The organism is Mitsuaria sp. GD03876, assembly GCF_029840635.1.
Classification (GTDB): Bacteria; Pseudomonadota; Gammaproteobacteria; order Burkholderiales; family Burkholderiaceae_C; genus Roseateles.
Window position 1 is genome coordinate 56,652 of record NZ_JAOCCU010000023.1, and the last position, 47,941, is coordinate 104,592.

Below are 47,941 nucleotides of genomic sequence, written 5' to 3' on the forward strand. Positions count from 1 at the left end.
GCAGGCTTTCGCCCTCGATGCGCTCCATGACGATGTAGGCCTGGCGGCGCCAGTCGCCGCGCGCGACGAAGCGCGGCACGTGCGCGCCCTTGAGCGCGGGCATCAGCATCTGCTCGACCTCGAAGCCGACGATCGTGGCCGGGTCCTCGCCGCCCTTGATGCGGGGGACCTTCATGATCAGCGGGAAGTCCTCGCCGGGCAGCGGCACCTCGCGCCGCACCTGCCACAGGTTGGCCATGCCGCCCTGGTGCAGCCGCGCCTCCAGGACGAAGCCGTCCAGCACCTGGCCGGGTTGCAGCGGCGTGGTGACGGGCGAGGCGGGCGGGGCGGCGTGCGGCGGGGCGGCGTCGTTCATCGATTCAGCGGCCGGCGCCCAGGCGCTGCGCGAGCCGGTCGGCCAGCCCGGCGGGCAGGCCCGGCGCGGCGCGCAGGGCGGCGGCGGCGGCCTCGACATCGTAGGGGACGCGCTGGAAGGTGAGTTCCTCGCTGTCGTGGTCGAACAGCGCGTAGGCCGCGGCCGGGTTGCCGTCGCGCGGCTGGCCGCAGGCGCCGGGGATGACCAGCCACTGCCGGTTGGGCAGCAGCGGGATCGGCACGCCGGGCTGCGGCTTGAAGTCGCCCGCCTTGCCGGTGCCCGACAGGTGGTAGAGCATCGGCTCGTGCATGTGGCCGCAGAAGGTGTAGCGGCATTCGGTGGCATGCAGGCTGCGCATCGCCTCCAGCCGGCCCTGGACGTAGGCGAAGCCGGTCGGGTCGAAGGCGTTGGCGTGCACGTACAGGCAGTCGTCCTCTTCCTCGGACATCGGCAGCGAGGCCAGGAAGGCCAGTTGCGCGTCGCTGAGCCGCGCGCGCGTCCAGGCGATGGCGGCGCGGGCGTCCTCGTTCATCGTCGGGCGCGGGCCCTGCGTCACGCCCAGGTCGTGGTTGCCGGCCACCACGATGGCGCCGTCCTCGCGCAGCGCGCGGACCTGGTCGACGACCCAGCCCGGATCGCTGCCGTAGCCGACGTAGTCCCCGAGCAGCGCGAAGTGTCCGGCGCCCTGCCGCCGGGCGTGGTCGATGACGGCCTCGAACGCCTGGCGGTTGGCGTGCAGGTCGGAGATCAGAGCGGTTTTCATGAGAACGGCAAGGATGCCATGCGCGGCTGACGTCTGGCTTGGCGTGCGCGCGACGGCCATGACGCCGGTGCGCACATCGGGTGGCACGGAGGGCGCCGCGCACACGGGCAGCGTTCGTGGGGCGGCGCTCATTGGAGCGCATTCCGGCGCGGCGGGCTTCCCCGAGGCGAGGGTCTCCCCCTCCGGATGGGCGATGGACAGCGGCGGACGCGGGTTTCACGCGTTGCCGCCGCGCGCGGCTTTGCTACGCTGGCCCAGGACTCGGCGCGCGGGCGGCGAGGCGGGCGCCCCGGCGCCTGCCGGTCGCCGGCGCGGCGTCACGGGGGACAACAAGATGGCGACGTTGGAATTCGGGCGGCCGGCCCGGGGCGTGCGGGACGGCACGCCGGCGATCGATCGTTGGGCGCGCGCCTGCGGGCGGGCCGGCCGGCGGCTGGCCGCGGCCGTGGTGGCGCTGGGCGCGCTGGGTGCGCTGGCATCGGCGCCTGCCTGGGCCGACTGCACACGGCCGATCCGGGTGCCGGTGGCGCCGGTGGGGATGAGCGTCGCGGTCACCGGCGGCGAGGTCGGCGGCGTCTTCCCGGAGGTGCTGCGCAAGGTCGGGGCCGAGACCGGCTGCCAATTCGATTTCATCGTCGTGCCGCGGGCGCGGGTCGAGGCGATGTTCGCCAGCGGCGGCGGCGACCTGCTGCTGCCGGCCACGCGCACTTCGCCGCGCGACGCGCATGGCGACTTCGTGCCGATGATGAAGGCGCGGGCGATGCTGATCTCGCTGGCCTCGGACCGCGCGCCGGTCGAGAGCCTGGCCGACCTGGCCGAACGCCGCGAGCTGCGCGTGGTGGTGGTGCGCGGCTTCGACTACGGCGAGGCCTACCAGCAACTGCTCAGGACGCTGAAGGCGCAGCGGCGGCTGGTGGTCGAGGCCGACCCGGCGGCGGTGGTGCGGTCGCTGGAGCGCAGCCTGGCGGACGTGACGGTGATGGCGCCGTCGATCCTGGCCGGGACGCTGGTGCAGGACGCGCGGACGCGTCCGTTGCTGGACCGGCTGCGGCTGGAGTCGATCGCGGAGCTGGGCTGGGGCGACAGCGGCATCTACCTGTCGCGCCACCTGTCGGCCAAGGACCGCGAGCTGATCGGCGACGCGCTCGAGCGCAACGCGCGCTCCGGCGCGATGTGGCGCGCGGTGCAGAAGCACTATCCGGCCGGGTCCTATGAAGAGGGGCTGAAGCCGCTGCCGGCGGCGAAGTAGGCTGGCGCGGGCATGAAAAAGGCCCGCGCATGGCGGGCCCTGTGTCGCGCGGCGCCTGACGGCGCCATGGCCTCAGCCGATGCGCCCCAGCAGCAGGTACTCCATCAGCGCCTTCTGCACGTGCATGCGGTTCTCGGCCTCGTCCCACACCACCGACTGCGGACCGTCGATCACCTCGGCGGCGACCTCCTCGCCGCGATGCGCCGGCAGGCAGTGCATGAACAGCGCGTCCGGCTTGGCCACGGCCATCATGGCCGCGTCGACGCACCAGTCCGCGAACGCCGCGCGACGCGCCTCGTTCTCGGCCTCGTAGCCCATGCTCGTCCAGACGTCCGTCGTCACCAGGTCGGCGCCGCGGCAGGCTTCCTTCGGGTCCTGGAAGACCTTGTAGCAGCGCGTGTCCTTGATGCCGGCCACCGCCGGGTCGATCTCGTAGCCGCTGGGCGTGCTGACGTGCACCGTGAAGCCGAGGATCTCCGCGGCCTGCAGCCAGGTGTTGGCCATGTTGTTGCCGTCGCCCACCCAGGCCACCACGCGTCCCTTCAGGCAGTCCATGTCGATCGCGCCGCGGCGGTCCATGCCGCGCTGCTCGATGAACGTGAACAGGTCCGCCAGGATCTGGCACGGGTGGTACTCGTTGGTCAGCCCGTTGATCACCGGCACCCGCGAGTGCGCCGCGAAGCGCTCCAGCTTGGTCTGCTCGTAGGTCCGGATCATCACGATGTCGACCATGCGGCTGATCACGCGCGCGCTGTCCTCGATCGGCTCGGCGCGGCCCAACTGGCTGTCGCCGGTGGTCAGGTGCACCACCGAGCCGCCCATCTGGTACATGCCCGCCTCGAAGCTGACCCGCGTGCGGGTCGAGGCCTTCTCGAAGATCATCGCCAGCGTGCGGTCCTGCAGCGGCTGGTACTTCTCGTAGTTCTTGAAGCGCCGCTTGATCGTCGACGCCCGTTCGAACAGGTGGCCGTACTCCTCCGCGCGCAGGTCCTTGAACTGCAGGTAGTGACGCATCAGCGTGTCCCCCGGCTTCATGGCGCGGCGGCCGGCGACTCGGCCAGGAAGGCCTTGACCAGCGGCACCAGGCGCGCGGCGATCTCGGCGGCCTCGGCGCTGGTCAGGATCAGCGGCGGCACCAGGCGGATGACCTTGTCGGCGGTCACGCTCAGCAGCAGGCCCGCGTCCATCGCGCGCGTCAGCAGCACGCCGCAGGGGCGGTCCAGCTCGATGCCCAGCATCAGGCCCTGGCCGCGCACCTCGACCAGGCCGGCCACGCCGGCCAGGCCGTGCTCGATCGCCGCCTTCAGCTCGGCGCCGACGGTGGCGGCGCTGGCCAGCAGGCCGTCGTCCTCCATCACCGCCAGCGTCTCCACGCCGGCGCGCATCGCCAGCGGGTTGCCGCCGAAGGTCGTGCCGTGGTTGCCCGGCCCGAAGACCTTGGCGGCGCGGTCGCCGCAGACCACCGCGCCGATCGGCACGCCCGAGCCCAGGCCCTTGGCCAGCGGCATCACGTCGGGCACGATGCCGGCCCACTGGTGCGCGAACCACTTGCCGGTGCGGCCGATGCCGCACTGCACCTCGTCCAGCATCAGCAGCAGGTCATGCTCGTCGCAGAGCTTGCGCAGGTCCTTCAGGAAGTCGACGCGGGCCGGGTTGATGCCGCCTTCGCCCTGGATCGTCTCCAGGAAGATCGCGGTCACGCCGGGGTTGTCGGCCAGTGCCTTGCGCAGCGCCTCGACGTCGTTCAGCGGCACGCGGACGAACCCCGGCACCAGCGGGCCGAAGCCGGCCTGCACCTTCGGGTTGCCGGTGGCCGACAGCGTCGCGATCGAGCGACCGTGGAAGGCCTTCTCGAACACGATCACCTTCGGGTCGTGGTTGCCGCGGTCATGGCCGAACTTGCGGGCGATCTTGAGCGCCGCCTCGTTCGCTTCCAGGCCGGAGTTGCAGAAGAAGACGTTGGTCAGGCCGGAGAGCGCGCAGAGCTTGGCCGCGAGCTGCTCCTGCAGCGGGACGTGGTAGTAGTTGCTGGTGTGGATCAGCTTGCCCACCTGGTCCCGCAACGCCGCCACCAGCCTCGGATGGTTGTGTCCGAGCGTGTTGACGGCGATCCCGCCCAGGCCGTCCAGGTATCGTCGGCCGGCCGTGTCCCACACCCAGGCGCCTTCGCCGTGCGACAGGGCGATCGGCAGGCGGCCGTAGGTTTGCATCACATGGGGTTCGGTCGGGGCGGCGAACGAGGAGTCCGAGGCGTTCATCAAGTCTCCGAATGCAGTGGAGGGTGGGGGAGAAATCCCGGTCCGGACGGGGCCTGGACCAGGGCTTGGGGGAGAGCGGCGAATTCTACGGGCCGACCCTGGCGGGCGAGGAGATTCCTCCTGGACAGCGACGGCAGCGCGGCTGACCAGCGGGCGAGCAGCATGTCCCCGCGTGCTGCGCCGCAACACATCCAAGGCACAATAGCGGTTTTGCCGGGACGCGTGAGACCGAGTAGCCAATGACTGAGCAGCCCAAGCCGCGAGAAGTGTTCATCCAGGGGATCACCACGGATGGCCGCACCTTCCGCCCGAGCGACTGGGCCGAGCGACTGGCTGGTGCGATGTCCTGCTTTCGGCCCGGCGGCACCCGCAGCGGCCGCGACGCCTACCTCGGTTACTCCCCCTACTGCGTGCCGCGCGTCATCGACGGCATCAAGTGCGTCATCGTCAACGAGGCGCTGAAGTCCGTGGAGCCGATGGCCTGGGACTTCGTCATGAACTTCGCCCGCGACAACAAGCTGCAGGTCGTCGACGCCTGCCTGCTGCCCGACGGCCGCGAATCCGGCAAGGCCTGAGCCTCCGCCCCCTCCGCGACTCCCCTGAACCGGCGGGTCTTCCTGGTCCGATCGGGCCATCGCCTTGCGCCGTCGGCGCGCCTAGCCTTGCGGGTTCGCTTCGACATCCTGTTCAGGCCGCCGGACCATGGCCGTCTTCACCGCCCACGCGGCCCCGCGGGCCGCGGCCGTCCTGCCGGAAGTGCAGGAGCTGCTGCGCCTGATCGACCAGGCCGGACCGCTGGTCCGCGCCCGCGAGCTGGCCAGCGTCGACACCGGGCGGGGTGAACTGCCGGTCATCGGCGTGACGCTGGGCAACCCCGATCCCGCCACGCCCGCGCTGGGGTTCATCGGCGGCGTCCATGGGCTGGAGCGCATCGGCGCGCAGGTGGTGCTGGCCTACCTGGGCAGCCTGGTGCGCCGGCTGCGCTGGGACCTCAGCCTGCATCAGCAGCTCGAGTCGCTGCGCCTGGTGTTCCTGCCGGTGGTCAATCCCGGCGGCGTGTGGGCGGGATCCCGGTCGAATCCGCAAGGCGTGGACCTGATGCGCAACGCGCCGCAGGATGCCGAGCACGGCGTGCCGTTCCTGATCGGCGGCCATCGGCTGACGCGCCGACTGCCGTACTTCCGCGGCCCGGCCGGTGCGCCGATGCAGGTGGAAAGCGAGGCGCTGTGCCGCTTCGTCCGCGAGGAGCTGCTGGGCCGGCCGGTGTCGCTGGTCATCGACTTCCACAGCGGCTTCGGGCTGCGCGACCGGATCTGGTTTCCGTACGCGCGCAGCCGCCGGCCGATGCGGCACCTGGCGGAGGTGCATGCGCTGTGCGAGGTTCTCGACCAATGCCTGTCGCCGCATCCGTACGTGATGGAGCCGCAGAGCCAGCACTACCTGACGCATGGCGACCTCTGGGACCACCTCTACGACGAGTCCCTCACCCTCGATCAGGGGATCTTCCTGCCGATGACGCTCGAAATGGGGTCATGGCTGTGGGTCAAGAAAAATCCGCGCCAGCTACTCTCCCGGCACGGCATGTTCAACCCGCTGATCGAGCATCGACGCCAGCGGGTGCTGAGACGGCACATGGCTTGGATGGATTTCATGACTCGCGCGACGCAGAGCGCGTTCCGGTGGCTGCCGGGGCCGGAAACACGACTTGATCACGGGGAGCAGGCGTTGATTCGCTGGTATCGGAGGAGTGTCCGATGAGCGTGCACACCTGGGTGCTGCTGCGCGGGCTGACCCGCGAGAGCGCCCATTGGGGCGATTTCCCCACCCGCCTGTTGCGGGCGTTGCGCGTGCAGCAGCCGGAGGCCCGGCTGGAGCTGCTCGACCTGCCCGGCAATGGCGACAAGCACCATCAGAGCAGCCCCACGCACGTGGACGCGATGATGGAGGAATGCCGGGCCGAACTGCGCCGCCGCGGCGTGCCGCCGCCGTACCAGGTGCTGGCGATGTCGTTGGGCGCGATGGTCGCCAGCGAGTGGGCGGCGCGCCATCCGGCGGAGCTCGATGCGGTGGTGTTGATCAACACCAGCCTGCGGCCGTTCAGCGCGTTCTTCCGCCGCTTGCGGCCATCGAACTACTGGTCCCTGCTGCTGCTGAGCCTGACGCGGCTGAGCCTGCGCCGGCGCGAGGCCAAGGTGCTGGAGATGACGACCCGGCTGCAGCGGCAGCCGGACCAGGTGATCGACGATTGGGTGTCCATCCAGCGCCGGCATCCGGTGAGGCGCCGCAACGCGCTGAGGCAGTTGTTGGCCGCCGCGCGTTACCGCGCGAGCCTGGCCAAGCCCGAGCCTCCGATGCTGCTGCTGTGCAGCCAGGGCGACGCGCTGGTGGACTGGCGTTGTTCGCAGGCCATCAGCCGCGCCTGGGGCGCGCCGCTGCGGCTGCACAAGCATGCCGGACACGACCTGCCCCTGGACGATGGGGACTGGGTGGCGCGCAACGTCGTGGATTGGCTCCACGTGCGCGAGGTGGTGGGTCAGATCACCACGCCGATCCCGCTCTAGAGACGCCGGGCCTGCCGTGTCGAGCGGTTTCGGGTTGGGATGCGCAGCTAGGCGCGAACCGGAGCCATAGCGGGGCTATGGCGAGGATTCGGAACGACGCTGAGCGCCCAACCCGAAAGCGCTCGGCGCGGCGGGAATGAAAAAGCCCGCCGAAGCGGGCTTGTTCGTGCACCAGAGCTGGATTTGGCTATCAGGCGGCCAGCGCCTTGATCTTGGCGGACAGGCGGCTCTTGTGGCGAGCAGCCTTGTTCTTGTGGAAGATGCCCTTGTCGGCGACGGAGTCGATGACGGGCTGGGCGGTCTTGAACAGGTCGGCGGCCTTGGCCTTGTCACCCGTGACGATCGCCTTTTGCACGTTCTTGATGACCGTGCGGAACTTCGAACGCAGCGCCGAGTTGGCGGCGTTCAGCTTGACGTCTTGACGTGCGCGCTTGCGGCCCGAGGCCAGACGCACGGTTTTCTTCTTGGCTTTGGAAGAGCTTGCCATTGTCTTATGGGTCCAGTTGGTGCAAAGACGGCGAGTATAGCAGGCAGGAATCGAAAAACCAAATCCGAGGTATTGCGAAACGCCCGGGCACCCATAATGCGCGGTCGCCCGCGGGGCGCCGTCTCACTGTCCGCTGAATGAATCTGCTGCGCACTGCCTCCCTGGTCTCGGTTTTCACGCTGCTGTCCCGCATCACCGGGCTGGTCCGCGAGCAGATGGTGGCCGCGCTGTTCGGCGCCAACGCGATGACGGACGCCTACAACGTGGCGTTCCGCATTCCCAACATGCTGCGGCGGCTGTTCGCCGAGGGCGCGTTCGCGCAGGCCTTCGTGCCGGCGCTGGCGGCCTCGCGCGCCCGGGACGGCGACGACGCCACCCGCACCCTGATCGACGCCGTCGCCACCGTGCTGCTGTGGGCGCTGCTGGCGACCTGCGCGATCGGCGTGGTCGGCGCGCCGGTGCTGGTGTGGGCGCTGGGCGCGGGCCTGTCCCGCGACGCGCATGACGCCGCCGTCGTGATGACGCGCTGGATGTTCCCCTACATCGGCTTCATGTCGCTGGTGGCGCTGTCGGCCGGCATCCTCAACACCTGGAAGCGCTTCATCGTGCCGGCGGTCACGCCGGTGCTGCTGAACCTGTCCTCGATCGCGGCCGGCTACGGGCTCACGCCGCTGCTGGCGCGGCACGGCTACGAGCCGATCTACTCGCTGGCCGTGGGCGTGATGGTCGGCGGCGTGCTGCAGCTCGCGGTGCAGGTGCCGGCGCTGCTCAAGCTCGGCCTGATGCCGCGTTTCTCGCTGGGCTGGGCGGGGCTGCGCCGCGCCTGGGCGGACGAGGGCGTGCGCCAGGTGCTGCGCAAGATGGGGCCCGCGCTGCTGGGCGTGGGCGTCGCGCAGCTGTCGCTGCTGATCAACACGCAGATCGCGATCGCGGTGGGCGAGGGCGCCGCGTCCTGGCTGACCTATGCCGACCGGCTGATGGAATTCCCCACCGCGCTGCTGGGCGTGGCGCTGGGCGTCGTGCTGACGCCGCAGCTCTCGGCCAGCCAGGCCAAGGGCGACATGGCGCAGTACTCCGGCCTGCTCGACTGGGGCCTGCGCCTGACGCTGCTGCTGGCGCTGCCCTGCGCGGTCGCGCTGCTGGTGTTCGCCGAGCCGCTGGTGGCCGTGCTCTACCAGCGCGGCGCCTTCACCGCGGCGGACGTCGCCAACACCGCGCGCGCGGTGATGGGCTACGGGCTGGGCCTGATGGGCCTGGTCGCCATCAAGGTGCTGGCGCCCGGCTTCTACGCGCGCCAGGACACCCGCACGCCGGTGCGCATCGCCGTCGGCGTGCTGGTGCTGACGCAGCTGTTCAACGCGGTGTTCGTCTTCGGCCTGAAGATCGGCGTGGCCGGGCTGGCGCTGTCGATCGGCCTGGGCGCGGTGGTCAACGCGTTGCTGCTGCTGCGCGGGCTGCGCCGGCTCGGCAGCTACGTGCCCGAGGCGGGCTGGCCGCTGTTCCTGCTGCGCGTGGCGATCGCCAGCGCGGCGATGGGCGCGCTGCAGTGGTGGCTGGCCGGCCATGTCGCCTGGGTCGGCAAGGGGGCGCATTTCGAACTGGCGCGCGCCGGTTGGATGGCCCTGAGCCTGGGCGGCTCGGCGGTGCTGTACTTCGGCCTGCTGCTGGCGCTGGGCGTGAAGCCGCGCCAGTTCGCGCGCCGCGCGTGATGCCCGCGCGCGGCCCGTGCCGCCCGCGCGGCCGCGTCGCGGGGCAGGCGTAGACTCGGGCGCATGAGTTCACCCCTGCAGTGGACGGTGCCGTCGGCGCTGGACTATTTCTCGACGCTGGTTGCCGACGACGACACGCTGAACCTGGCCGAGGCCGCCACCGCGATCGCGCTGGACGACGTGCCCCGCCTGGACGTGCAGCAGGTGATGGCGGAACTGGACCGCCTGGGCGAACGGCTGCGGCAGCGCCTGCCGGCCGACGCGCCGCCCAGCCACCGGCTGCGCATGCTCAACCAGTACTTCCATGGCGAGCTCGGCTTCGCCGGCAACGTCAACGACTACTACGCGGTCGGCAACAGCTACCTCCACCAGGTGCTGGCGACGCGGCGCGGCATCCCGATCTCGCTGGCGATCATCTACATGGAGCTGGCCACGCATGTGGGGCTGCGGGTCAAGGGCGTCAGCTTTCCCGGCCACTTCCTGATGAAGCTGCGGCTGCCGCAGGGCGAGGTCGTGCTCGATCCGTTCAGCGGGCGGTCGCTGGGGCGCGGCGAGCTCGACGAGTTCCTCAGCCCCTGGCGCGAGCGCGCCGGCCTGATGCCTGAGGAGCCGATGTCGCTGGACGCCTTCCTGGGCACCGCGTCGCCGCGCCAGATCCTGGCGCGCATGCTGCGCAACCTCAAGCAGATCCACATGGACCAGCAGGACCTGCCGCGCCTGCTGGCCGTGCAGCGCAAGCTGGTGGCGCTGTTGCCGCAGGACCGCGCCGAGCAGCTCGAGCTCGACCAGTTTCTCCAGCAGATGGGCGACCACAAGAACGGCCCCACCCTCCATTGAGCGGGCCTCCGCGCGGCCGGCGGCGCGTCAACGGGCGGTCGCGGGGGAGGGGTGTCCCCTCGAGCCGCTTAGAATTGCCCCTCTTCGTGGGGTCTCCCCCTCCAACGCTGAAGTGGTTTGAAGCAGATCCCGCTGTCGCTCGGTCCCGAGCCCGACTACACCTTTGACACGCTCCTCACCGGTGCCAACACCGCGGCCCTCACGCACGTGCTGGGGCTGGGCGCGGGCTCGCCGCCGGTGTTCCTGTGGGGCCCCGCCGGCAGCGGCAAGACGCACCTGCTGCGGGCGCTGGCGCAGCACTGGCAGCACGCTGGCGCGCAGGTCGGCTGGTACGACGCCGACACCCCGCTGCCCTGGGAACTGCCCACCCACCCCAGCCTGCTGCTGCTCGACGACACCCAGCGCTTCGACCCGGGCCAGCAGCACGCGGCCTTCGCGCTGTTCGTCGAGGCCGCCACGCTGGGCCTGGCCGTCGTCTCGACCGGCACCGCGCCGCCCGTGGACCTCGAATTGCGCGAGGACCTGCGCACCCGGCTCGGCTGGGGCCCGACCTTCGCGCTGCAGCCGCTGTCCGAGGGCGAGGTCCGCGCGGTCCTGCGCCGCGAGGCCGACCGCCGCGGCATCGCGCTGGCCGACGACGTGATCGACTACCTGCTCAACCGCTACGCCCGCGACCTCAAGCACCTGATGACGCTGCTGGACGGGCTGGACGAATTCGCGATGGCCAGCAAGCGGGCCGTCACCGTGCCGCTGCTGCGGCAGATGCTCGCGGACCAGGGGGCGCTCGCCTGACGAGTCGCCGCCGGCCGCACCGATTTCACGCTTTTTCAAGGACTCTCGACGTGGACCTGACCCTGTTCGACCTCGACGGCACGCTGATCCCGCAGGACTCGGATCACGCCTTCGGCGCCTACATGGTGGAGATCGGCTGGGCCGACGGCGCCGCCTGGGCCGCGCGCAACGACGAGTTCTACGCCCAGTACCAGCGCGGCGAGCTCGACCTGGACGAGTACGTCGAGTTCGCCACCTCCGTCTGGCGCGCCCGCCCGCTGGCCGAGGCCGAGGCCGCGCGCGAGACCTTCATGGGCCGGATCGTCGGGCCGATGTTGCGCGACAATGCGCGCGCCCTGGTGCAACGCCACCTCGACGCCGGGGACCTGGTGGCCGTCGTGACGGCGACCAACGAGTTCGTGACCGCGCCGATCGCCAAGGCCTTCGGCGTCGAGCACCTGATCGCGGTGGAGCTGGAGCGCGATGCGGCGGGCGCCTTCACCGGGCGCGTGCGCGGGACCCCGTCCTTCCAGGCGGGCAAGATCGTGCGCGTGACCGACTGGCTGGCGGCCCAGGGCCGGCGCTGGGAAGATTTCGAGCGCGTGCATTTCTATAGCGACTCGATGAACGACCTGCCCATGCTGGAGCGGGTCAGCCATCCGGTGGCGACCAATCCCACCGCGGCCCTCGAGACGCTGGCGCGCGAGCGCGGCTGGCCGATATTGAAGCTCTTCGAATGATTAAAAAACTGATCAACAAGCTGTTGGGCAAGCCCGAAGGGACCGCCACGCCGCTGGGCAAGCGGATGGAGATCGCCGCGGAGGAACACCGCATCGACCCGGCCCTGCTGGACGAGCGCGGCGTCAAGGTCGTCAAGGGCCTGACCGACGCGGGCTACGAGGCCTTCATCGTCGGCGGCGCCGTGCGCGACCTGCTGCTGGGCCGCAGACCGAAGGACTTCGACGTCGCCACCGACGCCACGCCGGAACAGGTCAAGAACCAGTTCCGCCGCGCCTTCATCATCGGCCGGCGCTTCCGCATCGTGCACGTGGTGTACGGCCGCGGCCGCGAGCACGAGGTGATCGAGGTCTCGACCTTCCGCGCGCTGCTCAAGGAAGACGACGCCGAGCAGGTGCAGGGCAACGAGAAGACGTCCAAGGGCGCGCTGGAAGGCAAGTCGCACGTCGTGGACGCCTCCGGCCGCGTGCTGCGCGACAACGTCTGGGGCCCGCAGATCGAGGACGCCGCGCGCCGCGACTTCACCGTCAACGCGATGTACTACAACCCGGAGCGCGAGCTGGTCGTGGACTACCACGGCGGCCTGGCCGACGCCCGCAAGAAGGTGCTGCGGATGATCGGCGACCCCGAGACCCGCTACCGCGAGGACCCGGTCCGCATCCTGCGCGCGGTGCGCTTCGCCGCGAAGCTGGGCTTCACGATCGAACCCAAGACCCGCGCGCCGATCGCCGCGATGGCGCCGCTGCTGGCGAACGTCCCGCTGTCGCGGATGTTCGACGAGATGATCAAGCTGCTGCAGACCGGCCATGCGCTGGCCAGCATCGACGAGCTGCGCAAGCAGGGCCTGGCCCGCGGCGTGTTCCCGATCCTGGACGCGGTGCTCGACAAGGACGGCGCGTTGCCCGACAACGTGCACGGCAAGTTCGTCCGGCTGGCGCTGGAGGACACCGACAAGCGGGTGGCCGAGGGCCGTTCGGTGGCGCCGAGCTTCATGCTCGCCTGCATGCTGTGGGGCGAGGTCCAGCAGCGCTGGAAGCGCCTGGTCGACGGCGGCGAGGGCGCGGTCCCGGCGCTGCAGCAGGCGATCGACCTGGTCTTCGACGCGCGCGTGGGCGACATCTCCGGCCGCGGCAAGCTCGCCGCCGACATGCGCGAGATCTGGATGATGCAGCCGCGCTTCGAGCGCCGCACCGGCAGCGGTCCGCACCGCCTGATCGAGCAGCCGCGCTACCGCGCCGGCTTCGACTTCCTGGCGCTGCGCGCCGAGGCGGGCGAGATCGATCCGGCGCTGGCCGACTGGTGGGAGGACTTCGCGCTGGGCACCGAGGACGAACGCCGCGCCCTGCTGGACCTGGCGCGCGAGACGCAGCGCCAGGGCGGCCCGCGCAGCAAGCCCAAGGCGGGCGGCGGGCGCGTGCACTCGGTGCCGCGCGGCTCGGTGCAGCACGACCCCCGGCCGTTGCCGGTCGCCGGTGAATCGGCCGCGGCGCTGCCGATCGATCCGGACGCGCTCGACGGGGAGGGCGGCGCGCCCAATCCGGCCAAGAAGCGCCGTCGCCGCCGCAAGCCCAAGGCGGCCGGCGAGGCGGGCGGCGCGCCGCAAGCGCCTTCCTCCGACGAATGATCTCGGCCCACGTCGGCCTGGGCGCCAACCTCGGCGACCTGCGGCGCACGCTGGAAGCGGCGCTGGCCGACCTCGCCGACGTGCCCGACCTGCGGCTCGAGGCCGTCTCCAGCGCCTGGCGCAGCGCGCCGGTCGGCTGCGAGGGGCCCGACTACCTGAACGCGGTCGCGCGCGTGCGCACCGGGCTGCCGCCGTTGACGCTGCTGGCGGCGCTGCAGGCGATCGAGCTGCGCCACGGTCGCGAGCGGCCCTACGTGAACGCGCCTCGCACGCTCGACCTGGACCTGTTGCTGTACGGCGACCAGGCCATCGACCTGGACCGGCTGACGGTGCCGCATCCGCGGCTGCACCAGCGCGCCTTCGTGCTGCGGCCGCTGCTGGAGCTGGATCCGGCGCTCGCCGCGCCGGGGCTGGGTCCGCTGGCCGATCACCTCGGGGCCGTCGCCGGCCAGGCGATCGAGCGCGAGCCGGCGCCGCTGCGGCTTGCGCGCGGACCGTCCTGACACTCCCCCCCACCCACGACCCACCTTCACGGGAGCCGCCCATGTTCGCAACCGCCGCCGGCTGGCAGACGGTCCTGCTGCTGACCTTGTCCAACGTCTTCATGACCTTCGCGTGGTACGGCCACCTGAAGGACCTGGCCGCGCGGCCGTGGTACGTGGCGGCGCTGATCAGCTGGGGCATCGCGCTGTTCGAGTACCTGCTGCAGGTGCCGGCCAACCGCATCGGCTACCAGGGCGGCTTCTCGCTGGCGCAGCTCAAGATCACCCAGGAGGTGATCACGCTGGCGGTGTTCGTGCCGTTCTCGATGTTCTTCATGAACCAGCCGTTCAAGACCGACTACATCTGGGCCGGCCTGTGCCTGCTCGGCGCGGTGTACTTCATCTTCCGCGGCTGATCGCGCACGCGGGGAAGGCCGGGATGGCCCTTTCGGGCCATGGGCCGCTACACTCGCGGGTTTTCCGTGACACGGAAATGAACCTTTTGTGACGGTCCGGCGTGGATCGCACGGCGCGGAGCCTCCCCATGTTTTTCGGCAAGCTGCTGCCCCGAGAGGGCAACTTTTTTGAACTGTTCAATGAGCACGGCGCGCAGATCGTCGAAGGCGCGCGCGCCTTCATGCTCATGATCCAGAACTACAACGACCTGACGCTGCGCGAGAAGTACGCCGCCGAGGTCGACCGGGCCGAGCACCACGCCGACCGCGTCACCGCCGAGGTCAACCGCCTGCTGCACCGCACCTTCATCACGCCGATCGACCGCGAGCAGATCCACGGCCTGATCAACGCGATGGACGACATCCTGGACCTGCTGCAGGACTCCACCGAGACGATGCAGCTGTACGACGTGCGCTCCATCCCCGAGGAGGTGCTGCGCCTGGGCGAGCTGTCCGCCAAGTGCTGCGAGCGCGTCAAGCACGCCGTCACGCTGCTGCCCAAGCTGAGCGTGCCGCAGACCGCCGAGGCCGCCATCAAGGCCTGCGAGGAGATCGACAAGCTCGAGTCCGACGCCGACCGCGTGATGCGCGCGGCCATGTCCAAGCTGTTCCGCGAACAGGAGGACGTGCGCGAGCTCATCAAGCTCAAGGCGATCTACGAGCAGCTGGAATCGATCTCCGACCGCTGCGAGGACGTCGCCAACCTGATCGAGGGCATCGTCCTCGAGAACTCCTGAACCGCTGAGCAGGAGCGTCTCCGATGGGAACGATGCAGGTGGCCTTCTGGGTCGTGGCCATGCTGGTGGTGCTGGCCGTCGCGTTCGACTTCATGAACGGCTTCCACGACGCGGCCAACTCGATCGCGACGGTCGTCTCGACCGGCGTGCTCAAGCCGCAGCAGGCCGTGCTGTTCGCGGCCTTCTTCAACGTGATCGCGGTGCTGTTCTTCGAGCTGAAGGTGGCGGCCACGATCGGCAAGGGATCGATCGACGCGAGCATCGTCGATCACCATGTGATCTTCGGCGCGCTGATCGGCGCGATCGCCTGGAACGTCATCACCTGGTTCTACGGCATCCCGTCGAGCTCGTCGCACGCGCTGATCGGCGGCCTGGTGGGCGCGGCCATCGCCAAGGCGGGCACCAAGGGCCTGATCATGAGCGGCATCGGCAAGACGGTGCTGTTCATCTTCGTGTCGCCGCTGCTGGGATTCCTGCTGGGCTCGCTGCTGATGGTGGCGGTGGCCTGGCTGTTCCGCCGCAGCTCGCCGCTGCGGGTGGACAACTGGTTCCGGCGGCTGCAGCTGGTCTCGGCCGGCCTGTACAGCCTGGGCCACGGCGGCAACGACGCGCAGAAGACCATCGGCCTGATCTGGATGCTGCTGATCGCCTCGGGCTACGCCGGCGCCGGCGAGCATTCGCCGCCGACCTGGGTGATCGTCGTGTGCTACCTGGCGATCGGCCTGGGCACGATGTTCGGCGGCTGGCGCATCGTCCGCACGATGGGGCAGAAGATCACCAAGCTCAAGCCGGTCGGCGGCTTCTGCGCCGAGACCGGCGGCGCCATCACGCTGTTCCTGGCGACGGCGCTGGGCATCCCGGTGTCGACGACGCACACGATCACCGGCGCCATCGTCGGCGTGGGCTCGACGCAGCGCGCATCGTCGGTGCGCTGGGGCGTCGCGGGCAACATCGTCTGGGCCTGGATCTTCACGATCCCGGCGTCGGCCTTCATCGCCGGGTTGTTCTACTGGATCAGCTTCACGCTGTTCTGAGCTACTGGCTGATCTCGCGCGCCGCTTCGACCTGCGATTCGAAGTAGCGCTGCGCCGAGAACGCGATCGTCGCCATCAGGCAGGCGCCGCCCACCATCAGGCAGGCGATCACGCCCAGGATCGGCAGCCAGCCGGTGCGCCGCGCGGGCTGACCCGGGTTGAAGCGCTCGGCCCAGCGCTCGTCGGGCATCAGCCCGTAGACGATGCCCGCCAGCATGCTCTGCGCCAGCATCAGGCCCAGCAACGGGATCAGGATCCAGGCGGCGACGTCGTCCTGGCCCAGCGTGTCCATCCGGTGGATGCCGTACAGGCCAAGCAGCGTGGGCAACGGATGCAGCCAGGCGAGCCGGTCCGCGAATCCGTGCAGATAGAAGCGATGCGCCCCGAAGCTGCCGAGCGCGAAGCTCAGCCAGGTGGCGACGGTCTTGGACTTGTGTTCCACCGCGCCGCCGGCGCCCGGGGCCGCGGCGCTCATGCGGCGGGCGTGGCGGCCGGCGCGGGGGCGGCGGCCGAGGCGCCGGTGGGCGAACTGGTGTCGCCCTGGCCCAGTTGGCGCTGCATCATGACGACGTCCAGCCACTTGCCGAACTTCCAGCCGGCGGACTTCATCACGCCGACATCCTCGAAGCCCAGCGCGCGATGCACGCCGATCGAGCCGGCGTTCTGCGAATCGCCGATCACCGCCACCATCTGGCGCGCGCCGGCGGCCTCGCAGCGGGCGATCAGTTCCGCCAGCAGCAGCCGGCCGGCGCCCTGGCCCTGCGCCTGCGGGGCGAGGTAGATCGAGTCCTCGACGAAGTAGCGATACGCCAGGCGAGGGCGGAAATAGTTGGCATAGGCGAAGCCGAGCACCTGGCCGTCACGCTCCGCGACCAGGTAGGGCAGGCTGCGGCTGAGCACCTCGGTGCGGCGGCGGGCCATCTCGGCGCGGTCGGGCACATCGGTCTCGAAGGTGCCGGTGCCGTGCAGCACCGCGTGTTCGTAGATCTGCTGGATCGCGGCGATATCGCCTTCCAGGCTGGGGCGGATCAGGAGGGGGGCGGAACTGCTGGTGGTCGTCGTCATTGGGGGAGGAGGACAAAGCGTCAGGAGCGAGTTTATAATGCCCGGTTTTGGCGCTGGCCCCTGGGTGTGGCTGTCATGCTTCGAAGCTTCCTGATCCGGAGCTTCCGGGGCGATGGACGGACCAGGGGCGTATCTACGGTGCCAGTTTCCGACCTGCCGTGGGGATTCGATGCGCGACACACGCGCTCCCCGTCCGGTGCGGTCGATTCAACTCTGCTTGCCCCTGTGTGTCCCTGTGGTGCGGTGGAACGCCAAAAGACTGAAGGATAGATCATGGTCGTGATTCGACTCTCCCGCGGTGGCTCCAAGAAGCGTCCGTTCTACAACATCGTCGTGACCGACAGCCGCAACCGTCGTGACGGCCGCTTCATCGAGCGCCTGGGCTTCTACAACCCGGTCGCCTCGGGCAACGCCGAGACGCTGCGCCTGGCCCAGGACCGCGTGTCCTACTGGGTTGGCGTCGGCGCCCAGCTGTCGCCGGCCGTCGCCCGCCTGGTCGACGTGTCCAAGAAGGCTGCCGTGGCTCCGGCCGCTGCCGCTTAATTCATCGACGGACCTCCATCGATGAAGCAGACGCCCGACGACGTGATCGAGAGTTCCCCGGCCTTTCCGGAGGACGCCATCGAAGTCGGGCGCGTGCTGGACGCCTGGGGCATCAAGGGCTGGATGAAGATCCTCAGCCACTCCGCCGATCCCCAGGCGCTCTTCGCCTCTCGCCGCTGGTTCCTGCAACCGAGCGAGAAGGCCCTGCCGGGCAAGCCGCATGTCGTGCCGCCCGTGCTCAAGATTCTTTCCGTCCGCGACCACGGCGAGGGCATCGTCGCCCAGGCCGAGGGCGTCTCCGACCGCAACGGCGCCGAGGCGCTCAAGGGCGCGCGGATCTTCGTCTCGCGCAGCGTGTTCCCCGAGACCGAGGACGACGAGTACTACTGGATCGACCTGATCGGCATGTCGGTCGTCCACAAGGACGGCCGGACGCTGGGCGAGGTCATCGACCTGATCGACACCGGCCCGCACTGCGTGCTGCGCATCCTGCCCGCCGGCAAGACCGCGCCGGTCAAGCCCGACGAGGAAATCCTGATCCCTTTCGTGAACGCCTTCGTCGGCACCGTCGACAAGGCCGCGAAGACCATCTCGGTCGACTGGGACACGGACTACTGAAGCCGCCGGGCTCCGCACGCCCATGCGCTTCGATGTCCTGACGCTGTTTCCCGAGCTCTTCGACCCCTTCCTGCGGGTCGGCGTGACGCGTCGCGCCTATGAGAGCAAGCAGGTCGACGTGCGCCTGTGGCAGCTGCGCGACTTCGCCGACGACAACTACCGACGCGTCGACGACCGCCCGTTCGGCGGCGGCCCAGGCATGGTGATGCTGGCCGCGCCGCTGGAGCGCGCGCTCGCCGCGGTCCAGGCCGACCGTGCCGCCGCCCAGCCGGGTGCGCCGGCGGTGATCCATTTCAGCCCGACCGGGCGCAAGCTGGACCAGGCGCTGGTCCAGGAACTCGCGCGAGGCGAGGGCGCCATCCTGCTGTGCGGCCGCTACGAGGGCATCGACCAGCGCGTGCTGGATCGTCACGTGACGATGGAAGTCAGCCTGGGCGACTTCGTGCTGTCGGGCGGCGAACTCCCGGCGCTGGCGATGCTGGACGCGCTGACGCGCCTGCAGGAGGGCGTGCTCAACGACGCCGCCTCGCACCAGCAGGACAGTTTCTCGGAGGGCCTGCTGGACTGCCCGCATTTCAGCCGTCCCGAGGTGCTGGAGACGCCCGAGGGCCCGCTGCCGGTGCCGCCGGTGCTGCTGTCCGGCCACCACGCCGAGATCGCGCGCTGGCGCCGTGAGCAGTCGCTGGCGCTGACGCTGCGCCGCCGGCCGGAGTTGATCGAGGCCGCGCGCCGGGACGGCCGGCTCGACAAGAAGGACGAGAAATTCCTCGCCGCGCTGGTCGCCGCCGCCGTCCGCAAGCCGGGCGCTGTTTGACGCGCGGCCAAGCGCGTCTATAATCGCGGGTTTTTCCGATCCTCTACCGGGCTGATGGGGCAAGGGCGGCAAGGGAACGCGAGTTCCGGGTGCTGTTGGTTGAATCCCCACGCGGGCGGCGCCGATGAAGTCAATTCGATGGCGGCCAGTCCTGGAATCATCCTGATTCGCGCCGGCAATGATCACCAGGAGATCCTCGTGAATCTGATCCAGACCCTCGAGCAAGAAGAAATTGCTCGCCTGAACAAGACCATTCCCGCGTTCGCCCCCGGCGACACGGTCATCGTCAACGTGAACGTCGTCGAAGGCACCCGCAAGCGCGTGCAGGCCTACGAAGGCGTCGTGATTGCCCGTCGCAATCGCGGTCTGAACTCCAACTTCATCGTCCGCAAGATCTCGAGCGGCGAAGGCGTTGAGCGCACGTTCCAGCTGTACAGCCCGCTGATCGCCTCGATCGAAGTGAAGCGCCGCGGCGACGTCCGTCGCGCCAAGCTGTACTACCTGCGCCAGCGTTCGGGCAAGTCGGCACGCATCAAGGAAAAGCTGACCTTCAAGGCAGCCGAATAATCCTCGGCGCACGCCCCCCTCAAAGCCGCTCCAAGGCCCTGCCCGGAGCGGCTTTGTCGTTTCTGGCGTCCAATCGGGGCTTCGCTCCCCGAGCCCCCACGAACAAGTCCGGCGCACCGGACATCCCGCCCGCATGTCGACGCTCCCGCCCAGCCGTCCCGCCATCAAGGATCCCCGCGTCGTCCCCGTCATCGGCACCGATGCCCACCTGCCGGCCGTCCCGCGCGATCGCCTGACGCCGGACGCGTTGCGCGAGCGCTTCCTGCACGCGGGTGCCTTCGACCCCGAGTTCCCCGGCGACGGCGGTACCTTCCCCGGCCGCGCGCCGACGCAGGCCGCGGTGCTGGTGCCGCTGGTGCTGCGCGCCGAAGGCCTGCAGGTGCTGCTGACGCAACGGACCGCGCATCTGCGCGATCACGCGGGCCAGGTGAGTTTCCCGGGCGGCCGCGCCGAGCCCGAGGATGGTTCCCCCGAACGCACCGCGCTGCGCGAGGCCGAGGAAGAGATCGGCCTCGACGAACGCTTCGTCGACCTGATCGGCCAGTTGCCGGTCTATCGCACGGTGACGGCGTATGAGGTCACGCCGGTCGTGGCGCTGATCCGGCCGGGCTTCTCGCTGCGGCTGGATGCGTTCGAGGTGGCCGAGGCCTTCGAGGTGCCGCTCGAGTTCCTGATGAACCCCGCCCACCACCAGCGCCACGCGTTCGAGTACGAGGTCCCCGTCGACGGTGGCGGCCCCGGCGCGGAGGGGCCGTTGAAGGGCCGGCGGCAGTTCCTGTCGATGCCGTGGACAGGGCCAGGTCTTGCGGTGTCGAACGCCGATCCCGACGTCGGCCTGCTGGCCGCGGCCCCGAAGGAGTTCTTCATCTGGGGCGCGACCGCGGCGATGCTGCGCAACCTCTACCGCTTCTTGCAGCGCTGAGGCGAGTCCCTCTTCCGAGGGTGTGGCGGGCCGCTATCATCCCGGGCCATGAACTTCTTCGCGGTCCTGCTGGCGCTGGTGTGCGAGCAACTCAAGCCTCTGCCGCACGGGAATCCGGTCCATCAAGGCATGATCGCCTGGGTGCGCTGGACCGGGCGCAACTTCGACGCGGGGCGGTCGCATCACGCGGCCGTCGTGTGGACGATCACCGTGGTCGGCCCGGCGCTGCTGGTCGGCGCGATCTACGCGCTGGTGCGGCCCTACAGCCTGCTGCTGTCGCTGGCGCTGGACGTGCTGGTGCTCTACCTGACGCTGGGCTTCCGCCAGTTCAGCCACTACTTCACCGACATCCGTGACGCGCTCGAGCGCGGCGACGAGCTCGAGGCCCGCCGCCTGCTGGCCGAGTGGCGCCACCTCGACGCCAGCGAGCTGCCGCGCACCGAGCTGCTGCGCCACGTGCTGGAGCACTCGCTGCTCGCGGCGCACCGGCATGTCTTCGGCGTGTTCTTCTGGTTCGTGCTGTTCTCGACGATCGGCCTGGGGCCGGCCGGCGCGGTGCTGTACCGGATGGCCGAATTCGCCGGCCGCTACTGGGCCTTCAAGAGCCGCACGCTCGATGCGCCGACCAACGAGCGCCTGATGGAGCTCTCGCGCAAGCTGTTCGGCATGATCGACCACATCCCGGCGCGCCTGACCGCGACCGGCTTCGCGATCGTGGGCAACTTCGAGGAAGCGGTCAGCGCCTGGCGCCGCGACGCGGCGCTCTGGGCGCATGACAACGAGGGCATCATCCTGGCCTCCGCCGCCGGCGCGGTTGGCGTGCAACTGGGCGGCAGCGCCGCGCCGGGCGTCACGCCCGACCGCAGCAAGACCTTCGAATCCGGCGGCGACATGGACGCCACCCGGGCCGAAGGCTCGACCGGCGGCGTGCCGCCGCAACTGGGGCATCTGCAGAGCGTCGTCGGCCTGGTGTGGCGCTCGGTGGTGCTGTGGATGATGCTGCTGGTGCTGCTGACGTTGGCCAACCTGGTGGGCTGACACCCGACACCCGACACCCGACACCCGACACCCGGCACCCTTTCGCGCGGCGCTCCGGCGTACCGCGCCCCGACGCGTCAGGCGTCCCGCACATCGGCCAGCACCTGCTGGCCGAAGTCGTTCCTGGCGAGGAACTTCAGCACCCGCGCCGCGGTGTCCTCGGCGCTGACGAGTTGTCCCTCGGCCTTGAACGCGGCGAAGCGGTCGCGGTCGGGGAACTTCGCCGCGTCGCCGCCGCGCAGCTGGGCCTGCATGTCGGTGTCGATGATCCCTGGCGCCAGCGAGACGACGCGCGCCGCGGGCTCGCCGCGCGACGCCTTGTGCTCCTCGTCCAGCGCCATCGCGCGGCTGAGGTTGTCCATGCCGGCCTTGGCGGCGCAGTAGACGGCGCTGCCAGCCATCGCGCGGCGGCCGAGGCCCGAGGAGATGTTCAGCACCTTGCGCCCGGCCGGCCAGTCGCGGGTCGCGTCGAGGAAGGCGGCGCTCAGCAGCAGCGTCGCCTCCAGGCCGACGCGCATCGCCGAGGACAAGGCCTCCAGCGTCTCGCCGTCGATCGGCCCGGGGGACGGCACGACGCCGGCGTTGTTGATCAGCGTCGCGCTCTCCCAGTCGCGCGGCTGCGTGCGCAGCCAGTCCGCCAGGTGCTGGGCGATCGCGAGCGGATTGGCGAGGTCCGCCTGCCACTGCTGCAGCGCAAGGCCGCGTTCGTGGGCGAAGCGCTCGAGCGCCTCGCTGCGGCCGCGGGCGATGCCGACGACCAGGTGGCCGGCTTCGAGCGACTGGCGCGCCAGCGCCTCGCCCAGGCCGCGCGAGCTGCCGGTGACGATCGTCAGGGAACGGGGAGAGGCCGCGGGCGTGGCGGTCGACGGGGACGTGGACATGGGAATCGCTCCTTGATCGAGGGATGGCCGCGGCTCAGAAGCCGGGCGGCGAATGCAGGGTGAGGGCCGGCGCGTCGAGCACCGCCGGCAGGTGCAGGTCCCGCGCATGCAGCAGCAAGCGGGGCGCCCGCGAGAGGGCCTGGGGCGGCGCGTACAGCGCGTCGCCGAGGATCGGATGGCCGGCGGCCAGCAGGTGCACGCGCAGCTGGTGCGACCGGCCGGTGACCGGTTCCAGCTCGACCCGCGTCGTGCCCGCGTCGACGTCGCGATGCAGCACCCGCACGCGCGTCAGGCTGGGCTTGCCGCGCTCGAGGTCGATCTTCTGCCGGGGCCGGTTCGGCCAGTCGACGATCAGCGGCAGGTCGATCTCGAAGGCGTCGCGCTCGACGACGCCTTGCACGACCGCTTCATAGCGCTTGTCGACGAGCCGCGCCGCGAAGGCCTCGCTGAGCGCGCGTTGCATCGCCTCGCCGCGCGCGAAGACGATCAGGCCGGAGGTCGACTGGTCGAGCCGGTGCACGATCAGCGCGTCCGGATACAGCGCCTGCGCGCGGGCCGAGGCGCAGTCCTGCTTGTGCTCGCCGCGGCCGGGCACCGAGAGCAGCCCGGAGGGCTTGTCGACGATGACGCGCCACGCGTCCGCGTGAAGGACGGACAGCGCCGGCAGCGGGGAGTCGGTCATCGGGGGGCGGGAGATCGGAGGATCGGACGGGTGGAATGGCGGAAGGGAGGCAGGTTCAGAACTGGTGGATCCAGCCCGACTGCAGCGCCGATTGCGGGTTCGATCCGGCGACGCTGACCGTGGCGAGCGCCGCGTCCGCCGGCAGGCCGAGCCGCTTGAGCACGCAGGCGGCCATCGTGCCGGTGCGGCCCATGCCGGCGGCGCAATGCAGCAGCGCGCGGTCGCCCAGGCGCAGGCCCTGCGCGACCTGCTCGACGCCCTGGCGGAAGGCGGCCGCGTCGGACGCGAGCCCGAAATCGCGCATCGGCACGTGCAGCCAGCGGAACGGCAGGCGCCCTTCGGCGACGGCCTTGTGATACGCCGGCGACAGTTCGGCGACTTCCTCCAGCGGATTGAGGCAGACCACGAGGTTGAGCTGGTTCAGCCGCGCTTCGTCGAGGAACGCGGACCACGGCTCGCGGCGGCCCGGCATCGACTGCAGCCACAGCCGGCCGGCGATCGCGTCGGGCAAGGGAAGGGGTCGGAAAGCCATGCGCGCGATTGTCGTGTCTCCCTGTCGGCCGGAGTGTTAATAAACAGAAAGTTTATTTATTTGGGAGGGACGGCGATCATGGCGCCACGGTGTCCGGAACGATCCCGCGATCGACGCGATCGACGTGGACCGGACGACAAGCAAGCCAGAACGCAAGCGCAAGGAGCTCGCCATGATCAAGATCCAGGGACTCGACCACCTCGTGCTGCGGGTGCGCGACCTGCAGGCCTCGCTGCATTTCTACGTGGACCTGCTGGGCTGCACGGTCGAGCGGCGCCAGGAGGCGATCGGCCTGGTCCAGTTGCGCGCGGGCGCCCAACTGATCGACCTGGTGCCGCTGGACGGCAAGCTGGGCAGCGCCGGCGGTGCAGGGCCCGGCACGGAAGGCCGCAACGTCGACCACTTCTGCCTGCGCGTCGAGGCGCTGGACGAGCCGGCGCTGCGCCGCTGGCTGACCGAACGCGGCGTGGTCGTCGACGCCTACGGCTCGCGCTACGGCGCCGAGGGCGACGGCCCGTCGCTGTACCTGTTCGATCCCGACGGGAACGTGCTGGAACTCAAGGGCCCGCCCTGGCCGGAGGGGCTGCACGAGGCGCTGGACGAGTCGGCGGCCTTCGGCCCGATGTACGGCACCGAGGCGATGCCGCTGTTCAACCACCTGCCGATGGCGCTGGGCGCGCTGGCCCGGCTCGGCGCGCCGCGCGAGGCGCTGCGGCGCCAGCTCGACCACTGGGCGCCACTGTCGCGCCCGGCGGTGAAGGACGACGCGCCGCCGCCCTCGGTCGAGGACGCGCTGCGCCGCGTGCTGGCCGCGCCGGAGGCGCAGGCCTTCCACGTCGCGATCCGGCTGGCCTACGCGCTGCAGTCGGGACACCCGCGCGAACTGGACGCCGCGCTGCGGACGACCGTCGGGATCCAGAGCCCGCTCGGCCCGCCGGTGCCGTCGGGGCAGGGCGTCGCGAGCCTGCGCGAGGTGATCGACGCGGTGCGCGCCGATGCCGCGCTGGCGATGCCGTCGATGGCGGGGTCGCTGATCACGACGCGGATGCAGCACGCCGCGGCCTTGCCCGGCTTCGACGCCTACGTCGAGCGCCCGCGGCTGACGCTGGACGCGCTGGCCGAGGCGTCGCTGGCGGTCTACCTGTCGCGCCACGGTTTCACCGCGCTGCACCTGGTCACCGGCACGCACGCGGTGCGGGTGCTGCTGGCGGCCGCGGCCTCGCGGGGCCTGGCGATCGACGAGGGCCAGGTGTTGCGCAACGTCTGGCGGGCCTGGCTGGGGGCGTATCTCTCCGAGCTGCGTCCGGCGCCGGCCTGGGCGCTGGTGCACGCGGGCGGCGCGTCCGAGGAGGACTGGTCCCGCGAGCTGCCGTCGCTGCACGCGTCGATGAACGACCACCGCATCAAGCTCGCCGACGCGTCGCGCGAGGAATGGCGCCATCGCGGCTGGCCGGGCTATGCCTTGTGCCTGCGCCGCGAGGGAGCCGCACAATGAGCGCCGTGCTGTCGTCCTCCGCTCCCACCGCCTCGCCCGCGCCGCTGCGCCATCCCCACCTGCTGCTGTGGGCGGTCTGCGCGCTCGCGCTGATGAGCACGGCCGGCGTCGCGCTGCCGTACCCGATCCTGGCGCCGATCTTCGTGGACGGCCCGGTCGACGCCTTCACCCACTTCCTGGGCCTGCGGCCCGAGCTGCTGATGGGCCTGGCGCTGGCGGTGAACCCGGCCGGCATCCTGGTGGGCAGCCTGGTCGTCGGTCCGATGTCGGACCGCTACGGCCGGCGCCGCGTGCTCAGCATCACGATCACCGCGACGCTGGTCGGCTACGGGCTGAGCGCGTTCGCGCTGGCCTCGCGGGACTATCCGCTGTTCGTGCTGTCGCGTTTCGCCACCGGCCTGACCGAGGGCAACGTCGCCGTCGTGCGGGCGTTGCTGGCCGACTGGCATCCGCAGCTGGAGCGCACCCGCAGCTTCGCCTGGCTCAACGCCAGCCTGTACATCGGCTGGCTGGTGGGGCCGCTGCTGGGCGGCCTGACGCTGCCCTGGGGCGAGGCGGTGCCCTTCATCGTTGCGGCGGTGGTGCTGGTCCCCTGCCTGGTGCTGCTGGGCCTCGGGCTGCCGGACGACCGTCCCGCCACCGCGCCGCAGGGCGGGCTGCTGGCGGCGATGCGGCGCCAGCAGTCGCTCGGGCTGGTGGTGCAGGACCCGGTGCTGCGCCACCTCGCGCTGCTGCAGCTGGCCTACACGCTGGGCGTGAACGCGCTGTACGAGTTCGCGCCGCTGTGGATGCTGCAGCAGGCCGGGCTGGGCAGCCGCGGCATCGCGCTGGTGACGGCGGTGCAGTGCGCGGCGATGACCGCGGCCAGCGTGGTCGCGGCGCGGATCGGCTCGGGGCCGGCGCCGCTGCATCGCGCCGCGCGCTTCGCCGTCGTCGCGGCGATCGGGCTGCTGGCGCTGAGCCTGGCGCCGTCCTGGCTGGGGCTGGCGCTGATCCCGGCGCTCGGGATCCCGCTGTCGTTCTATAACGCGCTGATGCCGGCCTGGATGTCGGAACGCTTCGCCGCGCATGGCCAGGGCCGCGTGATGGGGCTGCTGACGACGGTGTTCTGCCTGTCCAACACGATGATCGCGTTGATCGGCGGGGTGCTGGGCATGCTCTCGGCGCGCTGGATCATGCTGCTGGGCGGCACGACCTGCCTGCTGGCGGCGATCGGCTTCATCCGTTTCGCGAGGCGCCATTCATGAGCCAGGGCAACGAGGACCGGCTGCTGTTCGAGCTCAAGAGCCGCGGGCCGCAACCGGCCGCGGCGCTGGCCGCGACGCTGGCGATCACGCCGATGGGCGCGCACAAGCTGCTGGCGCGCCTGGAGGAGCAGGGGCTGGTCGAGCCCTCGCCCCAACCCGCTCCCGCGGTGCGTGACAGGGAGCCGGCCGAGGCGCGCGTGGGCCGGCCGCGCAAGCTGTGGTCGCTGACGGCGGCGGGGCATGGGCGTTTTCCGGATCGGCATGGGGACCTCACCGTCCAGTTGATCCAGCAGGCGCGCGCGGTGTTTGGCGAGGCGGGGCTGGACCAGTTGATCGGCGCCCGCGAACGCGACAGCGAGCGGCGCTACGGGGCCGCGCTGGCGCGTTGCCGCACGACGGGCGACCGGGTGCGCGAGCTCGCGCGGCTGCGGGCCGAGGAGGGCTACATGGCGCGCGTCGAGCGCTCGGGCCGCGACTGGCTGCTGATCGAGGACCACTGCCCGATCTGCGCCGCGGCGACGAGCTGCCAGGGCTTCTGCCGCTCGGAGCTGTCGCTGTTCCAGCGCTGCCTGGGCCCGGGCCTGACGGTGGAGCGGACGGAGCACCTGCTCGCCGGCGCGCGGCGCTGCGCGTACCGCATCAGCGCGGTGAAGGAAGAGTTCGCTGCGGACTAGAGGGCGGCGACGGGCGGGGGATCGCCGTCGACTCGGGTTTGCCCATGCTCAGATAGGCGCTCCGAGCCGTTTCCAGATGAAGCCGCGCATCCAGGGCCGCGTTCGCCGAGAGGCATCGCATCAGGCTCCTGTCACCGGCGTGAAGGCTCCAACCGAGCGGAAGCGGCGTTGATTGGAGCAGGCCCTTGCATCCGCGAGCCTGTTCCCGCAGCGAGTCGGGCAGCGCCTTCAAGAGGTCCGGACTGTCGACCTCTTCCCAATTGGATGGTGGCCGCCCTGCGGCGCCGAGGCAGTGGGACGAGGGAAGATCCTTTCGGTCTTCGCAGAGCTGTTGGCTGAGTTCCCCTGCCAGGTCGTACTTCACCAGGATGCTGGGGCGGGGCCGAGCCATCAGGTGGGCTGCCATTGCCTTGGACTCATGGGCGGCATGGCCCGTTCGCACCGCGAGGATCGTTTCGATCGGACTCGACAACCAACTGAGCCAGCGTGGGCGGAAAAGCTCTTCCAACTCCTCGATCTGGGACCTGCACACGGGCGTGAAGCCAGCGAGGCTCGCTGTCTCCAGCAATGCGGCACTGCTGGTCGATTCCCAACCCTGGGGATCGATGCAGGCGCCCGCCGGATCGTTGGAGAAAAGAATCACATGGGTGGCCACGGCGTCCGCCGCGGCGAGCGTCGCGCCCGCATGGTGGGCGCTGTCTCGCTCAGGCTGAATGGTCCCCGCGGGGAGCCAGCGGCGCGGAGGAGGCGGTCTGGCACTCAGCGTGTCCAGCGCATACCGGGTCATGCTCAGACCGCTGTTGTCGAAATAGCCTCCATCGACAAGCACCCCCAGCCGCGCGCTGCCCGGAATGACAGGCAGGCCCTCCGGCAGCTTTCCTTCGTTGAACTTGATCCGTAGCTCACGAGTCTGCGGGGAACGATTGAAATGCAGGTAGTCGTTCACGTTCTCGAGCGACACCCCGATGTCCGCGGTCGGCGCCAGGAGCGGGAATCGCGCGCTGAGCACGACGGAACGAACGACGTTCCCGACCAGGATGTCGGACTGTCGCAGCAAGCCGCCCAGGAAGAGTCGATCCCCCGCGGGAAGACCGAAGTTCGTGTTTCCGAGAGGCGCATAGGCGCCCCAAAGGACCTCCGTCGCATTGAAGTAGATCGTGGGCGGGTGCTCCATCCGCCGAAAGCAGAGATTGACCAGGGGCCGCACGAAAAAATCGGCGCCTTCGTTGTCCTTCATGCCGAGCACCTCCGCCACGGCCTTCCTCCACCGCAGGGTGACCGCCGCTTCGAAGATGTCGTCGCGTCGCTCGGTGCGCCACAGCGGCCCGAAGATCAAGCGAGGCGAATCGAGGAACAGCAATCCTGCGATGGCAGGTGACAGCAGGTCCGAACCGAGGAACCTGTCGATGAGCCTGCGGCGATCCTCCAGCCGCTCGGTCGCCTCCACGGCGGCCAACCACGTGGCCAGTCCGAGACTGCCTCCTGAAACGCCCGACATCACCGCGATGTGATCCTTGAAGTCGGGAATCGCCTCTTCCAGGTGCACAAGACCCATGGCGGTCCAATAGGCTGCCCGGATACCTCCGCCTTCCGCGTTGACGAAGTACAGCGCAGGCACGTCCTCGGGACCTCTCGCGGCCTGGACGACCCGTTGGGCCTCGTCCTTCAGCCCATGTCCGAGCGAGCGATCCGTTCTGTAGCAGTGGACCGGTGTCTTCGCTTCGACGTCGTAGAGCGCCCGGGCACACGCGCTCTCGCCCTTGAGCAGCGGATTCACCGGATCCGCAAGCGGCTGGAACACGACGTTGGCGACCACCAGCCCGGTCGGCAGCAGCGCGACCAGGCGCGGGTACGGCGTGCAGTAGGGGAACGCGATGAACAGCGTCGCGAAGAGGCTGGACAGTGCGCTCAAGCCGAGGAGGGCGATGAACACCGGCCCGAGGCCATTGAACTCATCAGGCGCCCGGACGAGCTGTCCGGCACCGACGAGCAAGGGGGCCGTTGCCAGCAATCCGACGCCGACGGCCAGACGCATCCGGATGCCGTGCAGACGTCGCAGGACCATCGACCATGTCGAGGCGCTTTGCCAGGCGCCGCGCAAGATCCATCGGCGCAACACGGCGATGACGAGCAATCCCAAGGCAGCGGCGATCAGGACGGGCCAGCCACTTCCGGTGGACCCGCTCAACATGAGCATGGGCGCCGAGGAAAGCGCAAACGCCCATCCGATGTGCAGCAACCCGAGCAACCTGCGATCGATCGCCGCCAGGATCGGCTCGGCGTTCGGCTTCGGCGCCGGGGTGACCGGCTTCTGCCAGCTCAGAACGACCAGCGAGGTCAGCAGGCAAGCGCACAGCGTGGCAGCAAAAGCGAGCGCGACGGCGGCGATGGTTCGCCAGTCACGCCAGACATCGACAGGCATCTGCCAGGTCAGGGCGCGACCTTGGGAGCTCTGCAGGAAGGCCGCATACGCAACTGATGAAAGCAACCACGGCCAAAGCAGGACGGCAGGCCGCAAGAGAGCCTTCAATCCCTCCCACACACTGCGCAGCCGGCGAAAGTTGTGAGCGAGCAGCTCCGCGATGACCATGAGGCGCCTTCGATGAGGGGGCTCGACATGGTGCGCCGAAAGGGCTCATGCCGGGGTCTCGTTCAGGCTGCGACATCGTCAAAACTGTGGAGGCGCCGCGGGGCCATGTCTTCAAGACACGATGTACGCCGCCGCCCCCGTCGCCAGCAACCGTCCCTGTTCATCGGTGAACGCCATGCGCGTGTTGGCCACGCGGCTGCCCAGCCGCATGACTTCGGCCTCGCAGCGGAAGAGGGCGCCGATGGCGGGGCGCAGGTAGTCGATGCGCAGGTCGATGGTCCCGAGCTTGCCAAAGCGCTGCAGCCGCTGTTGCGGCGGCTCGTCGAGGTGCCGCGCTCCGATCGCGGCCATCACCGCCAGCCCGCCCATCGAATCGAGCGTCGCGCTGATCACGCCGCCGTGCAGCCGGTTGTGGGCGTAGTGGCCGACCAGCTCCGGCCGCATCTTCAGATGGGCCCGGACGATCTCGTGCCGCAGCTCGTCGACCTTCAGGCCCAGCACCTGGTTGAAGGTGATCAGCTCTTCGAAGATCTGGCACAGCGCGGTGCTGAACTCGGGCTCGAAGGGGCCCTGCACGGCGGAGGCCGCTTCGGTGGTCGCGCTGGAAGGCGCTTGGGAGATCGCGTCGGGAGGTGTGTGGGAAGTCGCGTCGGTCATGGGCGCGGACCTTAGCGCAAGGCCGCGCGCCGCAGGAGAGCGCTCGCCCTAGAGCGGCCTGACGCGCAGGCGACACGATCCCCGCGCGCCGTGCGGCATCGCCCGCTTCGGCACAATGCGCGCCATGAGCGACATGACCCCTCCCGTCCCCGACACCGCCGCGCGCCCCGATGGTTTCCTGCGCGTCCAGGCCGCGCTGCGCGCGCTGGCCCACGCGCACGAGCCGCGCTGGCTCGAGGTCTCCGCGCGCAGCTCGCAGGAGGCCGCCGACGCGCTGGGCGTCGCGCTGGGCCAGATCGCCAAGAGCGTCGTGTTCCGCCGCAAGAGCGACGACAGCGCCGTGCTGGTGATCGCCTCCGGCGACAAGCGCGTCGACGAGCGCAAGCTCGAGGCCCACACCGGCAAGCTCGGCCGCGCCGACGCCGACTACGTGAAGGCGCGCACCGGCTTCTCGATCGGCGGCGTGTCGCCGCTGGGCTTCCAGCCCAGCCACGGCGACGGGGACAACGCGCCCCCGCACCTGTTCATCGACCAGGAGCTGTTCCGCTTCGACGCGATCTGGGCCGCGGCCGGGCATCCGAACGGCGTGTTCCTGATGACGCCGCAGCAACTCGTCGCGCTGACCGGCGCGCCGGTGATCGAGGTGGCCCAGTCATGACCACCGAGGCACCGGTCGCCGTCACCGCGGCCAACGTCGCGCGCACGCCCGAGGGGCGGGTCGCGTCGCCCTGCATCAACATCTGCAAGATGCACGAACCCACCGCGCTGTGCCTCGGCTGCGCCCGCACGATCCCCGAGATTGCCGGCTGGAGCAAGGCCGACGACGCGGAGCGGATCCGCGTGCTCAACCTGCTGCCCGAGCGGCGGGCGCTGCTGCCGAAGCCCTGACATGCGCACGATCGACTTCTACTTCGACCCGATCTCGCCCTACGCGGCGCTCGCCTTCGAGCGGCTGCCCGAGGCGCTCGCCGGACGCAGCGTCGCGGTGCGTTACGTGCCGATCCTGTTCGGCGCGATGTTGAAGTCGCTCGACCACAAGGGTCCGGCCGAGATCCCCGGCAAACGCGACTGGACCTACCGCCAGGTGCAGTGGCTGGGCCATCGGCTGGGCGTGCCGCTGGACCTGCCGGCGGCGCACCCGTTCAACCCGCTGGGCCTGCTGCGGCTGCTGTGGGCGACCGCGCCCGATGGCCAGACCCCGGGCCGCTACGCGGTCGAGCGCGTGCTGCACCACGTCTGGCGCGGCGGGCTCGATGCCGGCGATCCGGCGCGGCTCGCGGCGCTGGCGGCGGACCTGGCGCCGCGGCGCGACCCCGCCTCCGACGCAGTCAAGGCCGACCTGCGCGCCGCCACCGACGCGGCGTTCGCTCGGGGCGTCTTCGGCGTGCCGACGATGGCCGTCGACGACAAGCTCTTCTGGGGCCTGGACGCGATCGACATGCTGGTCGCCTGCCTCGACGGTGACCCCTGGTTCGACGGCCCCGCGTGGCCGTCGTCGGCGACGCTGCCGGTGGGCGTGACGCGCGGCTAGGGACATACCCTTTGCTGCGCCGCACAGGCGCTCAAATTCCGCATCGAGAAATCGGGAGCGAGGGTTGCTCCCCGGTTTGTCAGCCAAGGGCAAGCAAGTCGTCAGAAATGGGTCAGAGCGCGCTCGGATAGTGCCGTCGCAAGGGCCATCGGTCGATGGTCCTGGGAAATCCGAGGAGACAACCCCATGGCAACTGCAAGCGCAGTGACCACGAGTGCGCCGATGACGGCCGAGGAGAAGAAGGTCATCTTCGCCTCGTCGCTGGGCACGGTGTTCGAGTGGTACGACTTCTACCTGTACGGCTCGCTGGCCGCGATCATCGGCAAGCAGTTCTTCACCGGGCTGGACCCGACGGCCCAGTTCATCGCGTCGCTGATGGCGTTCGCGGCCGGCTTCATCGTGCGTCCGTTCGGCGCGCTGGTGTTCGGCCGTCTGGGCGACATGATCGGCCGCAAGTACACCTTCCTGGTGACGATCCTGATCATGGGCCTGTCGACCTTCATCGTCGGCGTGCTGCCCACCTACGACACGATCGGTCCCGCCGCGGCGGTGATCCTGGTCGGCCTGCGCCTGCTGCAAGGCCTGGCGCTGGGCGGCGAGTACGGCGGTGCCGCGACCTACGTCGCCGAGCACGCCCCGCACGGCAAGCGCGGCGCGTACACGTCGTGGATCCAGACCACGGCGACGCTGGGCCTGTTCCTGTCGCTGATCGTCATCCTGGGCACCCGCACGGCGCTCGGCGAGGCGACCTTCGCGGCCTGGGGCTGGCGCATCCCGTTCGTCGTGTCGATCCTGCTGCTGGCCATCAGCGTCTGGATCCGGCTGTCGATGAACGAGTCGCCCGCCTTCCAGAAGATGAAGTCCGAGGGCAAGACCTCCAAGGCGCCGCTGTCCGAGTCCTTCGGCCAGTGGAAGAACCTGAAGATCGTGCTGCTGGCGCTGTTCGGCCTGGTGGCCGGCCAGGGCGTGGTCTGGTACACGGGCCAGTTCTACGCGCTGTTCTTCCTGACCAGCGTGGTCAAGGTGGACGCGGCCGCGGCCAACATCATGGTGGCGGTGGCGCTGCTGATCGGCACGCCGTTCTTCGTCGTGTTCGGCACGCTGTCGGACCGCATCGGCCGCAAGCCCATCATCATGGCGGGCCTGCTGCTGGCGATCCTGACCTACTTCCCGCTGTTCAAGGCGCTGACCAACGCGGCCAACCCCGACCTGGCCCGCGCCCAGGCGACCGCGCAGATCACGCTGACGACCGACCCGGCGCAGTGCTCGTTCCAGGGCAGCCCGGTGGCGCGCGACGTGGACTTCACCACGCCTTGCGACATCGCCAAGCGCGCCCTGGCGCAAGCCGCGGCGAACTACGAGACGCTGCCCGGCGCGGCCGGCAGCGGCCAGGTCAAGGTCGGCGAGAAGGTCATCGAGGCGCCGACCGCCACGCTGACCGCCGGCGGCCACAAGTTCGACGAGGACAGCGCCAAGAAGATCGCCGCGTTCAAGAAGGAACTGTCCGACGCGATGAAGGCCGCGGGCTACCCGGCCAAGGCCGATCCGGCCAAGGTCAACACGCCGCTGGTGATCGCGATCCTGACGGTGCTGGTGCTGTACGTGACCATGGTCTACGGCCCGATCGCCGCGATGCTGGTGGAGCTGTTCCCGACCCGCATCCGCTACACCTCGATGAGCCTGCCGTATCACATCGGCAACGGCTGGTTCGGCGGCCTGCTGCCGTCCATCAGCTTCGCGATGGTGGCGCAGAACGGCAACATCTATCACGGCCTCTGGTACCCGATCGGCATCGCCGCGCTCACCCTGGTGGTCGGCCTGCTGTTCGTGCGCGAAACCAAGGACGTGGACATCTACGCCCGCGACTGAACGGGCGAATGCAGGGACCGGTGCCGCGGCGCCAGTCCCCCGCAACGACAAGGGCGGCCACTGGCCGCCCTTTTTTCATTGCCGCGTTCGCGGCGCGTGGCGCGACCCGCGGCGTCAGCCCGCCGCCTTCATCTGCTGCGCCTTGGCCAGCACGGAGGCCGCGTACTCGTTGGCCTTGATCTCGCGGCCGTAGGAATCGGTGGTGCCCGGCGTCCAGTTGTCGCCGCCGTTGTACTTCTGCAGCATGTTGGTCGCGTCGCCGCCCTTGTCCGCCAGGATCACGCCGGCCATGGCGATCTGGTCCTTCGGGTCGTTGTGGTCGTAGGCGTGGCCCATCTTCTGCTCGAACTTGCCGGCATAGGCCTGGCGGGTGCTGGGCTCGACCTGCATCAGGCCGTCGCCCGCGCTCGGGCTGCCGGACAGCGCCTTGCCGAACTGGCTTTCCTTCTCCATCTGCGCGGCCAGCAGGTAGGGGTCGACGCCGGTCTTCTTCGCCGCCTCCTGGCAGCCTTGCCACAGGTCCGCCGGCATGCCCGACGGGCCGCGGCCGCCGACGGCGGGCGGCGTGTCGCTCACCGCCGGCGTCTGCTGGGCCGCGGGCGGCGTGTCGCTCCACATCTGCTGGCCGCCGGGCGGCTTGTCGGTCCATGCCTGCTGGCCGCCCGGGGGCTTGTCGGTCCACGCCTGCTGGCCGCCGCCGGGAGGCGTGTCGCTCCAGGCCTGCTGACCGCCGTTCGGGCGGCAGCCGTTGCCCGCGCCCTGCGGGCCGCCGGCCCCGCCGACACCGGCCGGCGCGCCGCCACCGCCGCCGCCACCGCCTTGTCCGCCGCCGGCCTGCTGGTTCTGCAGCTGCTGCGCGGCCTTCATGATCTCGCTGATCAGCAACTGCAGGATCTGCATGACCACCTCGGTCAGCTTGGCCTGGATGTCGGCCGCGGACTGCGGCGACATGCCCTGCAGGCCCTGCATGCCTTGCAGGCCCAGTTGACCGAGGCCGTCCAGGCCGATCGGTTGGTTTTGAACGCTCATGGACATGACGGAACTCCTCTGGGGGTTGGGGACGTGGGTCGACGAGCGTCCATCTTGGGCAGTCCGTCACGCGCTGCCGGCCCAACGCGAAGCGAGGGCCGGTGCCGCGAAGGGATCGTGGCGGCCGCGTGGGGAAGGGCGGGCCCTTCGCGTGGCGGTATGCCGCTTCGCGACGGCCGGCTCGCGCGCGAGGCCGCCATGCAAGCCTTTCGCGCAGCGGTCACCGTGCGGGCCGCCATGAGCCCGACACCATGGACCAGCCGTTCCTCGCCAGCCCCTCGTTCCATCCCCTGTCGACCGCGATGGGCGCGCACCCGTCGCCGATGCCCGGGCCGGAGGCGTCCTGGTCGGGGCGCCGGATCCTGTCGGCCTGCCTGCTGCTGGCCAGCCGGATGGGCCGCGCCGACGAGGCGGTGCCGATCGCAGCGGCGCTCGAGCGCGAACTCGGCGACGCGCGCGCCGTCAAGGTGCTGGTGGCCGTGGGCGCGCTGCTGGGCGGCAACGCCGCCGTGGGCCAGGCGGAACTGGCCAGCGAGCAGCACTCCGGCCAGGCCGACGCGGCGACGCTGGTGTTCGCGATGGTCGACCGGCTGGCCGGCGGCCAGCACCAGTGGCAGCCGCTGGTGCAGCGCGTGCTGGCCACCAGCAGCGACCCGACCTGGCGCGCGGTGGCCTACGCGATCGAGCAGCTCGGATAAACGAAACCCGCGGCAGGATGGCCCGTCCGGGCCGCTCAGCCTGCTGTCAGCCTCGCTTCCCACAATGGCCTCCGACCCGGTCAGTCCGTCGCGACCGGCAACCTCGAGAGGAATTACCGAACCATGTGGAAACTCGTCCTTGGATTCATCGTCTTCGCCGCGATCGCGCTGTTCGTGCTGATGAAGAGCGGCGGCAGCATCGACCTGACGGGCGAGAAGCATGACGTGACCGGCGGTCATGCCGAGCAGGCCGCCAGCGACGCCGCCTCCGCCGCGATGGCCGCCGCCTCCGCGGCGATCCCGATGGACGCGGCCTCCGCCGCCGCGTCGGGCGCCTCGCGGTAAGCCAGGCCGCCCGGGACGGATCAGCCGATCCGTTCCTCGCCGGCGGCGCGCAGCGGCGCGTCGACCGGCACCCGCATCACCATGCGGGTCCCTTCGCCGGGCTGCGAGACCACCTCGATCTGCCCGCCCAGCACGTTCGTCACGATGTTGTGGACGATGTGCATGCCCAGCCCCGAACCGCCCTTGCCGAGCTTGGTCGTGAAGAACGGATCGAAGATCCGCCGCACGACCGACGCATCCATCCCGCGCCCGTCGTCGCACACGCACAGCTCGACCTGCGACGCGTCCAGCCGGTGGCAACTGACCTGCACCTCGCCGCGCTCGCGGCCCTCGAAGGCATGGACCAGCGCGTTCATCAGCAGGTTGGTCAGCACCTGGCCCAGCGCGCCGGGATAGCTGCTCATGCGCAGGTCCGGCTGCAGGTCGGTGACGACGCGGAACGGCGTGTGCTTGAAGCTGGGCTCGACCATCACCAGCACGTCCTCGACGACCTGCGCGAGCTCGAAATCGCGCCGCGTGTCGCTGGTCTGGTCGATCGCGACCTGCTTGAAGTCGCGCACCAGGTCGGCGGCCTTCTGCACGTTGCGGTGCAGGATGTCCTGGCCGCGGCGGGTGTCCTTGACCAGCTCCTCGAGCTGGCTGCGCCGCATCGGCGTGTTCTCGGCCAGCATCCGGTCGAGCTTGCCCCAGCGGTCCTCCAGCGCCGACACCACCGTCAGCGCGTTGCCCAGCGGCGTGTTGAGCTCATGCGCGACGCCGGCCACCAGCCGGCCCAGCGAGGCGAGCTTCTCCGACTCGACCAGCTCGCGCTGCGCGGTCCGGAGGTTGGCCAGCGCCTGGGTCAGCTCGGCGTTGGCCTCGGTCAGCTGCACGGTGCGCTGCGCCACCTGGTCCTCGAGCGTGCTGGCATGGCCGCGCAGGTCGTCGAAGGCCTTCAGCAGCGCCTGGCGCATCCGTTCCATCGCCTTGCCCACGCGCGCGATCTCGTCCTCGCCGCCGAGCTCCAGCGGCTTGTCGAGCTGGCCGGACGCCAACTCGTCGGCCGCCTCGGACAGCCGGGCGATCGGCCGCAGCACGCGCCGCTGCATCACCACCAGGATCAACGCCATCGACACCGTCAGCGTCAGCAGGCTGCGCCACAGCGCGTTCCAGAGGTCGTCGCGCTTGCGCGCGAGCAGCGGCTCGGCGCTCATGACGACGGTCAGCTTGGCGATCTCCCGGCCGTCGCGCAGGACGGGGCGCGTCTCGCTGAGCGTCAGCGCGTCGTCGGGGGAGCCGCGATGGAACTCGACGAAGGCCTGCTGCGCCGCGTTCTCGGTCACGACGACCGAGACGAAGCGCGGATCGTCGACCTGCGCCTTGACCATCGGCTCGGCAAGGTCCGGCGAGACCTGCCAGATCGGCTCGGCCAGCGACAGCGCCAGCACCTCCGACACGCGCGACAGGTCGCGCTGCAGGTCCTCCATCACCACGCGGCGGCTGAGCTGCTGCTCGTACAGCAGCACGCCGCCGGTCGGCAGCGCCAGGCCCACCAGCAACGCCAGGATGACGGCGTTGCGCAACGAAGTCTTCATCAGGGCCACGTCCGTCCCTCTGTCCAACCCTTGTGACGGCGGATTATGCGGGCCGGCCGTGACCGGCTCATGCGGCGAAACGCTCATCCGCGGCCAGTACCGTGACCCGGTTGCGCCCCTGGGCACGGGAGGCCTGCAGCGCCTGGTCGGCGCGGCCGATGAAGTCGCGGGCCGTCTCGCCCTGGCCCAGCTGCGTCACGCCCACCGACAGGCTCAGCCGCCGCTCCGCGTCCGCCTGCAGCTGCGCCACGCCGTGACGCAGCTGCTCGGCCAGCGTGTAGGCCTCGTGAAGGCCGGCGCCGGGGATCAGCAGCGCGAATTCGTCGTCCTCCAGGCGCGCGGCGACATGGTGGCTCTGGGCGATGCTGCGCACGGTGTTGGCCACCTGCCGCAGCGCGTCGTCCAGGCGCGCCTCGCCCAGCCGCTCGCGCAGCGCCGGGAAATCGTCGATGTCGCCCAGCAGCAGGCAGGGCGCGGTCGGCGTGCCGGCCTCGGGACTCTGCAGGCAGTCCGCCAGCGCGCGGTCGAAGCCGCGGCGGTTGCTCAAGCCGGTCAGCGGATCCAGCAAGGCCTCGCTGCGCGCCCGGTGCACCTCCTGGCGCAACGCGGCCACCTCCTGGCGGCTGGCCTCCAGCCGCGCCACCAGGCTGCCCACCGCATGACCCATCTCCCGCGTGCCGTGCAACGCCTCCGCCAGGACCTGCACATGCTGCCCCGGCGCCGCGTCGCGCAACGCGCGCTCCCAGCCCTGCAGCGCGCGCGCGTAGTGCTGCACCCGCTGCCCGGCCTGGTCGGTGCAGTCCGACACGCCACGCAACACGTCGCCGACGTCCTGCGCCAACGTCACCGCCACCTCCTCGTCCAGCTCGGCGATGTGCTTGCGGTAAAGCGCCCAGGTCTGCGGCTCGTCCAGCGTCGCGCCGTCCTGGGTCAACGCCATCAACTCGCGGCTCAGCGCGCCGTTCATCGCCGTCACATGCTCGTACCAGACGGCATACGTGACCGGATGCAGCGCGGCGCGCTGCCTCGACATCAACGGCAAGGCAGTGCGCAACGCTTGCGCGCTGGCGGCGATGCTCTCGGTGTACCTCATCGGCAGGGTCCCTCGCAGGTCCGGAACCTGGCCTCGCCCGTCGGCGGCCGGTCCCTTGTGTTTCCTATCCCTGTGCCCAGCGTCCGCTCGAAGACGGCAGGCGCTTCCGGTCATCGGCGGCGGGGGACAGGTCTTGAGCGCGGCGGCGCACATTGGGTGTGGGGGCGACGACTATTCACGCGAGAAGGGACAGGGGAGGGGACACGCCGGCCGCCGGCGGCTTCCAAGCATCGGGGGACGCGCAGCGTCCATTTCCCCTTCGCGAAAGCCTCCGAGGACGCCGTTCCTAGAATCCATCGCATGAGCAGTTCACCTTCGGCGACATCCGATTCCGGCGCGTCAGCGCGCGTGCCCCTCAGCGGCCTCCTCCTCGCCGTCGGCGGCGCGATCGGGTTCTCCGGCAAGGCGATCATCGTCAAGCTCGCCTACCGCCACGGCGTCGACGCCATCACCCTGCTGATGCTGCGCATGCTGCTGGCCCTGCCACTGTTCCTCGCCCTGGCCTGGTGGGCCGGCCGCGGCAAACCTTCCCTGACCCCGCGCGAGCGGCTCGCCGTGCTCGGCCTGGGCTTCAGCGGCTACTACCTCGCATCCTTCCTCGACTTCGCCGGCCTCGCCTACGTCACCGCCAGCTTCGAGCGCCTGATCCTCTACCTCAACCCCACCATCGTCCTGCTGCTGTCCTGGGCCCTGTACGGACGCCGCGTCACCGCGCGCCAGGCCGGCGCGCTCGCCGTCAGCTACGCCGGCGTGCTGCTGGTCTTCGGCCACGAACTGCAGGTGGCCGGCGCCAACGTGTGGCTCGGCGGCGCGCTGGTCTTCGGCAGCGCGGTGTCGTACGCGCTGTACCTCGTCTACAGCGGCGAATGGGTGAAACGCCTGGGCGCGATGCGCCTCACCGGGCTCGCGACCTCGGTCGCCTGCGGCTTCTGCATCGCGCAGTTCCTGCTGACGCGGCCGCTGTCGGGGCTGGCCGAACTCGCGCCGGCGGTGTGGTGGCTGTCGGTGCTCAACGCGATCGCCTGCACCTTCGCGCCGGTGCTGATGGTGATGATGGCCATCGAGCGCATGGGCGCCGGCGTCGCCGCGCAGACCGGGATGATCGGCCCGATGTCGACGATCCTGATGGGCGTGCTGATCCTGGACGAGCCGCTGACCGGCTGGGTCGTCGCCGGCACCGTGCTGGTCCTGGGCGGCGTCTGGCTGCTCGCGCGCCAACGCCGCTGACCAGGGCATCGCGAGGCGCTCGCGGCCCACGATCGAGTCACCCCGCGCACAACGCGGTCGCCGCCCCCGCGCACAATCCCGCCCGGCAACGATTCGACGACGGAGATCGACATGGACTTGGGACTTTCGGGCCGCTGGGCCCTGGTGTGCGCGGCCTCGAAGGGCCTGGGCGCGGGCTGCGCCGAGGCGCTGGTGGCCGAAGGCGTCAACGTGGTGATCACCGCGCGCGGTGACGAGGCGCTGCAGGCGCAAGCCGCGAAGCTGCGCGCGCTGAACCCTGCCGTGCAGGTGATCGCCGTCGCCGGCGACATCACCACCGAGGCCGGCCGCGCCGCCGCGCTGGCCGCCGCGCCCCAGGTCGACATCCTGGTCAACAACGCCGGCGGCCCGCCGCCCGGCGATTTCCGCGACTGGGAGCGCGAGCAGTGGCTCGCCGCCCTGGACGCCAACATGCTGACGCCGATCGCGCTGATCAAGGCGACGGTCGACCAGATGGCCGATCGCGGCTTCGGCCGCATCGTCAACATCACCTCGGGCGCGGTGAAGGCGCCGATCGACGTGCTGGGCCTGTCCAACGGCGCTCGCTCCGGCCTGACCGGCTTCGTCGCCGGCATCGCCCGCCAGGCGCGCATCGCCGGCCGCAACGTCACGATCAACAACCTGCTGCCGGGCGCTTTCGACACCGAACGGCTGCAGAAGACGATGGCCGCCGGCGCGCAGAAGTCCGGCCAGCCGGTCGACGACGTGCGCGCCAAGCGCATGACCGCGATCCCGGCGCAGCGCTTCGGCAGCGCCGCCGAGTTCGGCGCGATCTGCGCGCTGATGTGCTCGGCCCACGCGGGCTACCTGACCGGGCAGAACATCCTGCTGGACGGCGGCGCCTATCCCGGGACGTTCTGACGGCTGGCCTTCATGAGGGGGTGTCCGACCGATGAAGGCCGGACCGCCGCGCCCTGACGCTCGATGGGAGCCATCGCTCCCGACCGGCACGCGGCCAACAATCGGCGGTTGTCCCAACGCCCGCCGCCAAGGCGGCATCCGCCCCCTCCCATGGCCACCGACCGGATCGAGATCGTCGAACGCATCGAGCGCATCGAGCGCATCGAGCGCGTCGTCCGCATCGACCGCGCGCGACCGGTGCGCGCCACCGAGAGGACACCGTCCTCCCGTGCGGGAGAGATCGCCGGGCTCGTCGATGTCATCGACCTGATCCCCGCGAAGGAGGCGCCCGCGGCCGCGCCGCGCGGCCTGGTGCTCAACGGCGTCTGGGTGCCGCTGGCCCGCTGAATCCCGTTCGTCAGGCCCGTCAGGACCGCCGGCCCGACGACACCAGGATCCCCGCCGCGATCAGCGCGAAGGCCGCGCCGTGGAACCACGCCGGCCATTCGCCCAGCAGCGCGGCCGACATCAGCGCCGCGAAGACCGGCGTCAGGTTGCCGAAGAAGGCGGCCAGCGTCGGTCCCGCCTGGGCGACGCCCAGCCCCCAGCAGCGGTACGCGATCAGCGACGGCCCGACCGCCACGTAGGCGAGCGCGGCCACCAGCGGCCAGCCCCATTGCACCGGGGTCGGATGGACGAGCTGCTCGACGCCCGCCGAGCTCCAGCTGAAGGCCAGCCCGAACAGCATCTGCGCCATCAGCAGCGCGGCCCAGTCCCAGTCGGGCCGCTGCTCGCCCTGCATGTGCGCGGGCGGCCGCGCCAGCAGCCAGCTGTAGAAGGCCCAGCTCAGCACCGCCAGCAGCATCAGCAGGTCGCCGTGGACGAACTGCACCTGCGCCAGCCGGTCCAGGTGGCCGCGCGAGATCACCAGCGCCACGCCGCCCAGCGACAGCGCGGCGCCGGCCAGTTGCCGGCGCGTCGGCCAGACGCGGTAGAGCAGGGCGCCCACCGCCAGCATCCAGACCGGCAGGCTGGCGGCGATCAGCGTGACGTTGAGCGCCGTCGAGCTGTGCAGCGCCTGGTACTGCAGCGCGTTGTAGCAGCCGGTGCCCAGGATCCCCGTGAGCGCGAAGTAGCCCCAGCGCCGCCGCAACGGGGTCAGGTCTTGCAGCAGCGCCCGCGCGGGCCGCGCGATCAGCAGCAGCAAGGCCACGGCCAGCGTCCAGCGCATCGCGTTGAGCAGCAGCGGCGGCACCAGCGGGCCGACCGAGCGCCCCACGACGGCGTTGCCCGCCCACAGCAGCGGCGGCAGGGTCAGCATCAGGGCCAGGCGTGGGGTCAACGTCATTGCGGCGATGCGCGCGGGTCGCGAGACTGGCACGATAGCCGCGATCGACGCGTCGGGCGACGCGCGAGCGACATTCCCTGGTGAGGAGAACCCTGATGAGCGAGAGAGCCGTGCGCATCGCGCAACCTGGCGGTCCGGAGGTCATGGCCATCGAGGCGGTCGAGGTCGGCGACCCCGGTCCCGGCGAGATCCGCATCCGCCACGCCGCCTGCGGCCTGAACTACATCGACGTCTACCACCGCAGCGGCGTCTACCCGCTGCCGATGCCGTCGGGCCTGGGCATGGAAGGCGCCGGCATCGTCGAGGCGGTCGGCGAGGGCGTCACGCACTTGCGGCCCGGCGACCGGGCGGCGTACGCGAGCAACCCGATCGGCGCCTACGCCACCGCGCGCGTGATGCCGGCCCGGTGCGTGGTGAAGCTGCCGGACTTCCTGAGCTTCGAGCAGGGCGCCTCGATGATGCTCAAGGGCATGACGGTGCAGTACCTGCTGCAGCGCACGCTGCCCCAGGGCGGGCTGCAGGCCGGCGACCACGTGCTGTTCCACGCGGCGGCCGGCGGCGTCGGGCTGATCGCCTGCCAGTGGGCCAAGGCGCTCGGCCTGCGCCTGATCGGCACCGCCGGCAGCGACGCGAAGTGCCAGCTGGCGCTCGACCACGGCGCGGAGTTCGCGATCAATTACTCGAGGGAGAACGTCGCCGACCGCGTCAAGGCCATCACCGGCGGACGCGGCGTGAAGGTGGTGTACGACTCGGTCGGCGCGTCGACCTGGGAAGGCTCGCTGGCGAGCCTGCGGCCCTTCGGGCTGATGGTCAGCTTCGGCAACGCGTCGGGGGTGGTGCCGCCGGTGCCGCTGAAGGCGCTGTCGGCCTCGGGCCTCTACCTGACGCGGCCCTCGCTGTTCGTGCACCTGTCGTCGCTGGAGGCGACGCAGGAGATCTCGGGCGCGCTGTTCGCGGCGGTCGAGCGCGGCGACGTGAAGATCGAGGTCGAGCAGCGATACCCGTTCGACGAGGTCCAGCGCGCCCACCGCGACCTGGAAGCCCGCACGACGACGGGATCAGGCGTGCTGCTGGTTTGACCCGGCGGAGGCGGGCAGCGGCTCGTCGAGGTCGGCGGCCACCGTCTCCGCGTCCAGCAGCGCATCGTTGGCGCTGGCGTCCAGCCGGCTGTCCGGGCCGCCGGCGTCGGTGACCACGCGCCGCGGCGGCGGCAGGTCGTCCAGGCCGGCCGGCACCGTGTCGGCGCCGAAGTCGGTCGAGGGCTCGCCGTCGAGCGCCCCGGCCGTCGTCTCATGCACGTCGACGTCCACCGTCTCGGTGCGCAGCACCTCGTCCAGCACCAGCGGCTGCGAGACCCGGACCTCGAAGCTGAAGCAGGAGCCCGCGCCGGGCTGGCTCTCGACCTGCACCTCGCCGCCCATCAGCTCGACCAGCCGCTTGACGATGGTCAGGCCCAGCCCCGTGCCGCCGTAGCGGCGCGTGATGCTGCCGTCGGCCTGCGTGAACGGGCTGAAGATCTGCGCGATCTGCTCGCGCGTCATGCCGATGCCGGTGTCGTGCACCGCGATGCGCAGCCGCAGCGGACCAGCATGCGCCGGCTGGCCGTCGGCCGTGGCGTCGATGCGCTGGATGTCGACGCGGACCTCGCCCTTCTCGGTGAACTTGAGCGCGTTGCCCACCAGGTTCACCAGGATCTGGCGCAGCCGCAGCGCGTCGCCCAGCAGGTGCTGCGGCACGCCGGGCTGCACCCGCGCGTGCAGCTGCAGGCCCTTCTCGTGCGCCTGCAGCAGCAGCGGATGCAGCGCCTCGCGCAGGCAGTCGTGCAGGCTGAACGGCGCCTGGTCGATGATCACGCGGCCGGCCTCGATCTTGGCGATGTCCAGCAGGTCGTTGATGATGACCATCAGCCCCTTGGCCGAGCTGTGCGCCAGCTCGATGAACTTGCGCTGGCGCTCGTTGAGCTCGGTCTGCAGCACCAGCTCGGTCAGGCCCAGCACGCCGTTCATCGGCGTGCGGATCTCGTGGCTCATGTTGGCCAGGAAGGAGCTCTTGGCCTGGCTGGCCGCCTCGGCGGCCTCGCGCGCCGCTTCCAGCTGCGATTGCGTGGCCTTGAAGTCGCTGATGTCGCGCGCGTTGAGCTGCAGCACGACCTCGCCGCTGACCGGGTCGCGCATCGGGCGCGCGTCGATCGCGTGCCAGCGCCGGCCGTTGGCGGTGTTGATCTCGAGCTCGGCGCCGAAGGTCTGGCCGCCGCGCACCTGCGCGACGATGCGCCGCGCCAGGTCGGGGTCGGGGAAGATCGCGCTGAAGTCGGTCGCGCCGATCGTCTTGCGCAGGCCGTTGAAGCACATCGCCGCGGCCGGGTTGCGCATCAGCACGCTGCCGTCGCGCAGCGAGAACACCGCGATGCGCACCGAGGTGTGCTGCAGCGCCTCGACGCCGCGCAGCAGGCTCTTGTCGACGCCGCTGACCAGCGAGTCCGCCGCGAACAGCATCACCTGGCGCTTGTCGGGCGTGCGGATGCCGCGGGAGACCAGCATCACCGTGGTCGGCTGGCCCTTGGGGTAGAGCGTCCACTGCTCGCGCACCAGCTTGCCCTGGGTGTGGTCGGCCGCGGTCACCGCCAGCCGTTCCGCCACCGAGGGGCTCATGTCGCTCAGGTCGCGCGAGAGGAACTCCTCGGCGCTGTCCGCCCGCCAGAAACTCAGCGCCGCGGCGTTGGCCCAGAGGTTGCGCTGACGCTCCTGGTCGTAGACCCACATGGGCACGTCGAGCCAGTCATAGTGGGTCAGGCAGGAGAAGTCGAGCATGGGGGCGAGGCCCTGTTCTTGGTTACGTTCGGTCGCAGCGGATTGTCGCTTCCGGTCGTGTCATGTCCATGGTCCGGGGTGCCCATTCCTTCACGTCACGGGCACAGGCGTGCCGATGCCCCCTGAAGTGCGTGAATAGCGCCCGCCACGCCGCCCGAGAGAACCCTCCGAACCGCCGCATGCGTGGCGACGGCCCTCGATCAGGCAAGGCTACGCAGACGGGCGCGGCGGCGCCAGCCTCGTTTCTCCGGAGGAACCCTGAGTCCGCGCGCGGCGGTGAGGAAAAAAGCGCGTTCAGCCGCGCTTGACGCGGCGAAGTTCGTCCCAGATCAGCAGGACGGCGCCGACGGTGATGGCGCTGTCGGCGATGTTGAAGGACGGGTAGTACCAGCCGCCCCAGTGCAGCTGGATGAAGTCGACGACGTAGCCGTGCAGCAGCCGGTCCACGACGTTGCCCACCGCGCCGCCCAGGATCAGGCTCAGCGCCCAGGCGAACTGGGTCTGGTGGCCGTGCCGGCGCAGCAGCCAGACGATGAAGATGGTCGCCGCGGCGCCCAGCGCCACGAAGAACCAGCGCTGCCAGCCCGAGGCCCCGGCCAGGAAGCTGAAGGCCGCGCCGGTGTTGTGCACGCGCACCAGGTTGAAGAACGGGAAGACGTAGTGGCTGTCCCCGTACTGGAAGCTGTGCAGGATCAGCACCTTGGTGAACTGGTCGGCCACGATGACCAGCAGGGCGATGGCCAGCCACTGGATCAGGCGGTTGCTCGAGGACGGGGACTTGGTGGCCATGGATGCTGCGAAGGGGAACGACGTGCGCGTGCGCGCGAAACCCTCGACTGTAGCGCCCGGCGCGGGCTCGCCGTGCGGCTACAGTGCGCCCCCCGGATGAGGTTTGCATGAGGCCGCCATGAGACTGCGCCTGAAGATCCTGCTGCTGGCGCTGCTGCCGCTGGTGGCGTCGCTGCTGCTGATCGCGGTGGCGGTGCGCCAGCAGGAGCGCGAGCTGCTCGCCCGCGAGCACGCCGCGGTGCAGCGCGCCTACATGGACGCGCGCCGCGACGAGCTGCGCCATTACGTCGAGCTCGCGGTCAGCACGCTGCAGCCGCTGTACGAGCGCACGCCGGGACTGGCCGCGCAGGGCAGCGCCGCCGACGTCGAGCGCGACAAGCGCGAGGCGCTGCGCCTGCTGTCCTCGCTGGACTACGGCGAGGACGGCTATTTCTTCGTCTACGACCTGCAGGGGCGGGTGCTGATGCACTCGCGCCAGCCCGAGCTGATCGGGCGCGACCTGTGGCAGCTGCGCGACCCGCTCGGCCGGCCGACGATCCAGGAGCTGGTCGAGCAGGCCAAGGCCGGCGGCGGCTACGTCGACTACCTGTGGCGCAAGCCCTCCAGCGGCGAGATGGCGCCCAAGCTCGGCTACGTCGTCGCGATGGAGCGCTGGAACTGGATGCTCGGCACCGGGCTGTACCTGGACGGCATCCGCGCCACGCTGGAGCAGCTCGACCGCGAGGCGCAGGCCAACATCGCCCGCACGATGTGGGGCATCGCCGCGATCGCCGTCTTCGGCGTCGCGCTGATCAGCGCCAGCGCGCTGGCGCTGAACCTGAGCGAACACCGCCAGTCCGAGGCCAAGCTGCGCGCGCTGGCGCACCAGGTGGTGCGCTCGCAGGAAGAGGAACGGGCGCACCTGTCGCGCGAGCTGCACGACGGCGTCAGCCAGACGCTGGTGTCGACCAAGCTGCTGATCGAGTCGGCGCAGCAGGCGGTGCCGGGCGGCGCGGCCGCGCTGCTGCCGCGCGCGCTGGAGCGGCTCAACGCCAGCCTGACCGAGGTGCGGCGGCTGTCGCACCGGCTGCGCCCGGCGCTGCTGGACACGCTGGGGCTGCCGGCGGCGCTGGAGCACCTGGCGCGCGAGTTCGACGAGGGCGGCGCGGTGCCGGTCGCGATGCGGGTGACCGGCGCGCCGCGCGAGCTGCCGGAGCTGCTCAACACGGTGCTGTTCCGCGTCGCGCAGGAGGCGCTGACCAACGTCGCCAAGCACGCCGGCGCGGCGCGGGTGGAGATGTCGCTCGAATTCGCGCCCGCCGACGCCCGGGGCGAACCCGGCGGCGTGCTGCTGCGGGTGCAGGACGACGGCGCCGGCTTCGACCCCGACGACGCCGAACGCGCCGACCCGCACCACGGCATCGGGCTGCGCAACATGCGCGAGCGAATGGCCTCGGTGGGGGGCGTGCTCGACCTGCAGTCGAGCCCCGGACATGGGACGCAGATCGAGGCGATCGTGACGGCGGCGGCGATCCGCCGGCTGGCGCGCGACAATCCCGCCCCATGACTCCCGATCCTTCCCCAGGCGGCACCGGCATCGCCGGCGGCCCGGCCGCGCCGGTGCGCCTGCTGCTGGTCGACGACCATCCGCTGGTGCGCGAGGGCGTGCGCTCGCGGCTGCAGGGCGAGCCGCGCTACCTGGTCGTCGGCGAGGCCGGCAACGCCGAGGAGGCGATGGTGATGCTGATCGCCACGCAGCCGCAGGTGGTGCTGCTGGACGTCGGGCTGAAGGGGCACAACGGCATCCAGCTGGCGCAGACGATGCTGGAACGCGCGCCCGACCTGCGGGTGCTGATGTACAGCATGTACGACAACCCCGAGTACGTGCAGCGCGCGCTGCAGGCCGGCGCCCGCGGCTACGTGCTCAAGGACGCGCCGGCGGGCGAGATCGTCGCGGCGATCGACGCCGTCGCCGCGGGCGGCACCTTCCTGAGCCCGGGCGTGTCCAAGCGCATGTTCCGCAGCCAGCAGCCGCGGCCCATCCTGTCGCCGCGCGAGAGCGAGATCCTGTCCGCGCTCGGCCGCGGCGAGTCCAGCAAGCAGATCGCCAAGGCGCTGGACCTGTCGGTGCGCACCGTCGAGACGCATCGCCAGAACATCAAGCGCAAGCTCGAGCTCGAAGGCCAGGCCGAGCTGATCCGCTACGCCGTCGAGCACGCGCGCGGCCTGCACCGCGACGTGTCCTAGTTCCCCCATCGGGCGAGGAACCCGGCCTCCGGGCCCCGGCACGCAGCGCGTTTCCCTTTCGCGCCCTGCCGGGCGCCGCCGATGATGTGGCCTTCCTCCGCCGCTTGCGCCTCCGCCATTCCGACCGTCGTCCAGGAC

Annotated in this window: 51 protein-coding genes and 1 pseudogene (1 of these 52 running past the window's edge); 34 read left to right on the forward strand and 18 right to left on the reverse strand. The window is 70.7% G+C overall.

The window, feature by feature from the left end:
• Nucleotides 1-355 carry the 5' portion of a bifunctional serine/threonine-protein kinase/universal stress protein gene (locus tag N5D62_RS15755; RefSeq protein WP_279758792.1) on the reverse strand. 1,160 nt of this gene lie to the left of the window's left edge, so 355 of the gene's 1,515 nt are visible here — the first part of the coding sequence; its start codon is at nucleotides 353-355; its stop codon lies beyond the left edge, outside the window.
• 4 nt (nucleotides 356-359) lie between these two features.
• Nucleotides 360-1,118, reverse strand: a complete 759-nt coding sequence (locus N5D62_RS15760; protein ID WP_279758793.1) for a metallophosphoesterase family protein — start codon at nucleotides 1,116-1,118, stop codon at nucleotides 360-362.
• A 334-nt stretch (nucleotides 1,119-1,452) separates the two neighbouring features.
• Between N5D62_RS15760 and N5D62_RS15765 the strand changes: the two genes are divergently transcribed.
• Entirely contained in the window at nucleotides 1,453-2,367 is a 915-nt protein-coding gene (locus tag N5D62_RS15765; protein WP_279758794.1) for a transporter substrate-binding domain-containing protein, read from the forward strand.
• A gap of 72 nt (nucleotides 2,368-2,439) precedes the next feature.
• On the opposite strand, the gene argF is transcribed toward N5D62_RS15765, so the two are convergent.
• Nucleotides 2,440-3,402 carry an ornithine carbamoyltransferase gene (gene argF / locus N5D62_RS15770; RefSeq protein WP_279758795.1) on the reverse strand — a complete coding sequence of 321 codons (963 nt, stop codon included), beginning with the start codon at nucleotides 3,400-3,402 and terminating at the stop codon, nucleotides 2,440-2,442.
• The gene (locus tag N5D62_RS15775; RefSeq protein WP_279758796.1) at nucleotides 3,399-4,625 is read right to left on the reverse strand and encodes an aspartate aminotransferase family protein; all 1,227 of its coding nucleotides are present in this window, start codon (nucleotides 4,623-4,625) and stop codon (nucleotides 3,399-3,401) included. The genes argF and N5D62_RS15775 overlap by 4 nt, the downstream gene beginning before the upstream one ends.
• Nucleotides 4,626-4,864: 239 nt before the next feature.
• Here N5D62_RS15775 and N5D62_RS15780 point away from each other — a divergent pair, with 239 nt between their 5' ends.
• The 3 genes from N5D62_RS15780 (at nucleotide 4,865) to N5D62_RS15790 (ending at nucleotide 7,186) form a co-directional block, all read left to right on the forward strand.
• A complete protein-coding gene (locus N5D62_RS15780; protein WP_279758797.1) occupies nucleotides 4,865-5,200 on the forward strand; it encodes a DUF3579 domain-containing protein in 336 nt (111 codons plus the stop codon).
• 127 nt (nucleotides 5,201-5,327) lie between these two features.
• A complete protein-coding gene (locus N5D62_RS15785) occupies nucleotides 5,328-6,383 on the forward strand; it encodes a M14 family zinc carboxypeptidase (protein ID WP_279758798.1) in 1,056 nt (351 codons plus the stop codon).
• The gene (locus N5D62_RS15790; RefSeq protein WP_347881817.1) at nucleotides 6,380-7,186 is read left to right on the forward strand and encodes an alpha/beta hydrolase; all 807 of its coding nucleotides are present in this window, start codon (nucleotides 6,380-6,382) and stop codon (nucleotides 7,184-7,186) included. Before N5D62_RS15785 ends, N5D62_RS15790 begins: the two co-directional genes overlap by 4 nt.
• 190 nt (nucleotides 7,187-7,376) lie before the next feature.
• On the opposite strand, the gene rpsT is transcribed toward N5D62_RS15790, so the two are convergent.
• Nucleotides 7,377-7,673 (reverse strand): 30S ribosomal protein S20, encoded by a 297-nt coding sequence (rpsT, locus tag N5D62_RS15795; protein WP_067066702.1) that lies wholly within the window; start codon nucleotides 7,671-7,673, stop codon nucleotides 7,377-7,379.
• A gap of 137 nt (nucleotides 7,674-7,810) precedes the next feature.
• Between rpsT and murJ the strand changes: the two genes are divergently transcribed.
• The 9 genes from murJ to N5D62_RS15840 all read left to right on the forward strand — a co-directional run bounded on the left by murJ (nucleotide 7,811) and on the right by N5D62_RS15840 (nucleotide 16,060).
• Complete coding sequence (gene murJ / locus N5D62_RS15800) at nucleotides 7,811-9,382, forward strand: murein biosynthesis integral membrane protein MurJ (RefSeq protein WP_279758799.1); 1,572 nt, start codon at nucleotides 7,811-7,813, stop codon at nucleotides 9,380-9,382.
• A 63-nt stretch (nucleotides 9,383-9,445) separates the two neighbouring features.
• Complete coding sequence (locus N5D62_RS15805) at nucleotides 9,446-10,219, forward strand: transglutaminase-like domain-containing protein (RefSeq protein WP_279758800.1); 774 nt, start codon at nucleotides 9,446-9,448, stop codon at nucleotides 10,217-10,219.
• A gap of 117 nt (nucleotides 10,220-10,336) precedes the next feature.
• Nucleotides 10,337-11,011: a DnaA/Hda family protein gene (locus N5D62_RS15810; protein WP_279758801.1), complete on the forward strand. Its 675-nt coding sequence runs from the start codon at nucleotides 10,337-10,339 to the stop codon at nucleotides 11,009-11,011.
• A gap of 50 nt (nucleotides 11,012-11,061) precedes the next feature.
• Nucleotides 11,062-11,730, forward strand: coding sequence for an HAD-IB family hydrolase (locus N5D62_RS15815; RefSeq protein ID WP_279758802.1), 669 nt, complete (start codon nucleotides 11,062-11,064; stop codon nucleotides 11,728-11,730).
• On the forward strand, nucleotides 11,727-13,352 hold the full coding sequence (gene pcnB / locus N5D62_RS15820) for a polynucleotide adenylyltransferase PcnB (protein ID WP_279758803.1): 1,626 nt from the start codon (nucleotides 11,727-11,729) through the stop codon (nucleotides 13,350-13,352). Before N5D62_RS15815 ends, pcnB begins: the two co-directional genes overlap by 4 nt.
• Entirely contained in the window at nucleotides 13,349-13,855 is a 507-nt protein-coding gene (gene folK, locus N5D62_RS15825) for a 2-amino-4-hydroxy-6-hydroxymethyldihydropteridine diphosphokinase (protein WP_279758804.1), read from the forward strand. The genes pcnB and folK overlap by 4 nt, the downstream gene beginning before the upstream one ends.
• Before the next feature lie 41 nt (nucleotides 13,856-13,896).
• Nucleotides 13,897-14,250: a DMT family protein gene (locus N5D62_RS15830; protein WP_279758805.1), complete on the forward strand. Its 354-nt coding sequence runs from the start codon at nucleotides 13,897-13,899 to the stop codon at nucleotides 14,248-14,250.
• Between the two features lie 128 nt (nucleotides 14,251-14,378).
• Entirely contained in the window at nucleotides 14,379-15,026 is a 648-nt protein-coding gene (locus tag N5D62_RS15835; RefSeq protein WP_279758806.1) for a DUF47 domain-containing protein, read from the forward strand.
• 23 nt (nucleotides 15,027-15,049) lie between these two features.
• Complete coding sequence (locus tag N5D62_RS15840; protein WP_279758807.1) at nucleotides 15,050-16,060, forward strand: inorganic phosphate transporter; 1,011 nt, start codon at nucleotides 15,050-15,052, stop codon at nucleotides 16,058-16,060.
• A 1-nt stretch (nucleotide 16,061) separates the two neighbouring features.
• On the opposite strand, the gene N5D62_RS15845 is transcribed toward N5D62_RS15840, so the two are convergent.
• Entirely contained in the window at nucleotides 16,062-16,535 is a 474-nt protein-coding gene (locus N5D62_RS15845; RefSeq protein ID WP_279758808.1) for a TM2 domain-containing protein, read from the reverse strand.
• A complete protein-coding gene (locus N5D62_RS15850; protein WP_279758809.1) occupies nucleotides 16,532-17,125 on the reverse strand; it encodes a GNAT family N-acetyltransferase in 594 nt (197 codons plus the stop codon). Before N5D62_RS15850 ends, N5D62_RS15845 begins: the two co-directional genes overlap by 4 nt.
• Nucleotides 17,126-17,398: 273 nt before the next feature.
• Here N5D62_RS15850 and rpsP point away from each other — a divergent pair, with 273 nt between their 5' ends.
• The 6 genes from rpsP to N5D62_RS15880 all read left to right on the forward strand — a co-directional run bounded on the left by rpsP (nucleotide 17,399) and on the right by N5D62_RS15880 (nucleotide 21,627).
• A complete protein-coding gene (gene rpsP / locus N5D62_RS15855) occupies nucleotides 17,399-17,668 on the forward strand; it encodes a 30S ribosomal protein S16 (RefSeq protein ID WP_279758810.1) in 270 nt (89 codons plus the stop codon).
• A 21-nt stretch (nucleotides 17,669-17,689) separates the two neighbouring features.
• A complete protein-coding gene (gene rimM / locus N5D62_RS15860) occupies nucleotides 17,690-18,286 on the forward strand; it encodes a ribosome maturation factor RimM (protein ID WP_279758811.1) in 597 nt (198 codons plus the stop codon).
• 22 nt (nucleotides 18,287-18,308) lie between these two features.
• Nucleotides 18,309-19,100, forward strand: coding sequence for a tRNA (guanosine(37)-N1)-methyltransferase TrmD (trmD, locus tag N5D62_RS15865; RefSeq protein ID WP_279758812.1), 792 nt, complete (start codon nucleotides 18,309-18,311; stop codon nucleotides 19,098-19,100).
• 198 nt (nucleotides 19,101-19,298) lie between these two features.
• Nucleotides 19,299-19,667: a 50S ribosomal protein L19 gene (rplS, locus tag N5D62_RS15870; RefSeq protein WP_279758848.1), complete on the forward strand. Its 369-nt coding sequence runs from the start codon at nucleotides 19,299-19,301 to the stop codon at nucleotides 19,665-19,667.
• A gap of 133 nt (nucleotides 19,668-19,800) precedes the next feature.
• The gene (locus N5D62_RS15875) at nucleotides 19,801-20,589 is read left to right on the forward strand and encodes a CoA pyrophosphatase (RefSeq protein ID WP_279758813.1); all 789 of its coding nucleotides are present in this window, start codon (nucleotides 19,801-19,803) and stop codon (nucleotides 20,587-20,589) included.
• A 48-nt stretch (nucleotides 20,590-20,637) separates the two neighbouring features.
• Nucleotides 20,638-21,627: a CobD/CbiB family protein gene (locus tag N5D62_RS15880; RefSeq protein WP_279758814.1), complete on the forward strand. Its 990-nt coding sequence runs from the start codon at nucleotides 20,638-20,640 to the stop codon at nucleotides 21,625-21,627.
• A gap of 77 nt (nucleotides 21,628-21,704) precedes the next feature.
• Here the strand turns inward: N5D62_RS15880 and N5D62_RS15885 are convergent, their stop codons facing one another.
• Genes N5D62_RS15885 through N5D62_RS15895 form a run of 3 tightly spaced genes read right to left on the reverse strand, consistent with a single transcriptional unit; the run spans nucleotide 21,705 to nucleotide 23,722 of the window.
• On the reverse strand, nucleotides 21,705-22,508 hold the full coding sequence (locus N5D62_RS15885; RefSeq protein WP_279758815.1) for an SDR family NAD(P)-dependent oxidoreductase: 804 nt from the start codon (nucleotides 22,506-22,508) through the stop codon (nucleotides 21,705-21,707).
• Nucleotides 22,509-22,542: 34 nt separating this feature from the next.
• Nucleotides 22,543-23,190: a pseudouridine synthase gene (locus N5D62_RS15890; RefSeq protein ID WP_279758817.1), complete on the reverse strand. Its 648-nt coding sequence runs from the start codon at nucleotides 23,188-23,190 to the stop codon at nucleotides 22,543-22,545.
• A 55-nt stretch (nucleotides 23,191-23,245) separates the two neighbouring features.
• On the reverse strand, nucleotides 23,246-23,722 hold the full coding sequence (locus tag N5D62_RS15895) for a tyrosine-protein phosphatase (protein WP_279758818.1): 477 nt from the start codon (nucleotides 23,720-23,722) through the stop codon (nucleotides 23,246-23,248).
• A gap of 172 nt (nucleotides 23,723-23,894) precedes the next feature.
• On the opposite strand from N5D62_RS15895, the pseudogene N5D62_RS15900 reads away from it, so the two are divergent.
• The 3 genes and pseudogenes from N5D62_RS15900 to N5D62_RS15915 form a co-directional block, all read left to right on the forward strand.
• Nucleotides 23,895-24,293, forward strand: a pseudogene (locus tag N5D62_RS15900) (VOC family protein); the annotation flags it as partial.
• A gap of 920 nt (nucleotides 24,294-25,213) precedes the next feature.
• Nucleotides 25,214-26,464, forward strand: coding sequence for an MFS transporter (locus N5D62_RS15910; RefSeq protein WP_279758819.1), 1,251 nt, complete (start codon nucleotides 25,214-25,216; stop codon nucleotides 26,462-26,464).
• Nucleotides 26,461-27,138 (forward strand): MarR family transcriptional regulator, encoded by a 678-nt coding sequence (locus N5D62_RS15915; protein WP_279758820.1) that lies wholly within the window; start codon nucleotides 26,461-26,463, stop codon nucleotides 27,136-27,138. Before N5D62_RS15910 ends, N5D62_RS15915 begins: the two co-directional genes overlap by 4 nt.
• Here the strand turns inward: N5D62_RS15915 and N5D62_RS15920 are convergent.
• Nucleotides 27,104-29,728 carry a hypothetical protein gene (locus tag N5D62_RS15920; RefSeq protein ID WP_279758821.1) on the reverse strand — a complete coding sequence of 875 codons (2,625 nt, stop codon included), beginning with the start codon at nucleotides 29,726-29,728 and terminating at the stop codon, nucleotides 27,104-27,106. The two genes, N5D62_RS15915 and N5D62_RS15920, sit on opposite strands and share 35 nt — an antisense overlap.
• Nucleotides 29,729-29,839: 111 nt before the next feature.
• On the reverse strand, nucleotides 29,840-30,385 hold the full coding sequence (locus N5D62_RS15925) for a thioesterase family protein (protein WP_279758822.1): 546 nt from the start codon (nucleotides 30,383-30,385) through the stop codon (nucleotides 29,840-29,842).
• A gap of 124 nt (nucleotides 30,386-30,509) precedes the next feature.
• Here N5D62_RS15925 and N5D62_RS15930 point away from each other — a divergent pair, with 124 nt between their 5' ends.
• From N5D62_RS15930 to N5D62_RS15945, 4 genes are all read left to right on the forward strand, one after another.
• Nucleotides 30,510-31,043: a YbaK/EbsC family protein gene (locus tag N5D62_RS15930; RefSeq protein WP_279758823.1), complete on the forward strand. Its 534-nt coding sequence runs from the start codon at nucleotides 30,510-30,512 to the stop codon at nucleotides 31,041-31,043.
• The gene (locus N5D62_RS15935) at nucleotides 31,040-31,273 is read left to right on the forward strand and encodes a DUF1289 domain-containing protein (RefSeq protein ID WP_279758824.1); all 234 of its coding nucleotides are present in this window, start codon (nucleotides 31,040-31,042) and stop codon (nucleotides 31,271-31,273) included. The genes N5D62_RS15930 and N5D62_RS15935 overlap by 4 nt, the downstream gene beginning before the upstream one ends.
• A 1-nt stretch (nucleotide 31,274) precedes the next feature.
• Complete coding sequence (locus N5D62_RS15940; RefSeq protein ID WP_279758825.1) at nucleotides 31,275-31,916, forward strand: 2-hydroxychromene-2-carboxylate isomerase; 642 nt, start codon at nucleotides 31,275-31,277, stop codon at nucleotides 31,914-31,916.
• Nucleotides 31,917-32,102: 186 nt separating this feature from the next.
• Nucleotides 32,103-33,785: an MFS transporter gene (locus N5D62_RS15945; RefSeq protein WP_279758826.1), complete on the forward strand. Its 1,683-nt coding sequence runs from the start codon at nucleotides 32,103-32,105 to the stop codon at nucleotides 33,783-33,785.
• Between the two features lie 114 nt (nucleotides 33,786-33,899).
• On the opposite strand, the gene N5D62_RS15950 is transcribed toward N5D62_RS15945, so the two are convergent.
• On the reverse strand, nucleotides 33,900-34,814 hold the full coding sequence (locus tag N5D62_RS15950) for a transglycosylase SLT domain-containing protein (RefSeq protein ID WP_279758827.1): 915 nt from the start codon (nucleotides 34,812-34,814) through the stop codon (nucleotides 33,900-33,902).
• 251 nt (nucleotides 34,815-35,065) lie between these two features.
• Here N5D62_RS15950 and N5D62_RS15955 point away from each other — a divergent pair, with 251 nt between their 5' ends.
• Both N5D62_RS15955 and N5D62_RS15960 read left to right on the forward strand, forming a co-directional pair.
• Entirely contained in the window at nucleotides 35,066-35,512 is a 447-nt protein-coding gene (locus tag N5D62_RS15955) for a hypothetical protein (protein WP_279758828.1), read from the forward strand.
• A gap of 123 nt (nucleotides 35,513-35,635) precedes the next feature.
• Nucleotides 35,636-35,857, forward strand: coding sequence for a hypothetical protein (locus N5D62_RS15960; RefSeq protein WP_279758829.1), 222 nt, complete (start codon nucleotides 35,636-35,638; stop codon nucleotides 35,855-35,857).
• 20 nt (nucleotides 35,858-35,877) lie between these two features.
• Here the strand turns inward: N5D62_RS15960 and N5D62_RS15965 are convergent, their stop codons facing one another.
• Together N5D62_RS15965 and N5D62_RS15970 are read right to left on the reverse strand one after the other, a co-directional pair.
• A complete protein-coding gene (locus N5D62_RS15965; RefSeq protein ID WP_279758830.1) occupies nucleotides 35,878-37,431 on the reverse strand; it encodes an ATP-binding protein in 1,554 nt (517 codons plus the stop codon).
• 67 nt (nucleotides 37,432-37,498) lie between these two features.
• On the reverse strand, nucleotides 37,499-38,524 hold the full coding sequence (locus N5D62_RS15970; protein WP_279758831.1) for a GGDEF domain-containing protein: 1,026 nt from the start codon (nucleotides 38,522-38,524) through the stop codon (nucleotides 37,499-37,501).
• Nucleotides 38,525-38,824: 300 nt separating this feature from the next.
• Here N5D62_RS15970 and N5D62_RS15975 point away from each other — a divergent pair, with 300 nt between their 5' ends.
• From N5D62_RS15975 to N5D62_RS15985, 3 genes are all read left to right on the forward strand, one after another.
• Nucleotides 38,825-39,751: a DMT family transporter gene (locus N5D62_RS15975; RefSeq protein ID WP_279758832.1), complete on the forward strand. Its 927-nt coding sequence runs from the start codon at nucleotides 38,825-38,827 to the stop codon at nucleotides 39,749-39,751.
• Nucleotides 39,752-39,862: 111 nt separating this feature from the next.
• Nucleotides 39,863-40,651, forward strand: a complete 789-nt coding sequence (locus tag N5D62_RS15980) for an SDR family NAD(P)-dependent oxidoreductase (protein WP_279758833.1) — start codon at nucleotides 39,863-39,865, stop codon at nucleotides 40,649-40,651.
• A 150-nt stretch (nucleotides 40,652-40,801) separates the two neighbouring features.
• Nucleotides 40,802-41,038: a hypothetical protein gene (locus N5D62_RS15985; RefSeq protein WP_279758834.1), complete on the forward strand. Its 237-nt coding sequence runs from the start codon at nucleotides 40,802-40,804 to the stop codon at nucleotides 41,036-41,038.
• A gap of 19 nt (nucleotides 41,039-41,057) precedes the next feature.
• On the opposite strand, the gene N5D62_RS15990 is transcribed toward N5D62_RS15985, so the two are convergent.
• Entirely contained in the window at nucleotides 41,058-41,978 is a 921-nt protein-coding gene (locus tag N5D62_RS15990) for a DMT family transporter (protein ID WP_279758835.1), read from the reverse strand.
• 95 nt (nucleotides 41,979-42,073) lie between these two features.
• Here N5D62_RS15990 and N5D62_RS15995 point away from each other — a divergent pair, with 95 nt between their 5' ends.
• A complete protein-coding gene (locus tag N5D62_RS15995; protein WP_279758837.1) occupies nucleotides 42,074-43,057 on the forward strand; it encodes a quinone oxidoreductase in 984 nt (327 codons plus the stop codon).
• On the opposite strand, the gene N5D62_RS16000 is transcribed toward N5D62_RS15995, so the two are convergent.
• Nucleotides 43,037-44,788, reverse strand: coding sequence for an ATP-binding protein (locus tag N5D62_RS16000; protein WP_279758838.1), 1,752 nt, complete (start codon nucleotides 44,786-44,788; stop codon nucleotides 43,037-43,039). The genes N5D62_RS15995 and N5D62_RS16000 overlap by 21 nt on opposite strands.
• Before the next feature lie 294 nt (nucleotides 44,789-45,082).
• The gene (gene lspA / locus N5D62_RS16005; protein WP_279758839.1) at nucleotides 45,083-45,577 is read right to left on the reverse strand and encodes a signal peptidase II; all 495 of its coding nucleotides are present in this window, start codon (nucleotides 45,575-45,577) and stop codon (nucleotides 45,083-45,085) included.
• A 118-nt stretch (nucleotides 45,578-45,695) separates the two neighbouring features.
• On the opposite strand from lspA, the gene N5D62_RS16010 reads away from it, so the two are divergent.
• A complete protein-coding gene (locus N5D62_RS16010) occupies nucleotides 45,696-47,123 on the forward strand; it encodes a cache domain-containing protein (protein WP_279758840.1) in 1,428 nt (475 codons plus the stop codon).
• On the forward strand, nucleotides 47,120-47,803 hold the full coding sequence (locus tag N5D62_RS16015) for a response regulator transcription factor (RefSeq protein WP_279758841.1): 684 nt from the start codon (nucleotides 47,120-47,122) through the stop codon (nucleotides 47,801-47,803). Before N5D62_RS16010 ends, N5D62_RS16015 begins: the two co-directional genes overlap by 4 nt.
• The last annotated feature ends 138 nt before the right edge of the window (nucleotides 47,804-47,941 follow it).

What these genes read in the sequence shown, in the direction of transcription:
- lspA (WP_279758839.1), bottom strand. Translation starts at nt 45,577, where the DNA reads ATGGCCACCAAGTCCCCGTCCTCGAGCAACCGCCTGATCCAGTGGCTG.
- rimM (WP_279758811.1), top strand. Translation starts at nt 17,690, where the DNA reads ATGAAGCAGACGCCCGACGACGTGATCGAGAGTTCCCCGGCCTTTCCG.
- argF (WP_279758795.1), bottom strand. Translation starts at nt 3,402, where the DNA reads ATGAAGCCGGGGGACACGCTGATGCGTCACTACCTGCAGTTCAAGGAC.
- N5D62_RS15940 (WP_279758825.1), top strand. Translation starts at nt 31,275, where the DNA reads ATGCGCACGATCGACTTCTACTTCGACCCGATCTCGCCCTACGCGGCG.
- pcnB (WP_279758803.1), top strand. Translation starts at nt 11,727, where the DNA reads ATGATTAAAAAACTGATCAACAAGCTGTTGGGCAAGCCCGAAGGGACC.
- N5D62_RS16015 (WP_279758841.1), top strand. Translation starts at nt 47,120, where the DNA reads ATGACTCCCGATCCTTCCCCAGGCGGCACCGGCATCGCCGGCGGCCCG.
- N5D62_RS15945 (WP_279758826.1), top strand. Translation starts at nt 32,103, where the DNA reads ATGGCAACTGCAAGCGCAGTGACCACGAGTGCGCCGATGACGGCCGAG.
- N5D62_RS15950 (WP_279758827.1), bottom strand. Translation starts at nt 34,814, where the DNA reads ATGAGCGTTCAAAACCAACCGATCGGCCTGGACGGCCTCGGTCAACTG.
- N5D62_RS15790 (WP_347881817.1), top strand. Translation starts at nt 6,380, where the DNA reads ATGAGCGTGCACACCTGGGTGCTGCTGCGCGGGCTGACCCGCGAGAGC.
- N5D62_RS15785 (WP_279758798.1), top strand. Translation starts at nt 5,328, where the DNA reads ATGGCCGTCTTCACCGCCCACGCGGCCCCGCGGGCCGCGGCCGTCCTG.
- N5D62_RS15935 (WP_279758824.1), top strand. Translation starts at nt 31,040, where the DNA reads ATGACCACCGAGGCACCGGTCGCCGTCACCGCGGCCAACGTCGCGCGC.
- N5D62_RS15955 (WP_279758828.1), top strand. Translation starts at nt 35,066, where the DNA reads ATGGACCAGCCGTTCCTCGCCAGCCCCTCGTTCCATCCCCTGTCGACC.
- N5D62_RS15840 (WP_279758807.1), top strand. Translation starts at nt 15,050, where the DNA reads ATGGGAACGATGCAGGTGGCCTTCTGGGTCGTGGCCATGCTGGTGGTG.
- trmD (WP_279758812.1), top strand. Translation starts at nt 18,309, where the DNA reads ATGCGCTTCGATGTCCTGACGCTGTTTCCCGAGCTCTTCGACCCCTTC.
- rpsT (WP_067066702.1), bottom strand. Translation starts at nt 7,673, where the DNA reads ATGGCAAGCTCTTCCAAAGCCAAGAAGAAAACCGTGCGTCTGGCCTCG.
- N5D62_RS16000 (WP_279758838.1), bottom strand. Translation starts at nt 44,788, where the DNA reads ATGCTCGACTTCTCCTGCCTGACCCACTATGACTGGCTCGACGTGCCC.
- N5D62_RS15845 (WP_279758808.1), bottom strand. Translation starts at nt 16,535, where the DNA reads ATGAGCGCCGCGGCCCCGGGCGCCGGCGGCGCGGTGGAACACAAGTCC.
- N5D62_RS15880 (WP_279758814.1), top strand. Translation starts at nt 20,638, where the DNA reads ATGAACTTCTTCGCGGTCCTGCTGGCGCTGGTGTGCGAGCAACTCAAG.
- rpsP (WP_279758810.1), top strand. Translation starts at nt 17,399, where the DNA reads ATGGTCGTGATTCGACTCTCCCGCGGTGGCTCCAAGAAGCGTCCGTTC.
- folK (WP_279758804.1), top strand. Translation starts at nt 13,349, where the DNA reads ATGATCTCGGCCCACGTCGGCCTGGGCGCCAACCTCGGCGACCTGCGG.
- N5D62_RS15965 (WP_279758830.1), bottom strand. Translation starts at nt 37,431, where the DNA reads ATGAAGACTTCGTTGCGCAACGCCGTCATCCTGGCGTTGCTGGTGGGC.
- N5D62_RS15985 (WP_279758834.1), top strand. Translation starts at nt 40,802, where the DNA reads ATGGCCACCGACCGGATCGAGATCGTCGAACGCATCGAGCGCATCGAG.
- N5D62_RS15925 (WP_279758822.1), bottom strand. Translation starts at nt 30,385, where the DNA reads ATGACCGACGCGACTTCCCACACACCTCCCGACGCGATCTCCCAAGCG.
- N5D62_RS15980 (WP_279758833.1), top strand. Translation starts at nt 39,863, where the DNA reads ATGGACTTGGGACTTTCGGGCCGCTGGGCCCTGGTGTGCGCGGCCTCG.
- N5D62_RS15775 (WP_279758796.1), bottom strand. Translation starts at nt 4,625, where the DNA reads ATGAACGCCTCGGACTCCTCGTTCGCCGCCCCGACCGAACCCCATGTG.
- N5D62_RS15910 (WP_279758819.1), top strand. Translation starts at nt 25,214, where the DNA reads ATGAGCGCCGTGCTGTCGTCCTCCGCTCCCACCGCCTCGCCCGCGCCG.
- N5D62_RS15875 (WP_279758813.1), top strand. Translation starts at nt 19,801, where the DNA reads ATGTCGACGCTCCCGCCCAGCCGTCCCGCCATCAAGGATCCCCGCGTC.
- N5D62_RS15890 (WP_279758817.1), bottom strand. Translation starts at nt 23,190, where the DNA reads ATGACCGACTCCCCGCTGCCGGCGCTGTCCGTCCTTCACGCGGACGCG.
- murJ (WP_279758799.1), top strand. Translation starts at nt 7,811, where the DNA reads ATGAATCTGCTGCGCACTGCCTCCCTGGTCTCGGTTTTCACGCTGCTG.
- N5D62_RS15835 (WP_279758806.1), top strand. Translation starts at nt 14,379, where the DNA reads ATGTTTTTCGGCAAGCTGCTGCCCCGAGAGGGCAACTTTTTTGAACTG.
- N5D62_RS15760 (WP_279758793.1), bottom strand. Translation starts at nt 1,118, where the DNA reads ATGAAAACCGCTCTGATCTCCGACCTGCACGCCAACCGCCAGGCGTTC.
- N5D62_RS15885 (WP_279758815.1), bottom strand. Translation starts at nt 22,508, where the DNA reads ATGTCCACGTCCCCGTCGACCGCCACGCCCGCGGCCTCTCCCCGTTCC.
- N5D62_RS15765 (WP_279758794.1), top strand. Translation starts at nt 1,453, where the DNA reads ATGGCGACGTTGGAATTCGGGCGGCCGGCCCGGGGCGTGCGGGACGGC.
- N5D62_RS15970 (WP_279758831.1), bottom strand. Translation starts at nt 38,524, where the DNA reads ATGAGGTACACCGAGAGCATCGCCGCCAGCGCGCAAGCGTTGCGCACT.
- N5D62_RS15780 (WP_279758797.1), top strand. Translation starts at nt 4,865, where the DNA reads ATGACTGAGCAGCCCAAGCCGCGAGAAGTGTTCATCCAGGGGATCACC.
- N5D62_RS16010 (WP_279758840.1), top strand. Translation starts at nt 45,696, where the DNA reads ATGAGACTGCGCCTGAAGATCCTGCTGCTGGCGCTGCTGCCGCTGGTG.
- N5D62_RS15995 (WP_279758837.1), top strand. Translation starts at nt 42,074, where the DNA reads ATGAGCGAGAGAGCCGTGCGCATCGCGCAACCTGGCGGTCCGGAGGTC.
- N5D62_RS15915 (WP_279758820.1), top strand. Translation starts at nt 26,461, where the DNA reads ATGAGCCAGGGCAACGAGGACCGGCTGCTGTTCGAGCTCAAGAGCCGC.
- N5D62_RS15850 (WP_279758809.1), bottom strand. Translation starts at nt 17,125, where the DNA reads ATGACGACGACCACCAGCAGTTCCGCCCCCCTCCTGATCCGCCCCAGC.
- N5D62_RS15895 (WP_279758818.1), bottom strand. Translation starts at nt 23,722, where the DNA reads ATGGCTTTCCGACCCCTTCCCTTGCCCGACGCGATCGCCGGCCGGCTG.
- N5D62_RS15990 (WP_279758835.1), bottom strand. Translation starts at nt 41,978, where the DNA reads ATGACGTTGACCCCACGCCTGGCCCTGATGCTGACCCTGCCGCCGCTG.
- N5D62_RS15920 (WP_279758821.1), bottom strand. Translation starts at nt 29,728, where the DNA reads ATGGTCATCGCGGAGCTGCTCGCTCACAACTTTCGCCGGCTGCGCAGT.
- N5D62_RS15830 (WP_279758805.1), top strand. Translation starts at nt 13,897, where the DNA reads ATGTTCGCAACCGCCGCCGGCTGGCAGACGGTCCTGCTGCTGACCTTG.
- N5D62_RS15975 (WP_279758832.1), top strand. Translation starts at nt 38,825, where the DNA reads ATGAGCAGTTCACCTTCGGCGACATCCGATTCCGGCGCGTCAGCGCGC.
- N5D62_RS15930 (WP_279758823.1), top strand. Translation starts at nt 30,510, where the DNA reads ATGAGCGACATGACCCCTCCCGTCCCCGACACCGCCGCGCGCCCCGAT.
- N5D62_RS15805 (WP_279758800.1), top strand. Translation starts at nt 9,446, where the DNA reads ATGAGTTCACCCCTGCAGTGGACGGTGCCGTCGGCGCTGGACTATTTC.
- N5D62_RS15960 (WP_279758829.1), top strand. Translation starts at nt 35,636, where the DNA reads ATGTGGAAACTCGTCCTTGGATTCATCGTCTTCGCCGCGATCGCGCTG.